Annotated in this window: 58 protein-coding genes and 2 pseudogenes (1 of these 60 running past the window's edge); 32 read left to right on the forward strand and 28 right to left on the reverse strand. The window is 65.3% G+C overall.

All coding sequences use genetic code 11. From position 1 onward, the window contains the following. Positions 1-165: 165 nt before the first annotated feature. A complete protein-coding gene (locus tag QXH22_RS20005) occupies positions 166-1,257 on the forward strand; it encodes a DUF2804 family protein (RefSeq protein ID WP_306276750.1) in 1,092 nt (363 codons plus the stop codon). Between the two features lie 118 nt (positions 1,258-1,375). On the opposite strand, the gene QXH22_RS20010 is transcribed toward QXH22_RS20005, so the two are convergent. Together QXH22_RS20010 and QXH22_RS20015 are read right to left on the reverse strand one after the other, a co-directional pair. After that, a complete protein-coding gene (locus QXH22_RS20010; protein WP_306276938.1) occupies positions 1,376-2,194 on the reverse strand; it encodes a PE domain-containing protein in 819 nt (272 codons plus the stop codon). A gap of 294 nt (positions 2,195-2,488) precedes the next feature. After that, complete coding sequence (locus QXH22_RS20015; protein WP_306276751.1) at positions 2,489-3,313, reverse strand: hypothetical protein; 825 nt, start codon at positions 3,311-3,313, stop codon at positions 2,489-2,491. 75 nt (positions 3,314-3,388) lie between these two features. On the opposite strand from QXH22_RS20015, the gene QXH22_RS20020 reads away from it, so the two are divergent. Beyond that, on the forward strand, positions 3,389-4,633 hold the full coding sequence (locus tag QXH22_RS20020; RefSeq protein ID WP_306276752.1) for an Ig-like domain-containing protein: 1,245 nt from the start codon (positions 3,389-3,391) through the stop codon (positions 4,631-4,633). A gap of 51 nt (positions 4,634-4,684) precedes the next feature. Here the strand turns inward: QXH22_RS20020 and QXH22_RS20025 are convergent, their stop codons facing one another. Then, positions 4,685-5,599 (reverse strand): SDR family NAD(P)-dependent oxidoreductase, encoded by a 915-nt coding sequence (locus QXH22_RS20025; RefSeq protein ID WP_306276753.1) that lies wholly within the window; start codon positions 5,597-5,599, stop codon positions 4,685-4,687. 223 nt (positions 5,600-5,822) lie between these two features. Here QXH22_RS20025 and QXH22_RS20030 point away from each other — a divergent pair, with 223 nt between their 5' ends. Beyond that, on the forward strand, positions 5,823-6,509 hold the full coding sequence (locus QXH22_RS20030; protein WP_306240233.1) for an NlpC/P60 family protein: 687 nt from the start codon (positions 5,823-5,825) through the stop codon (positions 6,507-6,509). 31 nt (positions 6,510-6,540) lie between these two features. Here QXH22_RS20030 and QXH22_RS20035 read toward each other — a convergent pair whose 3' ends face one another. Further along, on the reverse strand, positions 6,541-6,969 hold the full coding sequence (locus QXH22_RS20035) for a cellulose-binding domain-containing protein (protein WP_306240234.1): 429 nt from the start codon (positions 6,967-6,969) through the stop codon (positions 6,541-6,543). A gap of 392 nt (positions 6,970-7,361) precedes the next feature. Between QXH22_RS20035 and QXH22_RS20040 the strand changes: the two genes are divergently transcribed. Beyond that, positions 7,362-8,591 (forward strand): CdaR family transcriptional regulator, encoded by a 1,230-nt coding sequence (locus QXH22_RS20040; RefSeq protein WP_306276754.1) that lies wholly within the window; start codon positions 7,362-7,364, stop codon positions 8,589-8,591. A gap of 85 nt (positions 8,592-8,676) precedes the next feature. Here QXH22_RS20040 and QXH22_RS30545 read toward each other — a convergent pair whose 3' ends face one another. Continuing rightward, positions 8,677-10,524 (reverse strand): PE domain-containing protein, encoded by a 1,848-nt coding sequence (locus tag QXH22_RS30545; RefSeq protein ID WP_371934264.1) that lies wholly within the window; start codon positions 10,522-10,524, stop codon positions 8,677-8,679. A gap of 32 nt (positions 10,525-10,556) precedes the next feature. Between QXH22_RS30545 and QXH22_RS20070 the strand changes: the two genes are divergently transcribed. Then, the gene (locus tag QXH22_RS20070; protein WP_306240236.1) at positions 10,557-10,748 is read left to right on the forward strand and encodes a hypothetical protein; all 192 of its coding nucleotides are present in this window, start codon (positions 10,557-10,559) and stop codon (positions 10,746-10,748) included. Positions 10,749-11,521: 773 nt separating this feature from the next. Here the strand turns inward: QXH22_RS20070 and QXH22_RS20075 are convergent. The 4 genes and pseudogenes from QXH22_RS20075 to QXH22_RS20090 form a co-directional block, all read right to left on the reverse strand. Further along, positions 11,522-13,735, reverse strand: a complete 2,214-nt coding sequence (locus tag QXH22_RS20075; protein WP_306240237.1) for a PE family protein — start codon at positions 13,733-13,735, stop codon at positions 11,522-11,524. Between the two features lie 684 nt (positions 13,736-14,419). Then, positions 14,420-15,025, reverse strand: a pseudogene (locus tag QXH22_RS20080) (PPE family protein); the annotation flags it as partial. Positions 15,026-15,242: 217 nt separating this feature from the next. Further along, positions 15,243-15,677 (reverse strand): SRPBCC family protein, encoded by a 435-nt coding sequence (locus QXH22_RS20085; RefSeq protein WP_306240261.1) that lies wholly within the window; start codon positions 15,675-15,677, stop codon positions 15,243-15,245. Between the two features lies 1 nt (position 15,678). After that, a complete protein-coding gene (locus QXH22_RS20090; RefSeq protein ID WP_306240262.1) occupies positions 15,679-16,488 on the reverse strand; it encodes a lysophospholipid acyltransferase family protein in 810 nt (269 codons plus the stop codon). A 424-nt stretch (positions 16,489-16,912) separates the two neighbouring features. On the opposite strand from QXH22_RS20090, the gene QXH22_RS20095 reads away from it, so the two are divergent. From QXH22_RS20095 to QXH22_RS20105, 3 genes are read left to right on the forward strand one after another with little or no spacing between them, the layout of a single operon-like run. Next, entirely contained in the window at positions 16,913-18,166 is a 1,254-nt protein-coding gene (locus QXH22_RS20095) for a glycosyltransferase family 4 protein (protein WP_306240263.1), read from the forward strand. Beyond that, a complete protein-coding gene (locus QXH22_RS20100) occupies positions 18,160-18,918 on the forward strand; it encodes a class I SAM-dependent methyltransferase (protein WP_306240264.1) in 759 nt (252 codons plus the stop codon). The genes QXH22_RS20095 and QXH22_RS20100 overlap by 7 nt, the downstream gene beginning before the upstream one ends. 22 nt (positions 18,919-18,940) lie before the next feature. Next, positions 18,941-19,984 (forward strand): prenyltransferase, encoded by a 1,044-nt coding sequence (locus QXH22_RS20105; RefSeq protein ID WP_306244172.1) that lies wholly within the window; start codon positions 18,941-18,943, stop codon positions 19,982-19,984. On the opposite strand, the gene QXH22_RS20110 is transcribed toward QXH22_RS20105, so the two are convergent. From QXH22_RS20110 to QXH22_RS20120, 3 genes are all read right to left on the reverse strand, one after another. Next, entirely contained in the window at positions 19,962-20,648 is a 687-nt protein-coding gene (locus tag QXH22_RS20110; protein ID WP_306240265.1) for a class I SAM-dependent methyltransferase, read from the reverse strand. The genes QXH22_RS20105 and QXH22_RS20110 overlap by 23 nt on opposite strands. 115 nt (positions 20,649-20,763) lie before the next feature. After that, a complete protein-coding gene (locus QXH22_RS20115) occupies positions 20,764-21,042 on the reverse strand; it encodes a hypothetical protein (RefSeq protein ID WP_306240266.1) in 279 nt (92 codons plus the stop codon). A 97-nt stretch (positions 21,043-21,139) separates the two neighbouring features. Continuing rightward, positions 21,140-22,003: a cyclopropane mycolic acid synthase family methyltransferase gene (locus tag QXH22_RS20120; RefSeq protein WP_306240267.1), complete on the reverse strand. Its 864-nt coding sequence runs from the start codon at positions 22,001-22,003 to the stop codon at positions 21,140-21,142. Between the two features lie 179 nt (positions 22,004-22,182). On the opposite strand from QXH22_RS20120, the gene QXH22_RS20125 reads away from it, so the two are divergent. Both QXH22_RS20125 and QXH22_RS20130 read left to right on the forward strand, forming a co-directional pair. Continuing rightward, positions 22,183-22,875: a DUF899 family protein gene (locus tag QXH22_RS20125; protein ID WP_306276755.1), complete on the forward strand. Its 693-nt coding sequence runs from the start codon at positions 22,183-22,185 to the stop codon at positions 22,873-22,875. Continuing rightward, positions 22,865-23,338: an SRPBCC family protein gene (locus tag QXH22_RS20130; RefSeq protein ID WP_306276756.1), complete on the forward strand. Its 474-nt coding sequence runs from the start codon at positions 22,865-22,867 to the stop codon at positions 23,336-23,338. The genes QXH22_RS20125 and QXH22_RS20130 overlap by 11 nt, the downstream gene beginning before the upstream one ends. On the opposite strand, the gene QXH22_RS20135 is transcribed toward QXH22_RS20130, so the two are convergent. Beyond that, a complete protein-coding gene (locus QXH22_RS20135; protein WP_306240270.1) occupies positions 23,328-24,164 on the reverse strand; it encodes an alpha/beta fold hydrolase in 837 nt (278 codons plus the stop codon). The genes QXH22_RS20130 and QXH22_RS20135 overlap by 11 nt on opposite strands. Before the next feature lie 142 nt (positions 24,165-24,306). On the opposite strand from QXH22_RS20135, the gene QXH22_RS20140 reads away from it, so the two are divergent. Beyond that, positions 24,307-24,711, forward strand: a complete 405-nt coding sequence (locus QXH22_RS20140) for a Fur family transcriptional regulator (RefSeq protein WP_371934265.1) — start codon at positions 24,307-24,309, stop codon at positions 24,709-24,711. A gap of 47 nt (positions 24,712-24,758) precedes the next feature. Then, positions 24,759-26,993, forward strand: coding sequence for a catalase/peroxidase HPI (katG, locus tag QXH22_RS20145; protein ID WP_306240272.1), 2,235 nt, complete (start codon positions 24,759-24,761; stop codon positions 26,991-26,993). Positions 26,994-27,071: 78 nt separating this feature from the next. Here the strand turns inward: katG and QXH22_RS20150 are convergent, their stop codons facing one another. The 3 genes from QXH22_RS20150 to QXH22_RS20160 form a co-directional block, all read right to left on the reverse strand. Then, positions 27,072-27,812, reverse strand: coding sequence for a C39 family peptidase (locus QXH22_RS20150; protein ID WP_306276757.1), 741 nt, complete (start codon positions 27,810-27,812; stop codon positions 27,072-27,074). After that, positions 27,794-28,570 (reverse strand): DUF1906 domain-containing protein, encoded by a 777-nt coding sequence (locus tag QXH22_RS20155; protein WP_306276758.1) that lies wholly within the window; start codon positions 28,568-28,570, stop codon positions 27,794-27,796. Before QXH22_RS20155 ends, QXH22_RS20150 begins: the two co-directional genes overlap by 19 nt. 235 nt (positions 28,571-28,805) lie before the next feature. Further along, positions 28,806-29,585 (reverse strand): glycerophosphodiester phosphodiesterase family protein, encoded by a 780-nt coding sequence (locus QXH22_RS20160; RefSeq protein ID WP_306244173.1) that lies wholly within the window; start codon positions 29,583-29,585, stop codon positions 28,806-28,808. Between the two features lie 180 nt (positions 29,586-29,765). Here QXH22_RS20160 and QXH22_RS20165 point away from each other — a divergent pair, with 180 nt between their 5' ends. Continuing rightward, entirely contained in the window at positions 29,766-30,413 is a 648-nt protein-coding gene (locus QXH22_RS20165) for a cutinase family protein (RefSeq protein ID WP_306276759.1), read from the forward strand. Between the two features lie 4 nt (positions 30,414-30,417). Here the strand turns inward: QXH22_RS20165 and QXH22_RS20170 are convergent, their stop codons facing one another. Further along, entirely contained in the window at positions 30,418-30,744 is a 327-nt protein-coding gene (locus tag QXH22_RS20170) for a hypothetical protein (RefSeq protein ID WP_306276760.1), read from the reverse strand. Between the two features lie 704 nt (positions 30,745-31,448). Here QXH22_RS20170 and QXH22_RS20175 point away from each other — a divergent pair. The 5 genes from QXH22_RS20175 to QXH22_RS20195 are packed head-to-tail and all read left to right on the forward strand — an operon-like array spanning position 31,449 to position 36,208. Further along, complete coding sequence (locus QXH22_RS20175; RefSeq protein WP_306240278.1) at positions 31,449-31,745, forward strand: PE family protein; 297 nt, start codon at positions 31,449-31,451, stop codon at positions 31,743-31,745. A gap of 31 nt (positions 31,746-31,776) precedes the next feature. Beyond that, complete coding sequence (locus tag QXH22_RS20180; RefSeq protein ID WP_306240279.1) at positions 31,777-32,961, forward strand: PPE family protein; 1,185 nt, start codon at positions 31,777-31,779, stop codon at positions 32,959-32,961. 19 nt (positions 32,962-32,980) lie between these two features. Continuing rightward, the gene (locus tag QXH22_RS20185) at positions 32,981-34,174 is read left to right on the forward strand and encodes a PPE family protein (RefSeq protein ID WP_306240280.1); all 1,194 of its coding nucleotides are present in this window, start codon (positions 32,981-32,983) and stop codon (positions 34,172-34,174) included. 60 nt (positions 34,175-34,234) lie between these two features. Continuing rightward, entirely contained in the window at positions 34,235-35,044 is an 810-nt protein-coding gene (locus tag QXH22_RS20190) for a glycoside hydrolase family 16 protein (protein ID WP_306240281.1), read from the forward strand. A gap of 15 nt (positions 35,045-35,059) precedes the next feature. Next, entirely contained in the window at positions 35,060-36,208 is a 1,149-nt protein-coding gene (locus QXH22_RS20195; RefSeq protein WP_306276761.1) for a hypothetical protein, read from the forward strand. Between the two features lie 7 nt (positions 36,209-36,215). On the opposite strand, the gene QXH22_RS20200 is transcribed toward QXH22_RS20195, so the two are convergent. After that, on the reverse strand, positions 36,216-37,262 hold the full coding sequence (locus tag QXH22_RS20200) for a M48 family metallopeptidase (RefSeq protein WP_306240283.1): 1,047 nt from the start codon (positions 37,260-37,262) through the stop codon (positions 36,216-36,218). A gap of 519 nt (positions 37,263-37,781) precedes the next feature. Then, on the reverse strand, positions 37,782-38,627 hold the full coding sequence (locus QXH22_RS20205) for an SAM-dependent methyltransferase (RefSeq protein WP_306276762.1): 846 nt from the start codon (positions 38,625-38,627) through the stop codon (positions 37,782-37,784). 78 nt (positions 38,628-38,705) lie between these two features. Between QXH22_RS20205 and QXH22_RS20210 the strand changes: the two genes are divergently transcribed. After that, complete coding sequence (locus QXH22_RS20210) at positions 38,706-39,716, forward strand: NADP-dependent oxidoreductase (RefSeq protein WP_306276763.1); 1,011 nt, start codon at positions 38,706-38,708, stop codon at positions 39,714-39,716. Here QXH22_RS20210 and QXH22_RS20215 read toward each other — a convergent pair. Next, positions 39,713-40,324 carry a TetR/AcrR family transcriptional regulator gene (locus QXH22_RS20215; protein ID WP_306240285.1) on the reverse strand — a complete coding sequence of 204 codons (612 nt, stop codon included), beginning with the start codon at positions 40,322-40,324 and terminating at the stop codon, positions 39,713-39,715. The two genes, QXH22_RS20210 and QXH22_RS20215, sit on opposite strands and share 4 nt — an antisense overlap. Before the next feature lie 85 nt (positions 40,325-40,409). Here QXH22_RS20215 and QXH22_RS20220 point away from each other — a divergent pair, with 85 nt between their 5' ends. Continuing rightward, positions 40,410-41,312: a haloalkane dehalogenase gene (locus QXH22_RS20220; RefSeq protein WP_306240286.1), complete on the forward strand. Its 903-nt coding sequence runs from the start codon at positions 40,410-40,412 to the stop codon at positions 41,310-41,312. Between the two features lie 3 nt (positions 41,313-41,315). Here the strand turns inward: QXH22_RS20220 and QXH22_RS20225 are convergent, their stop codons facing one another. Beyond that, a complete protein-coding gene (locus tag QXH22_RS20225) occupies positions 41,316-41,684 on the reverse strand; it encodes a hypothetical protein (RefSeq protein WP_306240287.1) in 369 nt (122 codons plus the stop codon). Positions 41,685-41,793: 109 nt separating this feature from the next. Between QXH22_RS20225 and QXH22_RS20230 the strand changes: the two genes are divergently transcribed. The 6 genes from QXH22_RS20230 (at position 41,794) to QXH22_RS20255 (ending at position 46,102) form a co-directional block, all read left to right on the forward strand. Next, the gene (locus tag QXH22_RS20230) at positions 41,794-42,063 is read left to right on the forward strand and encodes an EF-Tu/IF-2/RF-3 family GTPase (protein ID WP_306240288.1); all 270 of its coding nucleotides are present in this window, start codon (positions 41,794-41,796) and stop codon (positions 42,061-42,063) included. Between the two features lie 143 nt (positions 42,064-42,206). Further along, positions 42,207-43,658 carry an amino acid permease gene (locus QXH22_RS20235; RefSeq protein WP_306240289.1) on the forward strand — a complete coding sequence of 484 codons (1,452 nt, stop codon included), beginning with the start codon at positions 42,207-42,209 and terminating at the stop codon, positions 43,656-43,658. Continuing rightward, positions 43,651-44,070 (forward strand): nitroreductase family deazaflavin-dependent oxidoreductase, encoded by a 420-nt coding sequence (locus tag QXH22_RS20240; RefSeq protein WP_306240290.1) that lies wholly within the window; start codon positions 43,651-43,653, stop codon positions 44,068-44,070. The genes QXH22_RS20235 and QXH22_RS20240 overlap by 8 nt, the downstream gene beginning before the upstream one ends. 92 nt (positions 44,071-44,162) lie before the next feature. Next, positions 44,163-44,432, forward strand: coding sequence for a hypothetical protein (locus tag QXH22_RS20245; protein WP_306240291.1), 270 nt, complete (start codon positions 44,163-44,165; stop codon positions 44,430-44,432). Between the two features lie 192 nt (positions 44,433-44,624). Then, on the forward strand, positions 44,625-45,362 hold the full coding sequence (locus QXH22_RS20250; RefSeq protein WP_306276764.1) for a hypothetical protein: 738 nt from the start codon (positions 44,625-44,627) through the stop codon (positions 45,360-45,362). After that, a complete protein-coding gene (locus QXH22_RS20255) occupies positions 45,362-46,102 on the forward strand; it encodes an SDR family NAD(P)-dependent oxidoreductase (RefSeq protein ID WP_306276765.1) in 741 nt (246 codons plus the stop codon). Before QXH22_RS20250 ends, QXH22_RS20255 begins: the two co-directional genes overlap by 1 nt. A gap of 9 nt (positions 46,103-46,111) precedes the next feature. Here QXH22_RS20255 and QXH22_RS20260 read toward each other — a convergent pair whose 3' ends face one another. After that, the gene (locus tag QXH22_RS20260) at positions 46,112-47,017 is read right to left on the reverse strand and encodes an NAD(P)-dependent oxidoreductase (RefSeq protein ID WP_306276766.1); all 906 of its coding nucleotides are present in this window, start codon (positions 47,015-47,017) and stop codon (positions 46,112-46,114) included. 90 nt (positions 47,018-47,107) lie between these two features. On the opposite strand from QXH22_RS20260, the gene QXH22_RS20265 reads away from it, so the two are divergent. Further along, complete coding sequence (locus tag QXH22_RS20265) at positions 47,108-48,811, forward strand: ATP-binding protein (protein ID WP_306240295.1); 1,704 nt, start codon at positions 47,108-47,110, stop codon at positions 48,809-48,811. After that, positions 48,793-49,500 (forward strand): response regulator, encoded by a 708-nt coding sequence (locus QXH22_RS20270; RefSeq protein WP_306276767.1) that lies wholly within the window; start codon positions 48,793-48,795, stop codon positions 49,498-49,500. The genes QXH22_RS20265 and QXH22_RS20270 overlap by 19 nt, the downstream gene beginning before the upstream one ends. On the opposite strand, the gene QXH22_RS20275 is transcribed toward QXH22_RS20270, so the two are convergent. Both QXH22_RS20275 and QXH22_RS20280 read right to left on the reverse strand, forming a co-directional pair. Then, positions 49,497-50,870: a hypothetical protein gene (locus tag QXH22_RS20275; RefSeq protein WP_306276768.1), complete on the reverse strand. Its 1,374-nt coding sequence runs from the start codon at positions 50,868-50,870 to the stop codon at positions 49,497-49,499. The two genes, QXH22_RS20270 and QXH22_RS20275, sit on opposite strands and share 4 nt — an antisense overlap. 33 nt (positions 50,871-50,903) lie before the next feature. Then, entirely contained in the window at positions 50,904-51,239 is a 336-nt protein-coding gene (locus tag QXH22_RS20280; RefSeq protein ID WP_306240298.1) for a PE family protein, read from the reverse strand. 324 nt (positions 51,240-51,563) lie between these two features. Here QXH22_RS20280 and QXH22_RS30550 point away from each other — a divergent pair, with 324 nt between their 5' ends. From QXH22_RS30550 to QXH22_RS20300, 4 genes are read left to right on the forward strand one after another with little or no spacing between them, the layout of a single operon-like run. Next, complete coding sequence (locus tag QXH22_RS30550; RefSeq protein WP_371934266.1) at positions 51,564-52,208, forward strand: PE family protein; 645 nt, start codon at positions 51,564-51,566, stop codon at positions 52,206-52,208. A gap of 60 nt (positions 52,209-52,268) precedes the next feature. Then, positions 52,269-52,526 carry a hypothetical protein gene (locus QXH22_RS20290; protein WP_306240299.1) on the forward strand — a complete coding sequence of 86 codons (258 nt, stop codon included), beginning with the start codon at positions 52,269-52,271 and terminating at the stop codon, positions 52,524-52,526. Positions 52,527-52,546: 20 nt separating this feature from the next. Beyond that, positions 52,547-52,951 (forward strand): NYN domain-containing protein, encoded by a 405-nt coding sequence (locus QXH22_RS20295; protein WP_306276769.1) that lies wholly within the window; start codon positions 52,547-52,549, stop codon positions 52,949-52,951. Continuing rightward, positions 52,941-53,891, forward strand: a complete 951-nt coding sequence (locus QXH22_RS20300) for a nitronate monooxygenase family protein (protein WP_306276770.1) — start codon at positions 52,941-52,943, stop codon at positions 53,889-53,891. The genes QXH22_RS20295 and QXH22_RS20300 overlap by 11 nt, the downstream gene beginning before the upstream one ends. Before the next feature lie 83 nt (positions 53,892-53,974). Here the strand turns inward: QXH22_RS20300 and QXH22_RS20305 are convergent. From QXH22_RS20305 to QXH22_RS20320, 4 genes and pseudogenes are all read right to left on the reverse strand, one after another. Next, positions 53,975-54,235: pseudogene (locus tag QXH22_RS20305) on the reverse strand (DUF222 domain-containing protein); the annotation flags it as partial. Positions 54,236-54,341: 106 nt separating this feature from the next. After that, positions 54,342-54,929 (reverse strand): CAP domain-containing protein, encoded by a 588-nt coding sequence (locus QXH22_RS20310; protein WP_371934267.1) that lies wholly within the window; start codon positions 54,927-54,929, stop codon positions 54,342-54,344. 55 nt (positions 54,930-54,984) lie between these two features. Next, a complete protein-coding gene (locus tag QXH22_RS20315; protein WP_371934268.1) occupies positions 54,985-55,335 on the reverse strand; it encodes a DUF732 domain-containing protein in 351 nt (116 codons plus the stop codon). Between the two features lie 4 nt (positions 55,336-55,339). Next, on the reverse strand, positions 55,340-55,511 hold the final stretch of the coding sequence (locus tag QXH22_RS20320) for a hypothetical protein (protein ID WP_306276939.1). Its footprint extends 311 nt past the window's final position; 172 of the gene's 483 nt are visible here — the last part of the coding sequence; its start codon lies off the right edge, out of view; it ends in the stop codon at positions 55,340-55,342.

Below are 55,511 nucleotides of genomic sequence, written 5' to 3' on the forward strand. Positions count from 1 at the left end.
GCGTCGGCCACCGCCTGCACCATCGAGGGATCAATCGGAGCCGGGCCGGCGTCGCCAGTGGACCGATAGACAGGGCCGCTCCCCTCGCCGGTCCGTGATGGGTTCGCGGACGGCTACGTCTCTCTACCAGCGCCATAGCTGCTGCCTCTTCGCTACGCTGCGGCGGTGGACACCGAGACCCCGCCGACCGGCCCGTCAGAAATCGTGCGCACCCACGAGACGCCACCTGCCCAGCTGGTGCGCGATGGTCGCTACCGGTTTGGCACCTACAACGGTCCGATCGCGCGGATCAACCCACTCGACGTTGTCACGGCCACCGGAGCTCGTGGTCGCCTGCAGCGCGCAGTGCGCAACGCCCGACTCAAGGAGTGGGAGGCGTTCCAGCTCGGTGACGACGCAATATTCGTGCTCGGCGCCGTCTACGACACGAAGTCGATCTCGCTGCTGCAAGTGCTGGTTGTGGACAAGCAGGCGGCCACGATCCGGCGGTGGGAGCAGAAGTTGCCGACCTCGATGGTGCACGTCGCCCGCGGCCTCGACCACACCCGGTCCCACGGTCAGGTTGGACGTTTTTCGCTGCAAGTGGCCAACGAGATGGACTCGGGCCTGGTCGCAGTGGACGCCAGCCATCCCGGGCGCGGTGCGCTACCGCCACTGGAGTTGCACGGCGCCGGGCGATGCGGCCCCGGCGAGGCCGGACACCTGGTGATCTGTCACCCCTTCGCCGAAGATCGTGCGCTGTACTCGCACAAGGCGATGATGCCGTTCACCGGCACGCTCCGTATCGGAGCCGAGCTCACCGTGTTCGACGCCGACCGTTCGTTCATGATTCTCGACGATCACCACGGGGACTACCCCTCCCCTATGCGGTACGACTGGGTGACCGCAGCGCGCCGCAGCGATGCGGGCCGGGTCGAGGGCTTCAACCTGACCGACAACCAGGTGCGGGACCCGCAGCGTTACAACGAGAATGCCGTCTGGCTTGGCGACCGCGTCCACCGCCTGCCCGCCGTTCACGTGGAACGGCCCGACGGGCCCTGGGGTACCTGGATCGTGCGCGATGCCGACGGGTCGGGTCAGGTCGATGTGCGCTTCACGCCGACCGTCCGTTCCGAGCTGCATGCCGGTCCGCGCCGATCGCTCGCCGAGTACTACGGCCCCTTCGGCTGGTATGAAGGCCGCATCCACACCCAAGACGTCGACCTTTCGGTCGATGGCATGTTCGGCATGGGCGAACAGAAGTTCATCCGCGTCTGAACCAGCGGACCGCGGCGCCGGTGCATCGACCGGGTAAGGATGCGAATGTCCAACGGCGGTCTGGCAGTCATCCGGCCTGGGTGGGCAGCGGCAGGCGAGAGGCGGGAGGCCCCAAGGGTCAGGCGTACTGGTTGGTCGGTGTGATCGGTCCCCAAACGCCGGAGGAGACCAGCTGTCCCGCGAGTTGCTGGTACTGCTGGGCCGGTATGAACTGGTCGCGCGTCAGCACGTAGCCGCTGAATCCGGTGGGATCGCTGACCAGGACCCAGCTGTAGTCGGGGGCGCGCGCGACGATGATGTAGTTGCCCGTCGGGCCGCTCAGGCTGAACGGCAGTTTGAAGGGTAGGAAGCTGACGTCCAGCGCGGTGTTGGTGGCGTTGAGGGGCACCGCGGACCCGATGATCGAGGACAGCGGGCCGTTGTTGAAGAAGTAGTTTCCTGAATTCTGCACGCGGATCGTGCCGTCAGGGTTGAGGCTGTACATCGCTTTGGTGTTCACCAGGCCGAGCGAGAAGAACTGCTTGACGCTGCCCTGCTCGTAGTAGGTGCCGGCGAACTGGGCGGGATCGACGGGCACCGACGAGGGCACCGGCCGCGGCCCGAAAATCGGCGGGAGGTTCAGCGCGGCGGTGGTCGCCTGCAGTTGTCTGACGATCGCGGTCTCGGCGGCCGCGTACTGCTGGCTGGCGTTGTTCAGCGCCTGCACGAACAGGTCCTGGAACGAGGCAGCCTGCGCGCCGAGCGCTGCGAAGGCCCGTCCGTGGCCGGAGAAGAACTCGGCGATTGCGGCAGACACTTCGTCCGCGGCCGCGGCCGCCACCGAGGTGGTCGCCGGTGCCAGCGCTGTGTACGCCCGGTCGAGCGCCGCGCCAACACCCGCGATGTCCTGCGCCGCGGCCGTCACCCCCTCGGGCACAACATTCACAAACGCGTTCACCTCAGACAACGGCTTCTCCCCTACTGTCGATGAACCCGGTGTGACCGCCTCAGGTTAGTGGAGGCCGCCGGGGACTGTTCGCGGTTCTGGAGGGAGCAGTCCTGTGACGCGCAGTGCAGAAAACCCTTGAACGGGGCTTTGCACCGCAACGCCAGCCCAGGCAGCGCCCACCTGTCGACGACCCGGAATAGCCCGTGCCGCAAACAGGACACGTGCATCAGGGGATCTCAGTTCAATCCAGCCACTGAAAAATTGCGGGGCGCATGCCCGCTTGCGTCGCGTGGTGGCTGCTTGCTACGCCCGTGCCAGCTGAGCCCTCACCTCTTTGAGCTCCTGCGCAGCATCGCGTCCGGCCCGCCGCGCCTTTTCGTAGTCGCTCTCAGCTTTGGTCAACGCACGCTCTGCCTTGCTCAGAGCTGCTGCTGCTTCATCACGGCGCGTCCGGGCCGCGTCACGTTCGGCTCGCCGGTCGGAAAGCAGGCTCTCGGTGTGCGCAACAGCTTTCTCGGCAGAGGCGACCGCCGCCGTCAACCTTGCTCGCTCCCGCCGGGCGGCTTCGGCTTCCTTCTCACGCCGAGGCGCCTTCGACGACCGCGATGGTTTGGCCGCCGGTGCGGTCTTCTTGGGTCCGGTAGTCGCTGACACTGCCACACTGTCGCCGAAGTCGCCGAAGCCCGACCAGCGTTCGGCTTTGGTCAGTTGACCGAGGCGCCCCCTGACTTCGGGGTCGGCGATCGCCGCTTGCAGCGTGCCAGCGATGTCGTCGCGCACCGTCGACGACGGATTCTCCACCTCGGCCGCATTCAAGGCGGCCTCCGTGAGTTCGTTGATCAACTGATGTTGCCGGGCGGACAACTCACGGACTAGCACGGCATCCATCGCGGCGTGCGCCTTGCGCAGGCTGTCACCAAGCTCGGCCAACCGAGTCCGTGCTTCCCCGTGCCCGATCACCAACCGGTTGACAATCCATGCCACCGTGGTGGGTTTTCGGGCTGCTGAGATTCGTTGAGCCGCATCGGCATCGCCTCGCTTTTTGGCGGCCGCGGACAATTTCGTCCGCTCACCGGTGAACTGATTCGGAGGGACCCGGTACAAGGCATCGAGCTCGTCGTCGGCCATAGTTCCATGATCTCTCGCGTCCGGGCAGCTACCCAACGGTTTGAAGCCCCTCCCCGTTGGCTACCTCATTCGGCAATGAAAGCCAACACGTTTCATGCACCGCGGCGCCGGCTCTTGCTCCCCCTGCTCATCGTGCTCGGAGTGCTGGGCGCTGCGGTGCCGGCGTGCTCTGGGCACCAATCCGTGGGCGGCGCGCCGGCTTCGACGGGTCCTGCGCGGGTGACGATCACGCCAAGTCCTGATGCACACGACGTCCAACCAACGGCGCCGGTGCAGGTGAAAGCCGACACGGGAACGCTCGTCGAGGTACGCATGGTCAACGACGGCGGCAAGCCGATCGACGGGGTCATGACACCGGACAGCACCGTGTGGAAACCGACTGGTCCGCTGGGCTACGCACACACCTATACCCTCACCGTCACCAGTCGTGGGACCAATGGCGCTGAAAGCTCGCAAGTTTCGTCCTTCTCGACGGTGCGGCCGTCCAACCAGACCAAGGTGTCGTTCACCATGACGTCAGAAGCTGCGTTGCGGGAAGGCGGCACGTACGGGGTTGGGACGGTGGTCGTCGCGCACTTCGACGAACAGATCTCTGATCGGCCCGCCGCCGAGCGCCAACTGGTTGTGACCACTAATCCCCCGGTGCCGGGTTCCTGGTTTTGGGTCGACTCCCAGCACGCCCATTGGCGCCCGGAGCACTACTACGCACCAGGCACCACGGTGACCGCCGAAGCGAAGATTTACGGTATTGCGCTGGGCGGTGGCATGTTCGGGCAGGAGGACAGCCGGGTGTCAATTCGCATCGGCGATGCGCACGTGTCTGTCGCCGACGATGCGACCAAGCTGGTCAGCGTATTCGACAACGGCAAACTAGTTCGGACCATGCCCACCTCCATGGGTATGGGTGGCACCGAGACAATCGGCGGGCGGACCTTGTCGTTCTGGACTCCGCCGGGTGTCTACACCGTGCTCGACAAAGGAAACCCGGTCGTGATGGATTCGTCGACCTTCGGGCTGCCGAAGAATTCCCGGCTCGGCTACCGCGAGACAATCAACTACGCCACGAGGATCAGCATTGACGGTATCTATCTGCACCAGCTCGATTCGACCATATGGGCTCAGGGTCATACCGACACCTCGCACGGGTGCCTGAATCTCAACGGCGACAACGCCAAATGGTTTTACGGCTTCTCCGTGCCCGGCGACGTCGTCGAGGTGCACAATACCGGTGGGCCGCCGCTGAAGATTGAGCAGAACGGCGACTGGACGCTCAGCTGGGACGAGTGGCGCAAAGGTAGCGCGTTGCCGCGCTCGTCCTAGCCCGGTTCGGCTTGGTCGTGGGTCAAGCGCAACATACAAGTCAGACCTGCCTCACCGACCGATGGAACGGGCCGCTTCTCGGTCGTCGTTCCACCCGATCGGTGAAGCCAGTGCTGCTGCTTTCTGAATCGAACTGTCGCGGAATCCGATTCGTTCGATGACTCTGCGGAAGACGCCCGGCGCGTTCGCCGTGATCAGCAGACTCTTGGGCACGACGATCTTCGCCGAGCGACGCTCGATCCCGTCCGCAATTCCCATGACGACCTCTTGAAGCGGCACCATCTTCCAGACCCCCTTGACGTTGTCGCCCCAAAGTTCCTGGCCGGCAGGGTCTTTGTGCACGTGGTTCATCAGAGGGGTCTTGAAGAATGTCGGGTGTGCGCTGCCGACGCCGACTCCGAGGCTGCGCAGTTCGAGCCTGATGCTGTCGCACATGGCCCAGACTCCGGCCTTGCTGGCCGTGTAGGAGCCCTGCAGCGGAGAATGGACGAATGCTGCCATCGAGGAAATGGCCAGCAGATAGCCGTGCCGCTTCTGCACGTGCGGCAGCGCCGCCTTGAAGGTTCGCCACACTCCGGTGAGGTTGATGTCGATGACTCTTTCGAATGATGCAGGCTCGAGTGTCGCCATCGGCGCCACCGTGTCGATCCCAGCGTTGGCGACGACGATGTCGATCCGTCCGAAGTGGGCCGCTGCGGCGTCAATCGCCGTCTGCAATGAGGACAGGTCGCGGACATCGGCGACAAACCCCGCAACACCGTGCTCGGGCGGGTGGCCCGCGCTGAACACCTTCTTCCAACGCCGCTGGCGGACAATGCCATTGATGTCGCTGCCGCGCTGGAGCTGGACAACTGGCTCCGCTGAGCAGGAGCCGTTTCTCCTTCGGCGCTTTCTCGACGGCTGGTCAGTCTTCCTCCGGATCAGCAGCGTTGGCTGAGGACGTTGCCGCCTCCCCTGCTGCGACATAGTGCGAAGAGTTCCACGGTGCGTTCGCTGCGCCTAGCATTTGGCTTGCTGGGTAAACGCTGGACGAGCAGAGGGTCTGTTGACGCATCGCGGAACGTTTCTGTTTGCAGTACGGGCTCTGCTTTGCCTCGCGCTGTCAGCGTCAGGCCTCGGCCTACCCGTCGGGATCGCCAGGGGCGGTAACGGAGAGTGGTCCTACCCGTTCTCCTGCTCATGGTCTTCGTTGACGGCTGACTTCGCAGGGCGCGACCAGCTGCCGGAGTCTGGCGAGCCTGCCACCGAGTGGTACCGGACCGATACCGAGGGCCACTATGTCAATCACGGGTGGGGGCCGGCGGCCGACACCTTGCCGACGCCGGCCACGCCGCAGGGGGCGCAGTGCAATCCCAGAACGTGGAAGCAGGAGCGCATCGTCGCGGTAGCTATGCGCTACGTCAACGCACCGGGTAACCCGCTGGGGCTTCAGTACCGGCACCATCACATTCCGGGCTGGGATCCGCCGGCCTCGACGTATGCCGGTGCCCCAGAAGACAATCCCGACGTCGACAACCCCGGTGGGCCGACTGCCTGGAGTCCGGGACGAGGGTTGGACTGCTCGAATTTCACCGCCTGGGTCTACAACTACGGTCTGGGAATCAAATTCGGGGGTGACGTCCACCGGCAGGCGGATGGCACGGCCGGTCCCATGGGCGTTCGCGTGGCCAAAGAAGGTTCGTTTGAACCCGGTGACCTGATTTATCTGCACCCCAACGGCGATGCCGGCCGGGCGTCGCACGTGGTGATTTACCTCGACGACGGGCACATCCTCGACAGCCGCATGAACGCCCAGAACCGGATCGGGGTTCAGATTCGCGATCGAGTGGGCTGGTACCGGGAGGCTGTCGTCGGCGCGTGGCGGCCGATCGGCTGACGCCTCCGCGGGCTCGCCAAGCCAGTGGGTCTTAGCTGCAGGGAACCTGCCCGTTGAGGACGCAGTTTGACGGAGCCGTATAGGTACCGCTCAGCACGCCTCTCATGCCGCCGGTGGCCGAACCCCCGGGTGCAATCATGCGATTCCAATTCGCGGGCGTGATGACCCAGTGGGTGCCGGCCTGTGCCGCGGAGCTGTTCCACGTGTGGATGACGGACTGTCCCGCCGGCATGTCGAACTCAAGCCTCCAGTCCGACAGCGGCGCCATGGTCAAGTTGGTGATGGTGAAGCTGGCGATGAAACCGGTCTGCCAGGTCGATGTCACCCTCAGCGTCGCCGCAGCCGCTGCCGCATGAGCTGTGGGTGCAACGAAAGGTCCGGAGATGGCAACCAGCAATGCCGACACGGCTACGTGAAGCGCTGTGCGCCAGCGTTTCACGTCAGTATGCAGTCCGGCCATACCTGCCAACAGTAGAGCCAGACAACGACACCGGAGCCCCGCCGCGCGAGCAAGCTGCAGTAACTTTGCGCAACTGCAACCGTCGTGAAACCTCCGCACTGGGGGGACTCGTTGGGTTCATCGGCGGCCGTGAACTCACTACGCGCCAGCGCCGCGCACTGCTGGAAGCGCGCCCCGACGTCGAATCGTGGGCAACCTTTCTCGCCCACGGGCAGATTCGTCGCGCGCCGACTGGCACCTAAGCGCTTACCGGGGCCAACGCGCCAATGTGGCGGAGCCAGCGTGGCAGATTGCACAGTTGAGCGCCATCTTTTTGGGTGTTGTGCACAATTTTTCGAGCTCTCGTCATCCATACACTCTGGGGCGTGATCTGGGGTCAACCGTCTACGCGGGTGCAAGACCTGATCCGCGCCGGCCTGCAGCTGGCCTGCGAATCGGGCGACGAGTGGATTGCTGACATCGCACACGCCACGATGAGGTCCCTGCCGCAAGTCGCTGCAGATCCGGATCTGGTGGCGGCGGTGTCACGGGCGCACCGTGCGAACCTGTGTTGCTGGGGATCCGCCATGATGCACTCCCCCACTGCTCCGGACGCGCCCCCGCTGGACACCCCGGAAAATCTCGACCTGGCCCGCATGCTGACGCGCCGCGGACTGGACGCCTGGACCCGTGACATATTCCGCATCGCCCAGAACGTGGCGTGGCGCCGCTGGACGGATATCGCGTTCGGCCTAGGCGCCGACCCCCAGGAGTTGCGCGAGGTACTCAACCTGCCCATGCCCCGGCTGAGCGAGTTCCTTGATGCGGCATGTCGATACGTGGGCGCCCATGCTCAGGCCGAGTCACACCACGCGGGCATTGAGCACCAAAAGAACCTTGAGCGTCGCGCGCTGATCGAGTCCCTGCTCTATGGCACCGATACCGACCCCGCCGCCGTGGCGGATCGGTTGGGCTACCGCTTGGACCTGCCGCACACCGCAGCCGTCATCTGGTCTGATCGAGGCGACGACGATGCGGCCGCGCTGGAACACGCCGCCAGAGAGTTGATCGAAGCCTGCGCCGGCCAGTCGCTTTCAGTGATTTCCGGTGCCCAAACTTACTGGGTGTGGGCACATCAGGTGGAATGTGTTGATCCTGGTCAGATCGAGGCGGCGATCGCGCCGCAGGTGCACATCGCGATCGGCGGCCCCGCCTGCGGAATTACAGGCTTCGCCCGCAGCCACCGCGACGCTTTGACCGCCCAGCGCATTATGGCCCAGTCGAGGTGCCCTGAGCGCGTCCTACACAGTTCCACGCAACTGCAACTCATCGGGTTGGTGACGGAAAATCTCGCAGAAGCAACTGATTTCATTGAGAGGACACTGGGGGACTTCGCTAACGCATCCCCGTCCATGCACGCCTCAGTGCTGGCCTATATCGAAGCCGGTTGCAACCTCACGCACGCGGCGAAAATCTTGTTCACCCACCGCAACACCATGTTGCATCGGCTGGACACGGCGCAGCGTCTGCTGCCACGGCCTCTCAAGGAGAACCTGATCAACGTCGCGGTGGCACTGGCCACTCTGCGGTGGATGCCGGTGCGCGACGCGATAGCCAAGCCGACTGTCCCACAACAACCTTGAACTTTGCAGACGAGCCGGAATCCGTTGTGGTGCTGGGTGATTAATTTCGACTCACCTGCGTGAGGGAGGGTTCGGCTATTGACGCTTACCCGCTGAGTACCGACACGGTACCGGCAGATCTGTTAGAGACGTAAACCTTACCTGTGAGGGGATCGACCGCAACGCCGACCGGACCATCGCCTACGGCGATGGTGGCAGTGACGGTGTTGGTGTTGGCGTTGATCACCGACACCGTGTCGCTGCCTGTGTTCGCGACAAACACATAGTCGCTGGCAGGGTTGACCGCCACCCCTTGCGGTACGGAGCCGACGGCGATGGGTGAGCCGGTGACGGTGTTGGTCACCGGATCGATCACCGACACCGTGCCACTGTTGAGGTTGGTGACGTAGACGTTGCCGCCGGGGTTGACCGCCACCCCCCACGGGGAGGCGCCGACGGCGATGGGTGATCCGGTGAGGGTGTTGGTCACCGGATTGATCACCGCCACCGTGCCACTGATGTTGTGGTTGGTGAGGTAGACGTTGCCGCCGGGGTTGACCGCCACCCCGGTCGGGCGGGAGCCGACGGCGATCGGTGATCCGATGACAGTGTTGGTCACCGGATCGATCACCGACACCGTGCCACTGAAGCTGTTGGCGACGTAGACGTTGCCGCCGGGGCTGACCGCCACCCCGCCCGGGACGGCGCCGACGGCGATCGGTGATCCGATGACGGTGTTGGTCACCGGATTGATCACTGACACCGTGTTACTGCCGTAGTTGGTGACGTAGATGTTGCCGCCGGGGTTGACCGCCACCCCGACCGGGCCGGAGCCGACGGCGATCGGTGATCCGGTGACGGTGTTGGTCACAGGATCGATCACTGACACCGTGTTACTGCCGTAGTTGGTGACGTAGACGTTGCCGCCGGGGTTGACCGCCACCCCCCATGGGCTGGCGCCAAGGCCAGTGATGGTGGCCACGCTGCCGGGTGCCCCGCCGGTGCCGCCGACTCCGCCTGCCCCACCGGAGATACCGGTAGCCAGGCTGCCAGCCCCGCCGGCACCGCCGGTGCCGCTGGCAAAACCCGCAAGAGCTGCGCCGCCGAGGCCGCCCTGGCCGCCCTGACCGCCGGTGCCCCCGATGCCGGCAGGACCCGCCGCGCCCACAGACCCGAACAACCCGCCGGCCCCGCCGGCCCCACCAAGGCCGCCCTGACCACCGCTGCCGCCGAGCTGGCCGGCACCGCCGGCCACCCCAAAAGTGGTGCTATTGGTCCCGGTGGCGCCGACCCCGCCCGTGCCGCCGTTACCGCCCCAACCACCTGCGCCGCCATCGCCCAATAGCAGGCCACCGCGGCCACCAGCGCCACCGGCGCCACCGGCACCACCAGTGCCACCACCGGCGGCGCCCACCACCCCGGAGGCGCCGTTGCCGCCGGCTCCGCCGTGACCGAACAACCCCGCAGACCCACCAGCACCCCCGGCCAGCCCCGAACCCGCCGGCGCGGAATACCCGGCGCCGCCGTTGCCATACAGCAATCCCCCGTCACGGCCGTTGGGGTCTGCGGCCGTCCCGTTGGCGCCATCACCGATCAGCGGACGCCCCAACAACATCGTGGTGGGGGTGTTGATCGCATCCAGAACGCTGTGCCCCCACCCTTGCAGCGGAAAGACGCTGGCAGCCTCCGCGGCGACGTAGGCGCCGCTGGCACCAGCGAGTGCGTGCACAAACTGCTCCTGAAACGCCGCCGCGTGCGCGCTCAGCACCTGATAACCCAGCCCATGAGTAGAAAACAGGGCCGCGACCGCCGCGGACACCTCATCCTGGGCCGCGGCCAGCAGGCCCGTCGTGGGCCCGATGGCCGCGGCATTGGCCGCGCCCACTGCCGCACCCACACCCGCCACATCGGACGCGGCCGCACTCAACCACTGCGGGATCACCACCACCGACATGAAATCCTCCGTTCACCGCGCCCAGTGCAGCTATGCCCCGCTCTGATGGAGACGAAAGAACCACCCGCAGAGCCAAGCCCGACAACCCCATCGGTGAGCCCGACACAGAAGAATTTCTCGGCCTGACGGCGCTGCGCCGTCGAGGCAGTCATCCCGACCTGCCACCAGTACCGCACATCGACGCACTCACCGCAGCCAGCCATCCGCCCGAAGACCCGGGCTGAACGGCATCCGGTAACCGGTGCACACAACACCCACTTCCGCGCAATCGTGCTGGCTCACCGCGGATTCTGGGCGGCCCCACCGCTACCGAACAAGACCGTTCTGCACAACAACAACATCAACGGCCGTGCATTCTGCACACCACCAACGCAGTCGCCCCGTGACTGCATCGGGTCGGCGGATGGACGGGAGAGCGTAGCGATCGAATCGTTCAATGGCAGCAGACTCGCACGCTCGTGGTGATAGGAGCCGATTCGCAAGCGCTGGTTCACTTTTCAACGATCCCTGCTCGCTCTGGCACGCCTTCGGTCCTTGGCTCGGTCAGCAGGATGGGATTGCGACGTTGGTAATGAGGGTGCGGAGTTCTGGCACGCTAGCGTCGAGTACGTGGGTTCTCACCAGGGCCGCCCGAAGCCCGGCCACGCCATGCCGAGGATCGTGATGCATTGCAGGAGCATGAATTCACGCTCGGCGACCGCTTCCCAGTGACAGAAAGGGCAGGTTGCCGTAGAGCGGTGTTGAGGGTCGTCACGACATGTGCGGCAGGTTCCCCCAGTTGACGCCCCAGGTGGCGATTTTGGTGCTGACGGACTGGGGGTGTTCGAAGCCTTCGAGTGTGGATGTGGCTGTGCCGCTGGCCATGTAAGGGCGCAATGTAACAGATCAGGGGCAGTTGACGGTGACCCCGAATGACACCGTCAGTTCTTGCCCGAAGTTGTCTACACCCGACTGGCAGCAACACCTACGTTGTAGGTGTTGCCACTGAGTCCCGGCGCTACCCGGAGGTGCCATTGGCCCCGCCGAATCCGATGAGCGAGCCGGCCTGACCGCCGGCACCGCCGTAACCAGAAATCATCCCGCCCAGGCCGCCGATGCCGCCGGCCCCACCGTTGCCGATCAGCATGCCGCCGGTACCGCCGTCACCCCCGTTCCCGCCAGTACTGTCGCCATAGCCGCCGGCGCCGCCGGCCCCACCGATGCTGAGCAGCCCCCCGCCGTTACCGCCGCCGCCGCCGTGCCCGCCGATGAAGGCGCTGGCTCCGCCGTCCCCACCAGCACCGCCGGCCGCCAACAGCCAGCCCTGCGCGTGACCGCCGGTTCCGCCGGTACCGCCTTGGGTCGTGCCGTACCCGCCCACACCGCCGACCCCGCCGGTGGTTTCCCACACATTGCCAGTGCCACCGTTACCGCCGGTTCCACCGATATCGCCGGCTCCGCCGCTGCCTCCGGCCCCGCCGGTAGCCCAGATCCCGCCAGACCCGCCGTTACCGCCGCCGCCGCCGACGCCCCCGGTGCCGATCCCGCCGGTATAGGTCCCGCCGGCCCCGCCGGCACCACCAGCACCCAGCCACAACCCCCCGGCGCCGCCGTCACCGCCACGCCCGGCACTGATGGCACCGGCCCCACCAGACCCGCCGAGACCGCCGTGACCCCACAACAATCCGCCAGCACCGCCGGCGCCACCATCACCCCCCGCGTCGAAGTCTGAGGACATCCCGGATCCGCCGTTGCCGCCGTTACCGATCAACCAGCCACCCGCCCCACCCGCAGCACCCGATCCGGGCGCGGCGTCTATCCCGTCCCCGATCAACGGCCGCCCAGTGGCATCGATGAACACGGTATTGACCGGGGCTAGCACCTGCTGGGTCACCTGCCACACCACCTGTTCCGGAGAAGTCCCCGCGCCCGCTCCCCACGCGGAAAGCCAGACCCGTTCACCGGCGCCCCCATTGCTGCCGGAGGCCGCTAAACCATTACCCCCGGCTCCACCAGCCCCGCCGACCCCGAGCAACCAGGCCCCGCCCCCGGTGCCGCCGTTGCCGCCGGTGCCTCCGTCAGCGACCTCACCGCCGAGACCGGCCGCGCCCCCGCCGGCACCGCCATGGCCGCCGCTACCGATCAGCCATCCACCGACCCCGCCGGCACCGCCGTTGCCACCCAGCGTGTCGCTGTAACCACCGACTCCGCCGGCGCCACCCAAACTGAACAAACTAAATCCCCCACCGCCGGCGCCGCCGTTACCACCGGCCACCGGCCCGTAACCGCCCCCGCCGCCGGTGCCGCCCGCGCTCTTGATCCATCCCTGCGCCCCACCCACACCACCATCGCCGCCGATGCTGTTGCCTACACCGCCGGCACCTCCTGCCCCACCCGTACTAAACAGCAGTCCTGCGGGGCCGCCGGCCCCCCCGGTGCCGCCGATCGTCCCGTACCCACCTGGCCCCCCAATCCCGCCCGACGACCACACACCGCCCGCACCCCCGGCACCCCCGGTGCCTCCGATCCCGATCCCTTCGGCGGTGTTGGCCCCGCCGGCACCCCCGGCGCCACCGGCACCCAACAGCCAGCCCCCCGTACCGCCAGCGCCACCCGCACCGGGCAGGATCCCGGCGCCGCCAGCACCACCAGCGCCGCCGATACCGGCCAGCAAACCTGCGGCGCCTCCGGCGCCTCCGCTCTGACCCGACCCCACCACATCGGAGGCACCCGAAGCACCCCTGCCACCATTGCCGATCAACCAGCCACCATCACCACCACGACCACCCGTGCCCGCGACCGCATCAACCCCATCACCGACCAACGGCCGCCCCGTCAACGCGCGCACCGGGTCACCGAACAACGCCTGCGGATCGGCCAACACCCCCGCCATCCGCTGCGGATCGCCCACCAACCCCGTGAGTTGCTCCACCCATCCCAACCCGGTGCCATTGACCGCCTCAGCACCCCCATAGGCCGTCGCTGCCGCCGCCAATAACCCGACAAACTGCTCTTCGAATACCGCTACCTGCCCACCGATCCGCTGCAATTCGCGTCCATAATCGGAAAACAACGCCGCAATGCTCGTCGACACCTCATCACCGGCCGCGGGCACAATCCCGGTCGTGGTCCCCGCCACCGCCCACCGCGCCACACCTAACGTCTGGCCAATACTGGCCACCTCACCCGCAGCCTGCACCAACACGTCGTTAACGGCCACAACAAAAGACATCACAAACCTCCACAAAAGTCGGGCCCCATGGAACGGGATGACGGGCCCCATGCACCGGGATGAATCGCCTCGGACCCCGAGATCAACGGATCTCGATACTTCAATGCACTAGTTTGAAACCTGTGGGGGGCCTCCTAAACCGCGCCAATAGATAAGGAAAAGTGCTCATCCACAACCGAATTCGGTGCACAGCCCGCTGACCAGAGGTTCACCGTCGACTCGAAACCGGGCGCGCGGACCGGTGCTGCCGAGCACGCCGCCAACGCCGATGTCCAAAGCTGGTCGACCCCCCAGCAGAGCAGTCGCGTCGGCGCAGTTTGGTGAGAAGCTTTCGAAAAGCCATACAGCGAAGGCTCTTTCGGTCGGGAGGCTCCGTGCCGTGACACTCACTCCCACCGGCTGCCAATACCGACCACCGGCGCACTCAGACATGCGCTAACCGACCCACGTACGAACAAGTCAACGGCCACGGCGCATTCTTAGCGCTACCACCACTACCAAAAAACATCGTTCTGCACACCAACCACGCCAACAGCCGTGCACTGTGCACAAACGAAGCGCACATCGAGTCAACGGCGTGGGTAGGCCGAAGGTCGGGCCCTGACCAATGTTGTCCCAGGGAGTGGTGAACTTCGGATCTGTCCTGGTTCACGCGTTGTACGGCCCGTCGTTCGTCCGCACCGAGGAGACGGCGTTCTGCACCTCTCCGGCGGCAGTTCCAGTGGCCTGGCTGACCGCGGCTGCTTGTGCGGGCAACCCGCTGGAATCGGTGGTGGATGCAGGGTCGGCAAACGGTGTCAGGGTGGTCGCGGCGGCTGATGACGCCGCATAGCCCTGCATGGCCGCGGTGTCCTGCGACCACATCTCGGCGTACTGGGTCTCTGTGAGTGCGATCAGCGGCGTGTTCTGGCCGAAGAAGTTGGTAGCTATCAGGGTCATCAGCAGGCTGCGGTTGGCCGCGACCACCGGTGGCGGCACGGTCTCGGCGAATGCGGTCTCGTATGCGACGGCCGCCGCTTTGGCCTGGTCAGCGGTGTGCTCGGCCTGCATCGCAGTGACTCTGAGCCACGCGATATAGGGGGCCGCCGCCGCTGCCATGGCCGCGGACGCTGGGCCGATCCACGGTCCGGCGGTCAAGGTCGTGACCACGGACTCGTAGGCACCGGCGGTGGAGTGGAGCTCGGCGGACAGCTCGTCCCACGCCACCGCGGCGGCCAGCATCGATCCAGAGCCGGGCCCGGCGTACATCAGCGCCGAGGTGACTTCCGGCGGCAACAACGCGAAGTCCATCACGCTTCCTCCGATCGGTGTGGTCGGCTGGCAGACGCACTCCGGTGGCACCAATCCAGCCCGGCTCCGAACCCCCGCAGGAGCCTATGAGCGGAAATCACCTCGTAGCGTTACACCAGAACAACATCTCGTTGCCTGCTGTTTGCACAGCCTTTACCAATAAAGCACATATTTGGCCCGCTACCGAAATGCCGGTCCACTGCATGCACGCGCGAAGCTATCGCTCGAATTCGAGATAGTGCCGGATCTCCTCGGCCGCCGCCTCCAGGTTTCGGGAGACCAGACCGCGTCCCAGCCACTCGCTCAGCCGGGCGATACCCAGACCGGTTGTGGAAAACGTCAAGGTCAGAGTGAGCCGGCTGCCGTCGTTGTCGGGTTCTACGAGCGCCGCAAACGAATGGCGCGTGCCCTGCACCGCTCGCCACTTCAACAGGCTGCCGGTCGGAGGTGTGATCAGCACGCGGCCACCGAGTTGGATGGTGCCACTGTCCATATAGACGTCCCACAATTCTCCGTCGTCACGCGCTTTGACGAAGCGGCACCGACTGAAGGTGGACACGTGGGGAAAAAGAGCGTGCGGGTCGGTGATGAAGGCGCCGCTCGTCTCGAGCGGGCAGTCGATATGGCGGGAGACGGTGACGGTTTGAGTCATGTCACCGGATCATCGGGACGATGGTCTTGCTGGCCAGCTTCGACAGCCCGACTTGCATGACGCTGGTGACGTAGGCCAGAGCGTGGTCCCAATCCGGATCCTCGCCGAATTTGGCGCGCACGTCGATCGGGTCGAGGACCTGCATGCGGATCTTGGCCGGAAGGGGAAAGTGCGGCAGCGGGAGCGGTGACAGTCCCCACGGGATGCTCAGGGTCATTGGCATGCTCTTGACTCGGGCGATCTTGTCCAGGCGCAACAGCTGCGCCGTGCGGCGGCCGTCATTGAGCACGATCAACGTGTCATGTCCACCCGTGGCCACCACCGGCACGATCTTCACATTGGACTTGTGGGCCAGTCGCAGGAATCCCTTGCGTCCCGAGAAAATGATCTTGTTGCGATCGCGCCACGGGCGCAGAGCCTCCACGTCGCCACCCGGGTAGACAAGCGCTGAGCCGCCGCTGTCGAAAATGCGCTCGGCAAAGGAATTGGCGGCAGGGACTACGCCGAGCTTCCGGGTCAGTCCGCCGATGACCGGCGCGGCGGTGACCGTGTCGTGTGCCAGCGCATAGAGCGGACGGCCCTCGACCGTGAAGTAGGTGTTGTAGGCCAGCAAAAAGATGAAGGTGTCCGGGGTTGCGCCGCCACCGCTGTGGTTGCCGACGAACAGCACCGGTTCATCGGGCACGTTCTCAAAGCCGTGTACCTCGGCTCGGAACCACACGGTCGAGGCCAACCAGAGCGGAGGCAGCACCGCGCGAATGAACTCCGGATCGCGATGGCGAAGTTCTTTGGGAAGTCGTTGCCGAGTCATCTCGATGAGACTAAACCGATTTGGCGCCATTTCACCGCAGGCTCCGCAAACGTGAACCCGGCCCGGCCCGAGCCCACGGAGAAGTCCGAGCGTGTGGGTTCGCGCTCGCGGCGGTGGTTGTCGTAGCTTGAGACGGGATTGTCCTAGCTTCGGCCGGTTCAGCAGAGCAGCCGGTGTAGAGCTCGAATCGGGAGCGACGTGCCCGTGTTGGAGCATCGGGGTACGCGCCTCCCGATCGGTCTGGGTTCGGTGCGCACCGTGACAGCGGGTGGCGGTGATCAATGGGGGTGCGTTTGCGTCGATTAGCTGATCGAACTATAATCTGGACACATGTCCAGTTTGCTGTCCCGTCGTTCGCGGGTGCGTTGACAGCAATGAGATTGGCGCCTTTGCGCGGTCGATCGCTGGCGGCGAAGGGTTGAGTATGCGAATTGCTCTGCTGTCCTACCGGAGTAAAGACCACTGCGGAGGGCAGGGTGTCTATGTGCGGCATCTCAGCCGCGGCCTGGTCGATCTGGGGCACGAGGTAGAGGTGTTCTCCGGTCAGCCGTATCCGGAGTTGCTGGACCCCCGGGTGCGCCTGACAAAAGTCCCAAGCCTCGATCTGTACCGCGAGCCGGACCCCTTCCGGGTGCCGCGGCCGAGCGAAATCCGCGATTCGATCGACGTGCTCGAACTGGCCACCATGTGGACGGCAGGGTTTCCCGAACCGCGCACCTTCACACTGCGGGCGGCGCGGCTGCTAGCCGATCGCGCGGGCGATTTCGACGTCGTACACGACAATCAGAGCCTGGGCACCGGGCTCCTCACCATCGCCGACGCCGGGATGCCCGTAGTGGCCACCGTGCACCATCCCATCACCCGCGACCGGCTGCTCGACCTTGCTGCCGCGCCTTGGTGGCGAAAGCCTTTGGTGCACAGATGGTATGGCTTCTCGCGAATGCAGAAGCAGGTGGCGCGCCAGATCCCCGACCTGCTGACGGTCTCGTCGTCTTCGGCTACCGACATCGTCTCGGACTTCGGGGTCTCCCCCGAGCAACTGCACGTGGTGCCGTTAGGGGTAAACACCGAACTGTTCAAGCCGGGGTCGTCGCCGCGGCAGCCCGGCCGGGTGATGGCGATAGCCAGCGCGGACACTCCGCTCAAGGGTGTCAGCACCTTGCTGCACGCGGTAGCCAAACTCCGCACCAGCCGCGATCTGGAGTTGCGGTTGGTCGCCAAAGTGGAAAGCAACGGTCCCACCCACAAGCTCATCGCCGAGCTGGGTATCTCCGACATCGTCCACATCGCCAGCGGCCTGCCCGACGCCGAGCTTGCCGCTCTGTTCGCATCGGCAGAGGTTGCGTGCATTCCTTCGTTGTACGAAGGCTTTTCGTTGCCGGCGGTGGAGGCGATGGCGAGCGGGACACCCATCGTCGCCAGCCGCGTCGGTGCGCTGCCCGAAGTCCTCGGCACCGATGGCGCGTGCGCCGAACTGGTGGCGCCCGCCGATGTGGACGCGCTGACCCATGCGATCGGGCAGCTTTTGGATTCACCGGACCGGCGCCGCAGCCTGGGCGAGGCGGGACGGCGGCGCGCGGTCAACGTCTTCAGCTGGGACGCGGTGGCCGCTCAAACCGTGCAGGTTTACCAGCAGGCGATCGAACGTCGTGCCCATGAGGGCGGACCGCGATGCTGACGGTTGATTTCGAGCGGCTGGGAATCGGGCCGGACACCAAGGTCATCGACGTGGGTTGTGGCGCCGGCCGGCATGCCTTCGAAGCGTATCGGCGCGGTGCGGATGTGGTGGCCTTCGACCAGGACGCCGCCGAGCTCCGTTCGGTGGACACCTTGCTGCGCGCGATGGCCGAGACTGGCGAGGCGCCACAAGCGGCTTCCGCGAAAGTGGTTCGTGGCGACGCGCTCAACCTGCCCTATGCCGACGAGACGTTCGACTGCGTGATCGCATCGGAGATCTTGGAGCACATACCCGAAGACGACGCCGCCATCGCCGAACTGATCCGGGTGCTCAAAGTCGGTGGGACACTGGCTGTCAGCGTGCCGCGGTGGCTTCCGGAGCAGGTGTGCTGGCTGCTGTCGGAGGAGTACCACAGCAATGAGGGCGGCCACGTCAGGATTTATCGGGCCAGTGCGCTGCGTGACAAAATCGCGGGTCGCGGAATGGAATTGACGCACACCCATCATGCGCACGCCCTGCACTCGCCATTCTGGTGGCTCAAATGCGCTGTGGGACCGTCGAACAACGATCACCCGGCGGTCACCGCCTACCACAAGCTGCTGGTGTGGGATCTGATGCAGCGACCCAAGATCACGCAACTGGCTGAGAATGTGCTGAATCCACTTGTCGGCAAGAGTGTCGCCATGTACTTCACCAAGCCGCAGTCGGTGCACAGCAATCCTGCGCAGGGGTATTCGGTTGCCTCGGGATAACGACGCGCCGGGTGTCGTCGGTGTGCTGACCCCCGAGCAGTGCCGGCAGACCGCTGTGTCGATCGCCGCCGCGCAGGAGCCCTCGGGAGCTATCCCCTGGTTTGCCGGAGGGCATACCGACCCGTGGGATCACGTGGAAAACGCCATGGCGCTCACCGCAGCGGGTTTACTGGAGCCGGCGCGCGCTGCGTTCGACTGGTGCCGCCGCACGCAGCGTCCGGACGGCTCCTGGCCGATCCAGATCCGGGCCGGCGTGGTCGAAGACGCCAACAGCGACAGCAACTTCTGCGCGTACATCGCCACCGGTGTGTGGCACCACGTCCTGGTGACCAGCGACCGCAGGTTCGCCGCCGCAATGTGGCCGGTAGTGCAGAAGGCGATCGACTTCGTCATCGACCTGCAGGTCGGTTACGGCGAGATCTGTTGGGCCCGAAGCGAAGCCGGGCCGCTGCCGGAGGCGCTGCTGACCGGCTGCGCCAGCATATTCCACAGCATCCGGTGCGCACTGGCACTGGCTGCTCTGATCGGAGAACCCCAGCCGGAGTGGGAACTGGCACTAGGCCGCCTGGGTCACGCGATCGTGGCCCATCCCGAGGCGTTCACTGAGAAGGACCGCTATTCGATGGATTGGTATTACCCGATCCTCGGAAGTGCGTTGCGCGGGCCGGTGGCTGCGGCGCGAATCCGCCAGCGCTGGGACGAATTCGTGGTGGGTGATCTCGGCATTCGTTGCGTAGTCGACCGGCCCTGGGTCACCGGTGCGGAAACCTGCGAATTGGTGATGGCGCTGGACGCGATCGGGCATCGGTCAGCAGCGCACCGGCAGTTCGGGGCAATGCAACACCTGCGCGAAGGTGACGGATCTTATTGGACTGGGCTGGTTTTCGCCGACGGGAAGCGGTGGCCAGAAGAGCGCACCACGTGGACCGGGGCGGCGATGATCCTTGCTGCCGATGCGTTGTCTGGAACAACGCCGGCCAGCGGGATATTCCGCGGGCACGCGCTGCCGGTGGGCCTGCAGACCGACTTCGACTGTGAATGCGTTACGGCCGGACCTGGGCGTTAGTCTCGACCGGTTCTCCGGCCTGGCCGGCCGTGCGTTCCAGCACCCGCAGCGACCCGGTTGCCCCGACCTCTTTGAATTGACCGGAAGCCAGTGCACGGCAATAGATCTGGTAGGGAGCGCGCCCCCCGTCGTTGGGGTCGGGGAACACATCGTGGATGACGAGACCGCCGCCGACCACCACCCATTTCGCCCATCCCTCGTAGTCGCGTGCAGCGGCAGCCTCGGTGTGACCGCCGTCGATAAACAGGAATTGCAGCGGCGCGGCCCAACCGCGGGCAACGATCGGCGATTTGCCGACGATAGCGACCACATGATCGTCAAGACCGGCGGCGTCCAAGGTGCGGCGGAACGTCGGTAATGTGTCGAAAAGCCCGGTTACCTCGTCGACAAGCGAGGTGTCGTGGAACTCCCACCCGGCCTGATGCTCTTCGGATCCGTGGTGATGGTCGATCGTGTAGAGCACGCTGGCGCTCTGTTGCGCGGCCGCCCCGAGTAGCAGTGCGGATTTGCCGCAGTACGTGCCGATCTCCACCCCTATTCCGCCGTCGAGATAGCGCCGCGCGGCGTCGTACAGCGCGTGTCCTTCATCGGCGGGCATGAACCCGCGCACCCGCTCGGCGAGCGCGAACAAACGCGCGGTGGAACCGGTGTCGTCATCGCTCATCATTGCAACTTATCCGGCACCCGCGAGATGCCGACAGCCTGGTCGCGGTACTTGCTGGCGCGGTGTCGGCAGAGGCCCTGCTGGACAGCCGTCCGGCTGTCCAGCAGGAACTCGCTCAGCCGTGCGGGGCTTCGGAGATCTTGCTGTCCGGCTTGCCCAGGGTCTGGCAGTAGGTCTGCGCCGACAGTCGGGTCGCGTTGATCTCCAAGGACGTCGGCTCGGCGCCGCTCTTGTCCTTGAGCATCTTGCTGACCTCTTCGCTCTGCTTCTTCTCGTCCTGTGTGGTGAAGTCTTTGCACTTGGTGTCGCCACCGGTATTGATCACCTTTGAAGCCGAACATCCGCTGAACATCAGTGCGGCAATGACAATCGCGGCAGGTGCGAGGGGTTTCATCACTAGCCCTTTCTACGGTCGGAGTCGTAGCTATCTATACACCGCAGCGCGCATTCCCAAACACGGTCGCAATTGCGGAGCGCGAGGCGAGCGGGGTTTATTTTTCCAGGGTGAACTGATTGACGTCTATATACCCGGTGCGGAAATGGTCAGCGCAGCCGGTCAGGTATTTCATGTACCGGTCATAGACCTCGTGGGACTGAATTGCGATCGCCTCGTCGCGTCGTGCCGCGAGGGCGGCCGCCCACAGGTCGAGGGTCTTGGCGTAGTGCTGTTGCAGCGACTGGCGTCTGGTCAGAGCGAAGCCCGCCGACTCCGAAAAGCCCGCCACCATATCGGTATCCGGTAACTGACCGCCCGGAAAGATCTCGGTGAGGATGAACTTCACGAACCGGATGTGGTTCATGGAGATGGGCAGACCGCTCTCGCTCAGCTGCTCGCGGGTCAACCCGGTGATGGTGTGCAGCAGCATCACTCCATCGGCCGGCAGCAGTTTGTAGGCCAGCGAAAAGAAATCCTCGTAGCGATCGCGGCCGAAGTGCTCGAACGCGCCGATCGACACAATGCGGTCCACCGGCTCGGTGAACTGTTCCCAGCCTTGCAGCAGTACCTGACGGCTCCGTGTGGTGTCCAAGGCGTCGAATGTCTGCTGCACGTGCGCGGCCTGGTTCTTGGACAGGGTCAGGCCGATCACGTTGACGTCGTATTTCTCTATCGCACGGCGCATGGTCGCGCCCCAACCGCAGCCGATGTCGAGCAGCGTCATACCCGGTTGCAGGCCCAGCTTGCCCAGCGACAGATCGATCTTGGCGATCTGGGCCTCTTCCAGCGTCATGTCGTCTCGCTCGAAGTACGCGCAGCTGTAGGTCTGGGTCGAGTCCAGGAACAGCCGGAAGAATTCGTCGGACAGGTCGTAGTGTGCCTGCACATCGTCAAAGTGCGGCTTCAAATCCTGAGACAAGCGGGTCGTGCCTTTCGTGGCGCCTGGGTTACGACTGCTAGCCGGCGTCGCTCACACCGGCGGGTAACTAGTTCCCCGTCGGTGCCGCACGAAACACCCGCTGCGTCACACCGCGGTGAGTTTCGGGACCGCGGCGGGTCAATCCATCGACCGGACACAGCGCAGAAGAAGGTGGACCCATGCTTGATGCCAAGCCTCCGATCGTTGATCAGCAGACCTGGCGCGCACAGCTCGATGAGCTGCGCAGCCGCGAGAAGGCTGCAACGCGGGAATTGGATGCGATCGCCGCCCAGCGTCGCCGACTACCGATGGTGCAGCTGCCCGCCTACACATTGACCGGCGCCGACGGCCCGGCGCCGCTGGCTGAGGTGTTCGGCGGGCGTTCGCAGCTGATCGTCTACCACCACATGTGGTCGCCCGGTGCGGAATGGCAGTGCAGCGGATGCACGGGGTTCACGTCGCAATTCACGCGGCTCGAGTTTCTCGACAATTACGACGCGCGATTCGTCATCGTCACCAACGGCCCGATCGACGAGGCGCTGGAATACCGGCGCAAGGTCGGCAATCGGATGGAATGGTATTCGTCATCGGACAGCTCCTTTGGCGCCGACATGGACGCACCGGCCGGCGGCGGCTTCGCGGTCAATGTGTTCTTGCGCGACGGTGACACGGTGTACCGGACATGGCACACTAACGGCCGCGGAACCGAGCAGCTCAGCCATTCTTTCGCGTTGATCGACATCCTGCCGTGGGGGCGGCAGGAGGAATGGCTCGATTCACCGCCCGGTTGGCCGTCGAGGCCCACCTACTCCGGGTGGTCCGGCTCGCCCGATATCGCCCGTGCCTACGGACCGAAAGGGAATGATGACTAGCGAATGCTTCACGGTCACCCGAACCATTCAGGCCCCGCCGACGGCAATTTTCGCGATTCTGGCCGACCCGACCCGGCATAGCGACACGGAGCCCACCGACTGGGTCCGCGACGCCGTGGACGGCGAACCACTCACGGGCGCCGGCCAGATTTTCGCCATGAATATGTATCTCGAAGCGGCCGGCGGTGATTACGTCACCTACAACCTGGTCACCGAGTTCGCCAAGGACAAGGTCATCGCCTGGATGCCCGGCCGGATGGACGATACCGGCAAGCATGCCGCCGGTGGCTGGTTCTGGCGCTATGAACTGGACCCCGACGGCGATCGCACCGACGTCACGCTGACGTATGACTGGACGGCCACCCCGCAGGAGTTCCGGGACCATATCGGCGGAATGCCGCCCTTTCCGCAGGAGTATCTGAGCGCTTCACTGGCCGGCCTGGAGCGCTCGGTCACGGGCTGACTCCGATTCGCTGCTCGAGTTCAGCGAAAGACCCACGCACCGCTTCGGGTTGCTCCATCCAGGGAAAGTGTCCCGCCTCAGGGATGACGCTCCACAGCACATTCTCGGTTTGAAAGGACGCTGTTCGCCACAACGATTGCGTGACGATCCGGTCTTCGGAGCCGCTGATGATCAGGGTTGGCAATGTCGACGGCCACCAGGCGAATTGGTAGTCGCGGTCGAAATGTTCTGCAGACCACTGCACCGCCGGGATGTTGTACGGCATGCGTCCCAGCAGCTCGGCGCCGGCGGCGACCGTGGCAGCGAGGAAATTCCACGGGGCGGATTGCACCGCCACCTCGCGCAGATTCTCCCGGGTGGGGTCCTTCGCGTAACGGGCGGTGGCGGCTTCGACGCCCGGCAGCGGATTATCGGCGGTCATCCGGTCGTAGAGCGGCATCCAGGATGCGTCGGGGGCGGTGCTGATCAACACCAGGCCATGAAGCACTTCGGCAAGAGCCGGCGTCGACAGCAGATATTCACCCCCGGTCGAATGCCCCACATAGATCGGGCGTTCGACGGCGCGCGACGCCTCGGCCAGCACCTCTGGCCACAGGCTGTAGGGATCGGCCGGTGCGCCGGGGGCATCGACGTTGGAACCGTCGCCCGGTAGGTCGACCAACCACGAGCATCCCGATACCGCGACCGCGTCGACAAGTTCCTGCAAGCTCTCCGAGCCGATCCCCGGGCCGCCGGGCAGGAAGAGCCAATTGGCGTCACCGCTGCGACGCCGGTACAGGCGCATGCGCACCCCGGACGCCGTCCACCGAACGTGCTCTGTCGTCATGGCCTCTGTCAGGTTGTGGGGCGAATCCACGGGTGCAAACTCGGCCCGAGATTACCCGCGTTCCTGTGCGCAAAGTCTTGACTGACTCCAGATAAGTGCGGAGTATGAGCATGTGTCCTCGGACCACGCCGAGCAGTTACGAATGGCCGATTTGCGGGTAACGCGGCCACGAATTGCAGTGATGGAGGCTGTTCATGCGCATCCTCACGCCGACACCGACACGATCTTCTCCGCGGTGCGACTCGGTCTGCCCGATGTGTCGCGACAAGCCGTCTACGACGTGCTGAATGCATTGACCGCGGCCGGCCTGGTACGGCGAATTCAACCATCCGGTCTGGTCGCGCGTTACGAATCGCGCGTCGGCGACAACCATCATCACGTCGTCTGCCGGTCCTGCGGGGTCATCGCCGACGTCGATTGTGCGGTCGGAGATACGCCGTGCCTAACGCCGTTGGACGACGGCAACGTGTTGGATGGGTTCGTCCTCGACGAGGCCGAAGTCATCTACTGGGGCTTCTGCCCTGACTGCTCAAGTACTGATTCCTGATCACAACCGTGATCACAGCCCGTTTCAGATAACCCGGAAGGAATGCTGTGTCATCCGATACATCCGATAGCCGACCTCCTCACGCCAGCGACTCGGCGAGCAAGAGCGAGAGCGAGAACCCGGCTATCCCCTCACCCACCCCGAAGTCAGACGCGCCGCGCACCAACCAGGACTGGTGGCCCAACCAGGTCGACGTGTCGAGGCTGCACCCGCACTCACCGCAGGCAAACCCGCTGGGTGACGGATTCGACTACGCCGCCGAGTTCGCCAAGCTCGACGTCGATGCGCTCAAGGCCGACCTGGTCTCAGTCATGACCACCTCTCAGGACTGGTGGCCGGCCGACTACGGCCACTATGGCGGCTTCTTCATCCGCATGAGCTGGCACGCGGCCGGCACGTATCGCATCTATGACGGCCGCGGCGGCGCGGGCCAGGGTTTGCAGCGATTCGCTCCGCTCAACAGCTGGCCGGACAACGCCAGCCTGGACAAGGCCCGCCGGTTGCTGTGGCCGGTCAAGAAGAAGCACGGAAACAAGATCTCCTGGGCCGACCTGATCGTCCTCGCCGGCAACGTGGCTCTGGAAGACATGGGGTTCCAGACGTTCGGCTTCGCCTTCGGCCGCGAGGACGTGTGGGAGCCGGAAGAGGTCCTGTTCGGCGAGGAAGACGAATGGCTGGGTACCAACAAGCGCTATTCGGGAGAACGTGACCTCGCGCAACCCTACGGGGCCACCACCATGGGGCTGATTTACGTCAATCCCGAAGGCCCGGAAGGCAAGCCGGACCCGATTGCCGCGGCCCGCGACATCCGCGAGACGTTCGGCCGGATGGCCATGAACGACGAGGAGACTGCCGCGCTGATCGTTGGGGGCCACAGCTTCGGCAAGACGCACGGTGCCAGCGCGGACCCCGTCGGCCCCGAGCCCGAGGGTGCGCCGATCGAGCAGCAGGGGCTGGGCTGGAAGAGCACGTTCGGCACCGGCAGCGGCAAGGACGCCATCACCAGTGGTCTGGAGGTGGTGTGGACGCCGACTCCGACGAAGTGGGACAACACCTTCCTCGAGACCCTGTACGGCTACGAGTGGGAACTGGTCAAGAGCCCGGGCGGCGCGTGGCAGTTCACCGCGAAGGACGGAGCCGGCGCGGGCACCATTCCCGACCCGTTCGGCGGGCCGGGCCGCAACCCGACGATGCTGGTCACCGACGTGTCGCTGCGCGAGGACCCGATCTATCGACAGATCACGCAGCGCTGGCTGGAGCATCCCGAGGAGCTGTCCGAGGCGTTCGCCAAGGCCTGGTACAAGCTGCTGCACCGCGACATGGGACCGGTCAGCCGCTACCTCGGCCCGTGGATTCCCGAGCCGCAGTTGTGGCAGGACCCGGTGCCGGCCGTCGACCACGAGCTGGTCGACGAGAGCGACGTCGCTTCGCTCAAGGCCAAGGTGCTTGAGTCCGGCCTGTCGGTTCAGCAGTTGGTGAAGACGGCCTGGTCGGCGGCGGCCAGCTACCGCAACACTGACAAGCGAGGCGGCGCCAACGGGGCCCGGCTGCGTCTGGAACCGCAGAAGAGCTGGGAGGTCAACGAACCCTCCGAGCTGGACAAGGTGCTGCCGGTCCTCACCAAGATCCAGCAGGACTTCAATAGTTCGGCGTCCGGCGGCAAGAAGATCTCGCTGGCTGACGTGATCGTGCTGGCCGGATCCGCGGCAGTGGAGAAGGCGGCCAAGGACGCGGGCTATGAGATCTCGGTGCACTTCGCGCCCGGCCGTACCGACGCCACCCAGGAGAACACCGACGTGGAGTCGTTCGCCGTACTGGAACCGCGCGCTGACGGTTTCCGGAACTACGTCCGTCCCGGAGAGAAGGCTCCGGTCGAGCAACTGCTGTTGGAGCGGGCCTACCTGTTGGGTGTGACGGGTCCGGAGTTGACGGTGCTCATCGGTGGGTTGCGTGCCATCGGCGCCAACCACGGCGGCAGCAAGCACGGCGTGTTCACCGACAAGACCGGTGTGTTGACGAATGACTTCTTCGTCAACCTGCTCGATATGGGCACCGAGTGGAAGCCATCGAAGAACAGTGAGAACGTCTACGAGGGCCACGACCGGTCAACCGGCGAACTCAAGTGGACGGCGACCGCGAATGACCTTGTCTTCGGGTCGAATTCGGTGCTGCGTGCGCTGGCTGAGGTGTACGCCCAGGATGACAACCACGGGAAGTTCGTGGAGGACTTCGTCGCGGCCTGGGTCAAGGTGATGAACAACGACCGGTTCGATCTGAAGTAGTCCGCATCGGTCTGACGGCACCCCGCGAGCCAGGCGCACGCGGGGTGTTCGTCATTTCAGCGGACCCTCAGGCGGCCTTCAGGCCGGGAGGGTGACGACGATCGAGTCGCCACCAGGCTGCCACGCCGTGGTGAAGGTGGCGATCGAAACCTGCTCGTCCGCGCGATCGGCTCCGGGGTCGTTGAGGTGAACCACTTCCGCGTTGGTATCGATCCCGGTGACGACAAGGAAGTGATCGGCCGCGGTGCGCTGGTCGCTGGTGTTCCAGATGACCGCGGAATTGACCCACGCAATGATCTTGCGATCGTCGGTGAGGTACCGCTCCAGCGCAGGCAGTCCGGTTTGTTCGGGATGCGTTGTGGCGTCGGTCATCACGGACTTGATGCCGTAGTGCTCGAGAAGAACCACCTCGTCCGCCATCTCGATGCCACCGGTGCCGTTCGCGTGACTCGGGTCGTTCACCGGCGCATAGATCGGACCGGGGTTGGTTCCCGAGGGCGTATTGACTGCCAATGCGATGATCTGCTGCTCGGTCGGTGCGTGCCCGGTGATCTGCCCCACCACGTCGGCGACCGACACGAGCCCGCAGTTGTCTTCGAGAGACTGCTGTTGCCAGTACTTGGCGGCCGCGGCGGGGTCACCGTACACACCCGTCCGGCTCACGCTGCTCGACGTGGTAGGTCGCGTCACCGGTGTGCTGGTGGATATGGCGGTCGCCACCGGCGAGTGCGGCAATTCCTTGCTCGCCGGCGTGCTGCACGCCGAGATTGCGATAACGCCGATCGAGCCGATCAGCGCAATTAACGGGCGAGATCCCATTGCCCGTAGTCGGCGGCCAGAACATCGTCGATGTCGATCTGGGTTCCGGCCAGCAGCGGTCCGTTGACGACACCCTGATAGAGCACCGCGGCCGGTTCACGATCCCCGTTCGACCAGGACCTGGTCTGCCAGGCCCATCGGTGGCCCGGCGTCGTCGAGTTCCCGATTACGTTGTCGTTGATGGCCCACCCGCAAGCACGGGAATGCCCGTAGATCCCGGTGCGCCCCACGCCGAGCACCGAGTTGATGCCCCGGAACCACGGCAGCGCAAGGCTATTCCAGGTGCCCTGGTCGATGTTGTCGTCGACGCTGAAGAAGATCGGCGCCGAGGCCCCTCCCCCGGCAGCGTTGTGCAGGGCCAGTGCTGTCTGTGCATCGGCCACTCCGCCGTCATAGCCACGGGTGAAATCTGAAGGCGCCGACCCGCCCGGCTTGCCGTACTGAAAGTTACTGACGATATGCAGACCCGCCGCACGCAACGCATCGGCGTACTCACGGGTGATCGGCTTGGCTTCGAAGTTCATTCCCGGCCGCGACTCAGACACGTAGTTCACGACGCCCTCATAGCCGGCCGCTTTGATCTCGTCCGGAGGGATTCTCTGCAAGGCGAAGTCGATCAGCTGACCGCTGCCGGCGGAGGCTCTGGGCGCCCCGGCCGTCGCTGCGAGCGCACCGAGCAGAACCGGTGCGAGGGCGTAGCTGAACGCTGCGCGCCTGGACAGCTCGCGGGGACCGCCGGATGAAGCAGAATCGGGCACGGCGCGATGGTAGCAACCGCATGTTTGCGATCGTCGAGAATTCATTCCGATCCCAGCTGGCGGAGCCGCCGGTGACATCGACAAACTGGCCGGCGGGCCCGAATTGAGCGCCTATCGGTCGCCGATTTCGCCGCGCAGGCAGCCGAAAATCAGCCGCGGCCAGGTGCCCGTTCACGGCGTGCGGCGCGACGACGAATACCGGGACGGCCACGTACTCAGGCCGTCCACGTGCCGATCAATGAATTGACCCGTGCCGCCACTGGTTTCGGGACATGAGCACGTCACGGAGCAGGTCGGCGCGGTCGGTGATGATGCCGTCCACTCCCATGTCGAATAGTGCGGTCATCTCCGCTGGGTCGTCGACCGTCCAGGCGTGCACCTGACGGCCCATCTCGTGCGCCGTGCGCACCAGGGCCGGAGTGATGACGGGCACCAATCCGAGTCGCGACGGGAGCTGCAGGCAGTCGCTGTCGCGCATGAGCCGATAGGCATACCCCTGGTCGCGTCGTGTCCGGGCCGCCAAAATCGCCAGAAATGCACCGGTTCCCGCCGCGCTGGCGACCCTTCTCGACAGCAACCGCAAGGCTCGCCGGCGCCGGCGCTCGGAGAACGATGTCACCAGCACCCGGGCGTGTGCGTTCATTCGCTCGATGACGTCGACCGTAGGTTCCACGGCCGAACCAACCTTGATATCGATGTTGACCCGGATGTCGGGATGAGCGGTCAGCAGATCTTCCAGAGTGGGTATGGCCTCTCCGCCGCCCAGATCTGCAGAACGCACATCACGCCAGTCCAACTCGTCAACCGCACCCCGGACGCCGCAGGAGTCGTCGAGTCGCCGGTCATGCAGAACCACTGCGACGCCGTCGCGGGTCGCTCGTACGTCTGTCTCGATGTACCGAAACCCGAGCTGGACTGCCTCCTGGAAGGCGGCCATGCTGTTCATCGGATACTTGAACGACGTAAAACCCCTGTGCGCCATTGCGATTGGGCCCCCGTCGCGAAGAAACTCCACAACCGGGGGTTCGTCATCGTCCACCAGGTAAGTATCACCACCGAGGGGCGAAAGGCCAGCCGCCCTCTGGGCCGATTACACATAATCGCTAAGCAGCGCGCGACCGGACATCACTCGCTACCATCATGTGCTGTGCGCCGACTAGTTGCTCGACGATCGGTAGGACTCGTTCCGAAAGCGATGGTGACTGCTGCCGCGCTGCTATTCGCCGGCTTGGTGTTGCCGGCCGGTGCTCCCGGCGGGGCCGGATCGGCTGTCGCCGCGAACTGCCCGCAGGTGGAGGTCGTCTTCGCCCGCGGCCGCTTCGAATCGGCGGGGCCCGGCGCCCTCGGCAATGCGTTCATCAACTCGCTGAGCTCGAAGATCGGCGGCCGGAGCATGGGCACCTACGCCGTGAAGTACCCGGCCGACACCGAGGTCGACATCGGCGCCAACGACATGAGCCGCCACATCCAGTACATGGTCAACAACTGTCCCAACACCCGGCTCGTGCTGGGCGGCTACTCCCTGGGTGCGGCGGTCACCGACGTCGTGCTCGCGGTGCCCCTATCCGCGTTCGGTTTCGACAGCCCGCTTCCTGACGGAGCCGATCAGCACATTGCCGCGGTCGCACTGTTCGGCAACGGAAGCCAATGGGTCGGACCCATCACCAATTTCAGCCCGCTCTACAACGACCGGACCATCGAGCTCTGCCACGGTGCCGACCCGATCTGCAACCCCGCCGATCCGAACACCTGGAAGGACAACTGGCCGCAGCACCTGGCCAGCGCGTACATCCAGGCCGGGATGGCAAACCAGGCCGCGGATTTCGTCGCCGGCAAGGTGTAGCTCGCTACCTGCTCTTCTGTCGCCGCCTGACGGGACGCCCCCGCGGCTGCAGAAGTTGCGCTGCAGGCAGATAACCCCGCAGACCTGCCAACGCGGGCACCCGTGCCTGCGCAACGATGATCCGCCGCATCCTGCGCGCGACCACCAGCACCACCAGGCCGGCGGTGAGTCTGCCCAGATAGAGGCGAGACGTCCGCGTCCGCCAGGTCGGGGGTCTGGATCCCGAGCGCCGCCCGAAGTGATATCCGGTGCACAGGGCCGAGAAGAGGGCGAGCCCGATCAGCACCGTCATGGAGAGAAGCCTGCTGCCCCGCCGTCGCGGTTGGGTCACGCGGGAGCTACGCCTCGGCCAACAAATCACTGCCGCCGGCAGACGCTCGGCCTGCGGCGATGACGGATCTCAATAAAAATCAGGCTGAGAATTAAGTTTATTCAGCGACGCCGGGGATCTGCGATCACACAGCGGGGAGATATGTTCATCGTGAGTTTTAAGGGAGGGCGTGGGTATTCATATGATTAGCGGGCGTTTTAGTATTTAGCGACGCTCGGCGCTCGTGTTAGTTCGCTCGGTTCGGTGACCGGCGCCGGCGGTCAGCGGCACACGCAGCAATTCACCACCTTCTCATCGCTGCGGCGCGACGGGCGCCCGGATCTGTGCGTGCCAAGGGCCGGGAAGGGTCGCCCGAAGTCTCGTCTGTGACGCGAAAAGCTCAGTCTTGTAAATCATTTCGCAGCTTTACCAGAGTCTGGACGGTTGCGATTGCGGGGTCCCTGCCGAGTCGGAAGGGCCGTTTCGGGGTGCCGCACGGGCGAGCGCGGCGATTATGTCGTCTCTTACTGCACGGATGCTGCGCAGATTCTATGAAGATGATGTGACTAAAAATCAAGGTGAATGTTGGCTAAACATCAAGATCAGGGTCCATTCGGCGGGGTTAGCCACATTGAACCGGTGATGCAACGCTCAATACCGTACCGGGATAACGGCAACACGTTGATGTGTTGAGCTCGCGACCCACAGCCTGTTCGGAGGAATCGATGTCTTTTGTACGCACTTACCCGGAGCACCTGGCTGCTGCGGCGAGCAACCTGCAATCGCTCGGCGCCGCATTGAACGTGGGGAACGCGGCTGCCGCTGCCCCCACGACGGGTGTCTTGCCCGCGGCGGCCGACGATGTGTCGATTCTGACGGCTGCACAGTTCGCCACCCATGCCGCGCGGTTCCAGGAGCTGCAGGCGCGGGCCGCGCAAATCCAGGCGGCGCTGGCAGCGACGCTCGGGACCAGCGCAGGTTCCTACGCAGCGACCGAAGCGGCCAACGCGGCCTCGGTCTGAGCGCTCGCCAGAGACTAGGGGAAACAAAGTAATGGCTGACTACGGCCTGTTGCCGCCTGAGATCAACTCCGGACTCATATACGCCGGCCCGGGAGCGGGTTCGCTGCTTGCCGCAGCGTCGGCATGGAGTGGACTGGCCGCCGACCTGCAAGAGGCCGCGTCCGGCCACCGCTCGGTTATCACCGCGCTGACCAGCGGTCCGTGGCTGGGACCGGCAGCGGCGTCGTTGACAGCCAGCGTCAGTCCCTTCCTCGCCTGGCTGGACAACAGTGCCGAGCAGGCCGCGGAGGCAGCAAGTCAGGCAACCGCTGCGGTGACCGCCTACGAGACGGCCTTTGCCGCCAGCGTTCCTCCTCCGCTGATTGCGGCCAACCGGGCCCTGCTGCAAGAGCTCATCGCGTCCAACCTGCTCGGCCAGAACAGTTCGGCGATCTCCACACTCGAGGCGCAGTACGCCGAATTCTGGGCTCAGGACTCCGGGGCGATGTACAGCTACGCAGGCAGCGCCGCGGCGGCCACCAAGCTCGCGGAGTTGCCCGCACCGGCCGAGGTGGTTGATCCCTACGGACTGGCCGACCAGGCCATCGCGGTGTTCAAGGCCCAGTACAACTCCGGCTACACCAACGTGATGAACGTGGCGTCGCAGGTCAACCCGAGGGTCTCCGATGTGCTGAAGACGCTGTCCAGCCCGATCAACGGCACGGCGATCGACCAGTTCCTGGTGGCGAACACGCCGTTGGACGACGTCGTCTCGCTGTACAGCAAGTACCTCTCGCCGTACGTCAACTCACTTGCGGCGATGATCCAGTCCACGCAGTCGTTCGGCCAGGTCAGTAACGGTCTGACCGCCATGGCCAACTTCGCCAAGCCCGCGGCGGCAGCGGCCAAGGCGGCAGAAGGCGCAGCGTCGGCCGCCGGCGCGGCCGCAGCCGGCGCCGGCCAGTCCGCCGCGGGTGCCGCCGGCAGTCTCGGAGGCGTGGCAGCGGGCCTCGGTAAGGCGATTCCGATCGGCGGTCTGTCGGCCCCGGCGAACTGGGTGCCGTGGCACGCCACCACTAACCCGGGAATTGCCAGCGCGATCCCGGCCGCCGCCGAGAGCAACAGCTTCCCGATGGCCCCGCCGTTCGGGCAGTTCTTTAACGGCGGCTACGGCCGCAATCAGCCGACCTACGGGTTCAAGCCGTCGGTCATGGCAAAGCCGCCGGCTGCGGGCTGACGGCTACAGCATCCCAGCAATGGTTGATTACGGCATATTGCCGCCCGAGGTGAATTCGGGCCGCATATACACCGGTCCGGGGGCGGGCCCCATGCTGGCTGCCGCAGCGGCATGGAGTGGACTGGCCGCCGACCTGCAAGCCGCAGCGTCGGGCCATCGATTGGTCATAGCGGAACTGACCAGCGGGCCATGGCTTGGCCCCTCATCGGCGGCGATGCTCACGGCGGCGACTCCTTTCGTCGCGTTCCTGGACAGCAGCGCCGCGGAGGCCGAGCAGGCGGCAAGCCAGGCATTCGCGGCAGCCGCGGCCTACGAGGCGGCCTTTGCGGCGTCGATCCCACCACCGGTGATCGCGGCCAACCGCGCACTCCTGGCGGTGCTGGTCGCAACCAACTTTCTGGGGCAGAACACCCCGGCTATCGCCGCGACCGAAGCGTTGTACGCGGAGTTCTGGGCCCAGGACGCCGCGGCCATGTACAACTACGCCGGCAGCGCGGCGGCGGCGACCCAGTTCGGGGAGTTGCCGGAGCCGGCCGAGGTGGCCGACCCGTACCAGCTGGTCGACCAGGCCATCGCGGCCTTCGAAGGTCAGTACAACAACGTGTTCAGCAACATGATGAACGTTGGCTCGCAACTGAATCCGCGAGTGGCCGACGTGCTCAAGACCCTGTCCACGCCGATCAACAGCACCGCGATCGACCAATGGCTGATTGCGAACACGCCGCTGGACGACATCGTTCCGCTATACAGCAAGTACCTCTCCCCCTACGTCTCGACCATCACAGCGGTATTCCAGTCGGGTCAGGCTTTCGGGCAGGCAAGCAGCGGTTCCATCGCCATCACCAACTTCATGAACAACCTGGCCCCCGCTGCCAAAGCGGTCGAAGGCGCGGCGCAGGCCGCCGGCGCGGCCGGCGCCAACCTCGGGACGAAGGTCGGCAGCGTGACCGCGGGCCTGGGCAGGGCGGTCCCGCTCAGTGGCCTGTCGGTGCCGGCGAGCTGGACTCAATCGGTGGGCGCGGCAACGGGTCAGGGAGCGACGGCTATCGGCAACGCCACCGCGATCCCCGCCGCGGCCGAGGGTGCTGTCGCCGCCGGGAATACCCCGGTAGCCCCGCCGTTCGGGCAGTTCTTCAATGCCGGAAGCGGTCGCAAGACGCCCGCATACGGGCACCGGTTGACGTTCATGACCAGGCCACCGGCCGCTGGATAGGGGCTTGTGAATTTCGGGAATTTTCGAAGGTCTCGCCGTGGCTGCTAGGGTGCCTTGCTAATGCCCGAGATTGATCGTCGCCGCATGCTTGTGATGACGGGCCTGCTGACTGGTGCGGCCGCGCTTGGCGCGGCCCCCGCTCCGAAGGCCGGCGCAGCTCCCAGCGGTGCAACAGGCCCGTACATCTTCCACGACGAGTTCGACGGGCCGGCCGGTTCCGCGCCCGACCCGGCGAAATGGACGGTGTCCAAGGCCCGCGAGACCATCAAGGACCCGACCTACTGGGAACTCCCCGAACATGTCGGCCAATACCGCGACGACCGGCAGAACGTCTTTATCGACGGAAACTCGAACCTCGTCATCCGCGCCGCAAAAGACGGTCCCACGTATTACGGGGGCAAGGTCTTCAGTCCGTGGCAGGGCGGCATCGGCCACACCTGGGAAGCCCGCATCAAGTTCGACTGCCTGACGCCGGGCGCCTGGCCGGCGTTCTGGTTGTCCAGCGACGCGCAAGGCGAGATCGACATCGTCGAGTGGTACGGCAACGGCAGCTGGCCCTCGGCCACCACCGTCCACGCCAAGGCCAACGGGTCGGAGTGGAAAACCCACAACATCGCCCTGGACAGCGCATGGCATACCTGGCGGGTCCAGTGGGACGACGCCGGGATGCGCTTCTGGCAGGACTACTCCGAGGGTGCGCAACCGTATTTCACCGTCGCGGCCAACTCACTGCCGGACTGGCCGTTCAACAACCCGGGTTACCAGGTCTTTCCGATTCTGAACCTCGCGGTCGCCGGCTCCGGCGGCGGCGATCCCGGCCCGGGCAGCTATCCCGCGCAGATGCTCGTCGATTACGTGCGGGTCTGGTAGCACTACAGTTCGGGCATGAACGCCGCCCCAGGGCCGCTGATCACGCGTTACTCCCAGCGTTTCGGCGGGGTGCACGTGGGCCACTCGGTGTCCTCGCCGCTGGGCGCCTGGCTGTTGCTCGCGCTGGCTGCGCCGCTGGCCAAGGGCCCGGTCCGCAGGGACCTCGAGGACATTCTGGGTGTCGACGTCAAGCGCGCCCGACGGGCGCTGGATGAACTGCTCGACGATCCGCCGGAGGTTATTCGCAGTGCGCTGGCCGTGTGGGGCGTGCCCGCTTGGCCCACCGAGCTGCCCGCCGCGGTGGAGACGGGACCGGTGCCCACTCAGGCGCAAGCCGACGCATGGGCGCGCGATCACACCGACGGAATGATCGACCGCTTCCCCGTCGACGTTTCGGAGATGACCGCGGTGCTGGCCAGCGCGCTTGCCACCCGCATCGCCTGGGCGCGACCTTACGACGTCACCGATGCCGCGGAATTACGATCACCCTGGGGTGAGCAGGTCGCCGAGGCGCTCGCCGGCGCAGACGGATACCTCACCGACGTCGCTGGGGTGGGCACTGTTGCGGTGCACTCCGCCGTCGGCGGCGGTTGCCTGCAGGTGACGTCGGTGATTGCCGACCCAAAGGCCTCGGCGCAGGCAGTGCTTGCTGCCGCCCACGACATCGCGTGGAGACAGGCCACCGGGTCGAGCGTGCGCCGGGCGAAACTCGCCGATCTTCCACTCGGCGAAGGTCAGTTCTGGACCGTCACCGAGGAGCGCCGACCGGGGGGAGATCAGGTGCGGGTGGTGTTGCCGGCCTGGCAGGCCTCCTCGAACCACGATCTGACGGCCGATCCCGGCCTCGGGTTCGGCGCGCTGGGGCGAGCGCTGGCAGCGGCTTTGCCCGCGGTCCCGGAAATTCAAGCTCGCCAGTCCGCCGTCGCCCGTTACAACCGGTGGGGTTTCGAGGCGGCCGCGGTCACCGCCGTCGCACTGCGCAGCGCGATGCTGCCGACGGGCATGTCACGCACCGCAACGCTGCGCTTCGGCCATCCCTTTGCCGTAGTGGCCAGCGTCGGCAAGCGCCTCGGTCGTCCCCGTCGCGATCCGTGGGCCGGGGTACCGGTCTTCGCGGCGTGGGTCGCCGAACCGGCCGACGTCGACGCCAGTCCCCCTCGTTAGCCGGCCGCTATTCGGGTTTCTGTCGCCACTCGCTGATCTTGCGGCCCAGGGAATCGGCCGCGCTCGTCGCAGCCCGGCCGACTCCGTCGACGAGGCCACCCAGTCCGTCGCGAATACCTTTGATCAGCGGGTCGTCGGACTGATCGAAGCCATCCTTGTAGTGCCGGGCGGCTTCACCGACGTCATCCGCGAACGAGAAGCCGTCGTCGTCGGCTCGTCGCGGGTAGTCCCCCGACATCACCTTGGCGTAGCCACCGGTATCCACCCACTGCGTCAGCGCGGCGGCCCGCAACACTGAAAACGGATGCGTCTGCAGCTCCAGATTGAGCAGCTTGAGCACCCCGTCTCGCATGTCCCCCGTCTTTTCGTACTCCCGGGCCTGGGCGAGGAACGCTTGCGAGTCCAGCTTGTCCAGGCGGTTTCCGCCCGCGAGCTTCATCTCCACCCGTATCGCCGTGTCCAGATCCTGGCAGCACAACAGGCCGGCACGGTCACCGGACAACTCGGACTTGCGCTGCCACTCCAGCAGGGCCGCCACGATGGCGCGCAGCGCCCAGCCGCCGATGGGCATGAAACCGAACGACCCGGCCAGCCGCATGAGATGCATCATCATCGTGCGGTAGATCGCGTGCCCCGACAGCGCGTGGCCGAGCTCGTGCCCCACCACGAAGCGCATCTCGTCATGTGTCATCAGGTCGTACAGTCCGGAGGTGATGACGATGAACGGACGGTCCATCCCGATCGTGTAGGCGTTGGCGATCGGTGACTGCGTCACGAAGAGTTCCGGCTTTTCAGGCGCGTCCAAGACGTTCACACACTCCTCGAGCAGTGCATCGAGGTCGGCGAACTGGCGCGGGCCCACGCGCGCGCCGCTGGCCAGGTACAGCAGCCGGTGCTGGCGTTCGCGCAGCATCCCGGACAGCAGCTTCAGAATCTGGTCGAACCCCTTGAGCCGGCGCAGCGCCGACAGCGCGGTGCGGTCGGCGGGATGCTCCCATGCCCGTGAGCTGATCTCCGGAAAAACGGCCCGCGTTGAGGCAGGTGTTTGAGACATGCTGGTCCCCTCGCTGTCCGTATCAGGATAAGGGGACCGCGCTTAGATAATTCGGCAGCAAAACATCCGCACGCGGTGAGAGTGCGTGCGGATGGCTTGCGTTCGATTCAGTAGCGGAGTAGGCCGATCGCTGTGCAGAAACGCTAAGCGGGGGCGTCGGCGGTGGAGTACCGGCCAAAGTCGCTGTGTTCGGCGGAGACTGCGCCGCCCATCGCCGCGGCACGCTGCCTGGCGATATAGGCGGGGTGGCGACGCATCGCCTCTTGGAGCTGACGTTCTCGCCTGTGAGCTGCCGTCCAAATCGGATGGGATTGGAGATAAATAACGTTCGCCTCTGATTCACTCGCCACGATTGTCAACTCCTCTCCGACTTACTGCGCGAAAGCTGCAACCACGGGGTTCGCAACTCTGTTCCTGAGGATGCCCAGCAAAGCTGTGACCTAACCGTGTCCTTAGATGAGAATTTGCCGTGAATTAGAAACCGTGCGATGACCTGCGTCACATATCCCCGGCGTCAGCTCACCGAGCCAGCAGCGCGACCGCGCTCCACGGTCGGCTGCCGGGCCGTCGCGGATCTGGTTGCGGTAGCCAGGCGAAGACCCGCATGAACATCGGCAAGCGGTGGAAACGATGCGCGGCGGTGAATAGCGATTCGGAGTCGACGACGCGCCACCCCAATTGCTCGAAATAGGCCAAGCCGTTCTCCGGCGCGAATTTGAACGGGGCATTCTGCAGCAGTCCGGACATCTTCTGGTTCATCATCTGCTTGAGGCCGGGACCCGCGAAATCCAGCATCCACCAGCCCACCTCCGGTCTGGCGAGTGCGGCTGACAGAGCCCGGACATCGCCCTCGTCGAGATACATCAACAGGCCTTCGGTCAGCACCAGGGCTTTTTCGGCTCCATCGAGGGCTTCGTTGAAGAAGGCGTCGCGAGCAGCAGGGTCGGCGAGGTCGACCGCAGTCCGCGTCAAGCGGCATCGCGGTTCCTGATCGGCCAGTAGTTGCGTCTTCTCGTCGAGAAGTTGCGGCAGGTCTGCCTCCACCCAGGTGAGATGCGCCGGTAACGGCAGTCGATAAGGACGGGTGTCCAATCCGGCGGCCAGGTTCAGCACCCGGTCACAACCGTCGTTTATGGCCTGCAAGATCGCGTCGTCGATGATCTTCGTGCGCGCGACCAGCCACGAGTCGTTGCGAGTCGAGCGTGGAACGTGGGACACGATCGCGCGGCCCTGCTCGCCGGCAAGGCGTTCGGCTAGCGGGTCTTTGAACAGCGAGTCCGGGCGCGCTGACTCGGTGGCCCGATGCAATGCCGTCCACCGGGCGGTATCGGAGACATGGGTGATGACGTGTTCGGTACCTGCCATACCTGGGTTATAGCAGCGGCCACCGACAGGACGGGTTCTTCCATGTCGCGCCGATCCGGGGTCGGGTACGGTTCGCTCATGGCCGACCGAAACCGCCGCTTTCTTCTGCACGAACGTCCGACCGGACGGATCGGGCCCACCACATTCGAACTCAGCGAGGCGCCGATCCCCGAGATCGGCGACGGTGAGGCACTGGTCCGCGTCGACTGGATCTCGCTGGACCCGACCAACCGCATGTGGATCACCGACACGCCGACCTACCTGCCCCCGGTCGGGATCGGCGAGGTCATGCGGGCCGGCGGTGTTGGCGAGGTGATCGAGTCGAAAAATTCGAATTACCCGGTGGGCCAGACAGTTCAGGGGTTGCTCGGCTGGCAGGAATACGTCGTGGCATCCGATCAGAACCCGCTGATGCCGGTCCAGGTCGCCGAGGGCGTCTCGCCGAGTGCCTACATGGGCGCGCTCGGCATGACGGGACTGACCGCGTGGATCGGTATCCGCGACATCGGCAAGCCCAAGCCGGGCGAGACGGTCGTCGTCTCGGCCGCGGCCGGCGCGGTCGGCTCGGTGGCCGGCCAACTGGCCAAGGCCGACGGCGCGCGCGTCGTCGGGATCGCCGGCGGCCCGGAGAAGTGTGCACTGTTGACCGAGGAACTCGGTTTCGACGCGGCAGTGGACCACAAGGCCCCCGACTGGCATGCCCAATTGGTCGCTGCCACCCCGGACGGAATCGACGTCGACTTCGAGAACGTCGGTGGCAACATCATGGACGCGATCTTCGCCCGCCTGAACATCAATGCGCGCGTCGCCCTGTGTGGCCTGATCTCGGGCTACAACGAGGCCGATCCGCCGCCGGGTCCGCGGGCATTCGGCAACCTGCTCATTCAGCGCGCCACGGTGCAGGGGTTCATCGTCTTGGACCACTTCGGTCGGGCGCCCGAAGCCATCAGCGAGATCGCCGGCTTGATCGGCGAGGGCAAGCTCAAGCCGCTGGAAACCGTGGTTGAAGGCTTCGAGCAGCTGCCGACGGCCACTAACATGCTGTTCGACGGCAAGAACGTCGGCAAGCTGATGGTCAAGGTCACTTAACCGCGACTCGCAGCAGGGCGGCTCAAGTAGCTGTCGATGAATTCGTGCAGGGCGGGCGCCAGATCCGACACGGTTGAGCCGTGCAGCTTGGCCAGCAGGATCAGGCCCTGATAGTGCGCGAACAACGCGTGAGCCAATCGGTCAGGATCGACGTCGGCACGTAGCGTCCCGTCCGCGGCAGCGTCTCGGCAGATGCCGGCGAGGTGGCCTTCGAGTGCGGCCAGTCGCCCGGCCAAGTGGCCACGAACGGCTTCGTCAGTGGTGGACAACTCCGCCGCCAGGTTGCCGAATGGGCACCCGACGAACCTCCCGAACTGACCGTGCAATCCGGTCTGAATACCCGCGATCGCATCCGGAATGGCCAACAGCCGCTCGGCCGGGCTGGTTCCCGGCCTGGCGGACAGGCGAGCCTGAAACACCCCCAGGTGCAGGTCGACAACCGCCTTCGCCACCTCTGCTTTCGACGAGAAGTAGTGGTAGAAGCTGCCTTTGCGGACATCGGCCACCGCGCACAATTCCTCCACCCCCACGTCGTGGTAGCTGCGCTCGAGGAACAGGCGCGCCGCCGTGGACACGATGCGGTCCCGGGCATCCGAAGTTCGGGGCATGGTCCCAGGATACCGAATAGTTGACTGGTCGGTCAAAACACGGTTACGTTGAGGTCCGACCCACGATTGATTGGAGATCGCCGCGATGAGTCCCCGCCCCGAGATTTTCCGCACCCCCGACGAGCGCTTCGAGAATCTACCGGGGTACAGCTTTGCGCCGAACTACCTTGAGGTCGACGGGTTGCGGATGCACTATCTCGACGAAGGACCGCGCGACGGCACGCCCGTCGTGTGCTTCCACGGCGAACCCAGCTGGGCCTTCCTGTACCGCAAGATGCTCCCCCCGCTGGTCGCGGCCGGACGCCGCGTCATCGTGCCCGACCTGGCCGGCTTCGGCCGCTCGGACAAGCCCACCGACCGCCGGTGGTACACCTACGACCGCCACAGCGATCTGGTCGCGAAAGTGCTGAGCTCTTTGGACCTGCATGACGCGACCGTAGTGGTGCAGGACTGGGGGGGCCCGATCGGGTTGCGGTGGGCAACGGAGAATTCCGAACGGGTCCAGGCGCTGATGATCATGAATACCGGACTGTTCACCGGCAACGTGTCCAAGGGTTTCATGGCGTGGCGCAACTTCGCGGAGAAGAATCCGGATCTGCCGGTGGGGTTTGTCATCCAGAGTGCCACCACAACCCAGTTGCCCGACGACATCGTGGCCGCCTACGACGCACCGTTCCCCACCACGGAGTCCAAAGCCGGAGCGGCCCAGTTCCCCCTGCTGGTTCCCATCACCGAGGACGCGCCGGGCACCGAAAAGATGCGGGCCATCACCGATGACCTCTCGCGGTGGAATAAGCCTGCGCTGGTTGCCTTTTCGGACTCGGATCCGGTCTTCCCCTACCCGAAGGCCGGGCAGCTGTTCTGCGATCTGATCCCCACCGCCGGTGAGCAGGTGCGGATCGAAGGTGCCGCGCACTTTCTGCAGGAGGATCGCGGAGAGCAACTGGCCGAGGTCCTGCTCTCCCGGCTCGCGACGACGAACGCGTAAGCCCTACACCGTCGCGACGACCAGGACCTTCGAACAGTCGCGAGGGTCGACGCGTACCGGGACCCGGGCGCCGATCGCGATGTGCGGTGCCGACGACAGCTCCAGGGCAACGCGACGGATGGCCCGGAACGTTTCGCGGTCGGGCATTTCGACGTCGAGCTCGAGTTCGTGCCAGCGGCCCAACGAAGTGGTGGCGACGTTCTCGCGGATTCCCACAATGGTGGCTACGCCAGCGATTCCGTCGCGCTGCAGCCGTTCCCGTTCGGCGTTGAGCGCGGTGAGTTCGGCGAGAGTGTCCGCCGCCTGCTGTTTGTCGGATCGCCGGACCCGCTGACCCGCGCTGGCCTTTCGCGCACGCTGGAACCAATTCACCGGCTCAGCGTACGACGAATTGAGTTACTGCCGAACCGAGTTGGGATTTGTGTCGATATTTTTGCGGTCAGCTCTGGGAAATATCTGGCCGATCGACTAGCGTGCCCTCATGTTTCGCATGACCGTCCAGGATGTCTTCGCGATCAAGGGGCGGGGCACGGTGGCAACAGGCCGGGTCGAGTCCGGGCAACTGAGGGTCGGCGATCAGGTACGGATCAACGACGGTCCGCCGGTGCGGGTCGATGCGATCGAGGCGTTTCGCAAGAAGTTGGATACCGCGTCGACCGGCGAGAATATCGGGATCCTGCTTCGCGGACTGAGTAAGAGCGACCTGGCAGCGGGTGATGTGCTCACCGCGGGTAGCGTGTATCTCGCCTAGCACGAATACTCAACTGCTTCAACAGCATTGCGCACACCGAGATCGCCGGCTGTGGGTGATGCGCCCACAGTCGTGGCTGTTGCCGCGGAAATGCCCGCGGCGCGGGGATGCTGCCCCTAATGTCGTGGCCATGGTGCGTCCCGATGTCGGCTGATGAGCCGGATGCAAGAGCCGTCCGGCACCTGCATCGCGACCTCTCGAATCGTCAGATCCAGCTGATCGCCATCGGCGGGGCAATCGGAACCGGGCTTTTCATGGGGTCGGGTCGCACGATCACGCAAGCAGGTCCGGCGGTCGTCGTGGTTTATGCCGTCATCGGATTCTTTGTCTTCTTCGTGCTCCGCGCGATGGGCGAATTACTGTTGTCGAACCTGAACTACAAATCGTTTGTCGATTTCGCGGCCGACTTGCTGGGCCCCGCAGCGGGTTTCTTCGTCGGGTGGTCTTACTGGTTCGCATGGGTGGTCACCGGTATCGCCGAAATCGTGGCAATCGTGGGTTATTCGCAGTACTGGTGGCCCGACCTGCCCGACTGGATCCCAGCCCTGGTGACCGTGACGCTCGTCTTGGCTTTCAACCTGTTCAGCGTGCGCAATTTCGGGGAGATCGAGTTCTGGTTCTCGTTGGTCAAGATCGCGGCGATCGTAGGGCTGATCGTGGTCGGCATCGTCCTGGTGGCCACGGATTTCGTCTCGCCGCGCGGTGACCGCGCGGCAGTGGCAAACCTGTGGAACGACGGCGGGTTCTTCGCGACAGGTTTCATGGGTGTCGTCAGCGGCTTCCAGATCGCTTTCTTCGCATTCGTGGGTGTGGAACTGGTCGGCACCGCCGCAGCCGAGACCGCCGACCCGCACCGCACACTTCCGCGGGCTATCAACGCCGTCCCGATGCGGGTGGCGATCTTCTATATCGCCGCGCTACTGGCGATCCTCGCCGTGGTGCCGTGGCGGCACTTCGCCGGCGGAGAGTCTCCGTTCGTGACCATGTTCGCGCTGGCCGGTCTCGGTGCCGCGGCATCACTGGTGAACTTCGTCGTGGTCACCTCGGCGGCCTCCTCGGCGAACTCGGGTGTCTTCTCCACCGGCCGGATGCTGTTCGGCCTTGCCGATGAAGGCAGCGCACCATCGGTGTTCGGACGACTCAACCGTGGTGGTGTACCGGGGTCCGCCGTGCTGATGACCGCTCCCCTGCTGTTGATTTCGGTTCCCCTGCTGTATGCGGGCGGTTCGGTGATGGACGTCTTCACCGTCATCACCACTGTCGCGTCACTGTTGTTCATGTTCGTGTGGGTGATGATCGTGGCCAGTTACCTGGTTTACCGTCGTCGGCATCCGGAGCGGAACGCGGAATCGGAGTATCGGATGCCGGGCGGCACGGTGATGTGCTGGGCCATCCTCGCCTTTTTCGCATTCGTCATCTGGACGCTGTCGACCGGACCTGACACCGCTGTGGCGTTGGGCTGGTTCCCGGCGTGGTTCCTGCTGCTTGCGGTCGGTTGGCTGGTGGTGCGACGGCGCCCCGGTCGCGCCGAGCAATACCGGATGTTCCAAGCTGAGATGAACCACCCGCAGATAGGAGTGTCCGACCATGGCTGATCGCCCCGATGTCTCTGGCAATTCCGCGATTATCGACGAGTTCCGCGCCAACGGTGGAAAGGTCGGTGGTCCGTTTGAAGGGGCGACCTTGTTATTGCTGCACACCACCGGCGCCAAGTCCGGCAAGCAGCGCATCAACCCGGTGATGACCTTCGACATCGATGGCAAGTTACTGATCGTCGGCTCCTACGCCGGCGCTGACGTCGACCCCGCGTGGCTGCACAACCTGCGCGCCAACCCCGTCGCGCACATCGAGATCGGCACCGACGCCTACGACGTGCGGGCCCGCGAGCTGCCGGATGACGAGCGCGACGCCGTGTACCCGCGGATTGTCGAGCAGGCACCAGGGTTCGGCGGTTATCAGTCCAAGACCGACCGCGTGATCCCGGTCATCGAGCTGCAGCGCATCTGAGGTTTTTGGGATCGGTAGCGGTGCGGCACCGGTGTACTTCGTGCAACGACGACGCCACCAAGGCGGCGCGCCACGAAAGGAAACCACCGCACATGAACATCGTCCCCGCCGGCATCCAGGCTCAGATCAACCGAGTTGACCGGCAGTGGAGCCTGTGGATCGGCGTCAGCCTGGCCCTGGTCGCTGCCGGATCCGTCTTCCGCTTGTTCTGGATGCTGTACATCTCGATGACCTTCGGCATGTTCGCCGGGGCGATGGCCGTCAACATCGTCTTCTCGCTGGTCTTCGGCGGCGCCGCCGCCATCGGGGCGATCGGTTTCCTGACCCGGTATCACAAGGGCAGCGAGGCGGAACGACTCTGACGAGCTGAGGCGAACGAATGGTCCCGAGTCATCGGGACCATTCGTCGTATGGCCGGACGATAGGCTCGCGGCATGCTCATCAGCCGCCGTTCGGCACCGGTCGGACTTGTCTTGGCGGCGTTGGCCGCAGCGTTGTCACTCGGCGGCTGCGCCGATTCGCAAAAGTCGGGGCCGGTCACATCGACCAATACGATGACGACCACCACTACGATGACCACCACTACGACGACCACCAATGTGAGTGCGCCACAACAGCAATCATGTAGCACCCTGCACCTGCCCAGCGAGCCGAAGCTGGCAGATCAGCATGTGCACTGTGCGCTTGCGATCGGTGACCTCACTCTGGACGTGTCCAGTGACCTCCCCTGGTCGTTCAGCTTGCAGAGCCGCGGCAGCGTGATTCAGCAGTTCCGGGAGCCCACCGAAGAAGTGGGTGGAACCGGCGTCGCGCCACTGTTGCAGGACATCGATGACAGCGGAACGCCCGTGTTGCTGGTCGTCACCGGCCGTGGCGGGACCGGTGGAGAGCCGATGGCGGTGTGGCGGATGACCGCCTCGCGTGACCGGTTCGTGCGCGCCGGTGAGATGTTCGGGTTCCGGCAGTTCTACCGAACAACCGAGGGATTTTTCGGAAACTACGCCCACTCCAGTGCCGCGTCGGGAACTGTGACGCTGTATCGGTGGGCTGACGACAAGCTGGTGACCGTCGCCGTCCTCGACACCCAGGCGGCGGCAGCTCCGGGCGATGAGTCACGCGCCTGGGTGCGCACCGGCGACGTGCTGTGCGCGCTGAGCGAGGACGACGATCCACCCGGCGCCAGGGCGCAACGGACGGCGGCGCTCCAAGCCGCCGGGGTCAACCCCGCGACCGCTCAGCAGCAGCTGTGCACGCAGTCATGGGTCGCGTCGATCTACCGGGGAGGTCGTTGATGCGCGTCGCGGTGGTGACGGGCGGGGCTTCGGGAATCGGCGAGGCAACCTGTCACGAACTGGGCAGACGCGGCCACCGGGTGGCGGTACTGGACATCAACGGGGACGCCGCCGGGCGCGTCGCCGCCGACCTGGAGGCCGCGGGTGTCACGGCTCTCGGCATCGAAGCAGATGTGCGGGACCGGCCCGGTGTCGAGCACGCCTTCGCCACGGTGCGAGCCGAGTTGGGGCCCGTCGCTGTGCTGGTGACGAGCGCTGGAAAGGCGGCGTTCTCGCCATTCGCGGACATCACCGCCGAGTCCTGGGCTGAGATCATCGACATCAATCTGACCGGAACCTTCCATTGTTGCCAGGTCGCGCTGCCGGATATGGTCGCCGCGGGATGGGGCCGGATCGTGATGATCTCCTCGTCAAGCGCTCAACGCGGTTCTCCGTACATGGCGCACTACGCGGCGGCCAAAGGCGGAGTCATCACGTTGACCAAGTCGCTCGCCAAAGAGTATGCGCCGCAAGGGATCACCGTCAACAACGTGCCGCCCTCGAGTATTGACACGCCGATGTCACGAGGGGCGCAAGCAACGGGCCGGCTCGGCTCGCCCGAGCAGCTGGCGAAGCTGATTCCGCTGGGCCACATGGGTTCTCCCGCGGACATCGCGGCCGCCGTCGGGTTCCTGAGCTCGGATGAGGCAGGCTTCATCACCGGTCAGGTGCTCGGCGTCAACGGCGGCGCGGTGATGTGAAAACTGAGGTCAGGCGCTGACCAGTTCGGGGTGGAACTTGGCCGCCATCCGGCGCAGCCCATCCTGCCAGTCGACCGAGCTGCCGGAGCCGATGAGCTCATGAAGTCTGCTCACATCGACGGGGTTGCCGCGCAGCGCTTGCGGGCTTTCGTCGAAGACCGGTTCACGGCCGACCAGCGTACCGAGGAAGGCGCACCATTCCTGAATGCTGACGATCTGATCGCCTGCCCAGTTGACGGTGGTCGCCGGGACTGATGCTGCCTCAAGCAGTTTGGGGATGGTCGCGATGATGTCGTCCTGATGGATCGGGTTGTAGCGAGCCGGTTGGCCCGTGGGCACCGGGATCGGGATACCGGCCAGCATCATCTCCATGTGGTAGAACATCCACCCCCCGTTGTCGCCGTAGGGAACGTTCAGCCGGGCGATTGTCGTCGGCAGCCCCAAGGCGCGTGACATCGAACGCGCGACCGCCTCCCCCGCGATCTTCGAGATCGAGTAGGTGGGGAACAGCGGCTTGTGGTTGTCGCCCAGCGCCGCACTCTCCGAACGGATTTCGTCGTCGGGTGGGTCGTAGACGGCAGCTGAGGAGCAGTGCAGAAAGGCCTGTGCGCCGCGGCAGTGCGCCATCAGCAGGCCGACGGCGTCGGCATTGGCTGCCAGATCCTTGTCCCACTTGCCGCTCTTGGCGACCGCGAGGTTCAGGACGTAGTCGAAGTCTGACGGCAGGCCGTTGAAATCCCCGGCGGCCAGGTTGACCGTCTCGCAGTGCACGCCTGCTTGCTCGAGGGTGCTGCGCGCGGCCGCGTCGGTGAAGCGGGCCACTCCCCAGACGTCGTTATCGGCCGCCAAGGCGATGGCAACGGGTGTGGCAACCTGTCCGGTGACGCCGGTGATCAGGATCTTCGAGTCGCGCATGGGCCGATGGTAGCGGTGGGCCCGACCACCCGGCACATGAGTCCATCGGTTTTGCGCATTCTGCTCAGATGGCGTGATAGGGTCCCCGGCATGGCCACCAGGGGTCGCATCGACCTGCGGCTCGCCAGCCGGATTCTTCTGCTGCAACTGGTCGTCGTCACGCTGACGCTGATCGTGGCGTTCGGGCTGTTCGCCGAGTTCAACCGCCACCGTCTGGACCTGCAATACGGCGTGCACGCAATGGATATCGCACGCGTCGTGGCGTCCTCCCCGACCGTGCTGAACAACATCGGCCGCTACGAGGATGTCTCGTTGACCCCGACCGTGACCGCGCCGCCGGCCCTGACCAATGAGCTTGCTACGGGCCCGCTGCAGTCCGTGGCCACCCGGGTAGAGCAACGCACTCATGTGTTGTTCGTCGTCATCACCAACGCGCAGGGCATCAGGCTCGCGCACCCCCGCCGCGCCGAGCTGGGCCTGCGGGTGAGCACCGATCCCTCGAAAGCCCTCAGCGGACACGAAGAAGTCGTCCATCAGTCGGGCACTCTGGGACGGTCCATCGTGGCCAAGGTGCCCGTGGTCGAACCGGGGACGAACCGGGTGCTGGGCATGGTCAGCGTCGGCATATCCACCAAGGAGTTCGACGAACAGTTCTCCAGGAATCTCCGGGTGCTGGCCCCGCTGGGCGGCGCGGCGCTGCTGATCGGCGTGGTCGGCTCGGTGGCGCTGGCCCGGCGCTGGCGGGGAATGACGCTCGGCCTGCGACCGGCCGAGATGGCCGAACTGGTCCGCACGCAGGCTGCCGTGCTGCACGGCATCGGCGAGGGTGTGCTGGCGGCGGACGAAACCGGCAGCATCACCTTCGTCAACGACGAAGCCTGCCGGTTACTCGAGATCGGTACCGAGCTGGGCGGCCGAATCGACGAAATCGGTTTGACACCACGTGTTCTCGATGTGTTCCACGCCGCCGACTCGGCACCGACTCTGGCCACCATCGGACAGCGCATCGTGGTGGTCTCCGCCCGCAAAGTGCAGCGTGACGGCCGGCCGCTGGGCACCGTACTGGTGGTGCGTGACCGGACCGATGTCGAGTCACTGACCCGGCAACTCGATGCCGTGCAGGTGATGAGCACGGCGCTGCGCGCGCAGCGTCATGAGTTCGCCAACCGGCTCCATCTGCTGAACGGGCTGTTGCACACCGGCCATGTCGAGGAGGGACTCCAATACCTGGAGGAGTTGCTCGGATCCGGTCCGCTCGGTTCGGCAATTCCCGGCATCGATTCCATCCGCGACAATCACCTGCAGGCATTCCTCGGTGCCAAGGCCGCGGCCGCCCGGGAAGCGGGCGTGACGCTCAGGATCGGCGAAAACACCTGGGTGTCAGGACGGCTCGAGCTTCCCGTGGACGTCACTACCGTGGTAGGCAATCTGCTCGACAATGCGATCGACGCCGCCCGGATGAGTGAGAACCCGGTCAAGGAAGTGGAAATCGAACTCGTGCAGGAGGGCTCGACCCTGCATGTCACGGTGGCCGACAGTGGTGACGGCGTCGCACCCGACTTCGTCGAGAAGATGTTCACCGAGGGCACAACGACCAAGCCCGACTCCGGAATACCTGGTGGCCGCGGCATCGGGCTCGCGTTGTCACGCCAGATCAGCCGCTCTCTCGGCGGTGAACTTCGGTTGTCCAGTCCGGGTGACCCGGCCGCCCCGGCGGGGCTGGTGGGTGCAGAGTTCATCGCCCGCCTGCCGGGTGTGATGACTGAGGAGGAGCAGTGGGCGGAACAGACCTGACCGTGCTGGTGGTCGACGACGACTTCCGGGTCGCCAACATGCATGCCGGAATCGTCGATGCGATGCCTGGTTTCGTTGTGGCCGCCACCGCTAACACCCTGGCCGCCGCCCGACGCGCCGCTCCCGTCGACCTCGCACTGGTCGATGTCTACCTGCCCGACGGCTCCGGCATTGATTTCATTCGCGAACTACGCAGCGACAGCATGGTTCTCACGGCGGCCACGGAGGCCGACACCGTCCGCTCGGCGATGGCGGCGGGCGCGGTGAGTTATCTGGTCAAGCCCTTCGCGACGACTGAACTGGCCGCGCGGCTGTCCGGCTACGCGCGTTACCGCAAGATCCTGTCCAGTCCGAACCTGAGCGCCGCCGACGTGGACTCGGCGCTGGATGCGCTGCGCCCCAAGGTCGTTCCGGTTCAGTCGACCACCACGGTGGCATCGCCGACGAAAAAGCTTGTGCTGCAAGCCTTGCACTCGTCCGAGGCGCCGATGTCCGCCGCAGAGGTAGCCGGCGCGATCGGTATTTCGCGAGCGACGGCGCAACGCTATCTGGCCGCGCTGGCCACCACCGGGGAGGTGAGTGTGGGGTTGCGATACGGGACGACGGGCCGACCGGAACAGGAGTTCGCGGCCGCCAATCGATCCGCGCGCTCCCCGCGCGGATCGACCGACACGGCCCGCGGCCGTTAGGCGGCTTCGTCGACCGGATGTGACCAGCCGCAGGTGGCGGCCAATCCGAACTCCCCCAGCGTGCTCAGAAGGTCCTGCCGCAGAACGTCATCCGAATTGAAGCGGTCCGGCTGATAAGCAAGGACGGAGATGAACATGCGGCCCTGCACGCGTCCGGAAGCCAGCGCCAACCGTCCTCCGGTGCTGTGCATCATCGACGTCGTCACCCCGGGAAACAGCGACATCACCGCGAAACAGTCGGCTGGTGTGCCGTCGGCCCGCGTCACCGCAGAGTCGATGGCGCCGACGTTGGACGTGACGACGGTGCTCGGCGTGCCGGCAGCGATCCCGACCAACTTTCTGACCATTCGCTTGGGCAGGAAGGGCACCAGCGGCATCAGGTCCCACCGCTCATTGGGAGCCTCCTTGTGGCGGGTCAGCGCATCCTTGATGGTCCACCGGATCTCACGAAGGTCGGTCGGATCCGGTACGCGCGGGATGGTGATGTCGGCGTTGGTCACCGCGTTGGCGCGGGTATCGCCGGGAATGCGCTCGTTGACAGGCATGGCCAGGACAAGCGAGCCGTCTGCCGCCACCCGGCCCACCCGCTGACCCAACCGGGCCGCGACCGCGGCGAACAATGTGTTGCTGGTGCCACCGAGTGCGTGCGCGCGCGAGTCCCACTCTCTGCCGTCGAGGAAAACCGTCGTCATCGGCATCGCAACCAGTTCATCCCTGGCGGCCCGCCGAGTCGACGACGCCGGCGCGGCGGCGCCGCGTTCCCGCCAGGCCAACCGGGCAACGGCGCGGGCGGCGCGGCCGGTAGCCGGCATATCGCGCATCGTCTGACGAAGGTCTTTCCGCAGCACTTTCGAGCGCCGGCGCGACCGGGCCGCGGGCCAGCGGATCGCGTCGTCGTGTCCCGAAGCGGCGTCCACCAACGCCTCGCACAGCCCCAGTCCGTCAGCCAGGCAATGCGACAGCACCAGACTCACCCCGGCGCCCCCTTCGGTGAACGGGAGCACCGCAAGGTGCCACGGCGGCCCATGCTCCGCGTCCAGCGGAGTGTGCGCCTGCTCGACGAGCCAGGCATCGAACTCCGCGCGAAGTCGCGGCGTCGCGACGATCTCGACGTCGGACCAACGTTGCGGGGTCACCCACCGGTGGCGGCCGAACGGCAATGGTGAGCGCTCGATGCTGCGCCGCAGCCGTCCCTGCCGCAGGTGGCCATAAAACGTCCGCAGGCCGTCGAGGTCGATCGCGCGGTGGTAAACCCAGGCGCACTGCAGCAGGCCGGTGGCTCCGGTGGCCTTTTCGCCCAGGAACATGGCCTGGTCGGCCAAATCGATGACATTGTCGACGTGGCGGTGGGAATTGTCGTGGGCGCGCATTTCTGACTCCTAATTAGTGGAAATAGCGGTAATTTATTCGCTGGCCCACGGATTCGACATCGGCAGCGCGCTGAGAATGACGGCGTCAGCGGCTGACCGGTCGGCATCGGTGTAGGTCTGCGAAATCTGCGTGAAGGTCGTACCGGTGCGCACCAGTTCTTCCTGGGCGGCTCGGTGCACCTGCAGCAATGCTGCGGCGTCCTCATGGAAAGCAGTCACTGCCTGCATCGATACCTCGTCGGCGCCGGCGGGCGCCAGGCCGGTGATGGACAGTTGTGCGTGCTCGCCGGCCTCGAGGCTGCTGATGCCGAGTTGTACCACCTGCGCACCGATGTCGCCGACGACCGGATCAAATGTCATGGGTTCCATTCGTGTACTCCTCATCTCTGCAAAGCCGGATTTTCCCCGCGATGCGAAAATTGACGGACAATGCGTTCCCGCGTGGCAGACGCCTCACTTGTTGGAATCGAAGTTAGGGCGCGGTGGAAGCCATGTCGCGGTTGTGGGCGATAGTCGGAGTAAGCGACGATTTCGTAGTTTTGCGCATTGTGCTCAGGGCCGGTTCCGGCGCAGCAGAAAGTGCTTCGGGGCCCCCTGCGGGGACCTTAGAATTGAGTTGTTGTCCAGCGCGGCCGGACCGGCACGCTCGCCGTAGTGGCCGCGCACAAACACAGGAGCAGCACGCAGATGGCAATGGATTCCATGTCCCATGACCCGGCCGCCGGTGACATCGGTTCGCAATTGGTCGACATCGGTAGCCAGGGCATCAGCACCGCTTCGACGGCGGCCATGTCGGTGTTGACCGGCCTGATACCTGCTGGCGGCGAAGAAGTCTCGATGCAGGCGGTGATGGCCTTTGCGCAGGAGGCCGCGACCATGCTCGCGCAGAATACTGCTGCTCAGGAAGAACTGATGCGCGCTGGCAGCGCGTTGACCGACATCGCCAGGATGTATGGCGAATCCGACGATTCCGCGGCAGGCGCGTTGGCGTTCAGTACGGCCACCATGTCGCGGTTCGGGGCGGCCAGCGGGTCCAGCCTCAGCGGGGGCGGACTAGGTGCCGCCGCATTGCAGAGCCAACTCGGCGCCGCGGCGAGCAATCCCCTGGTAGCGGGTTTCGCAGCTGAGGCGGCGTCGCCGGGGACAACATCCGCGGTTGCCAACGCTGGTTCGTCGGCGATGAGCGGTGCGGCCCCGCTGGGCAGCGGGATGAGCGGCGCCGGGGCCTCCGGTGGCGCCTCGAAAGCAAGCCTGGCGTCGGCCACCGCGCCCGCCGACGAGCAAGAAGATCGCCAACACGAGGGCGAGGACGAGCAGGCCCGCGAGCGGCTGCTCTGACTTTCACGCTGTCGAGGCATCTACGCTAACGCGTGACACTCGACGTGAAGGAGCGCTGTTGTGACCGACGAGCCCGAGATGGCCACTGTCCTGCGGCAGATGAAGGTCCCCGAGCGGATGAAGGGCAGTCAGGCGCTGCGGGACTTTCTGCTCATCTATGTCGACGATGAGGAGTCGATTGCCGCCAACCCGGAGCGGCTCAAGCAGCTGAACGGGCTGATGATTCTGTCGCAACTGGAAATCATCAACGCGCTGGGAGCTCTGGAAGAGAGTGCCCGAAATTACAGCAGGACCACCCGCAGACGTCGCTGGTTCTGAGCATGGTCGTACCGTGAGGTGTGCGGTGGATCGTCGACGGAATGAATGTCATCGGTAGTCGCCCGGATGGCTGGTGGAAGGATCGTCAGCGCGCCATGGTGGTGTTGGCGGACCGGCTTGACAGCTGGGCCGACGCTCAGCGTGAGCCGGTCACGGTAGTGTTCGAGCGCCCGCCGTCGACGCCGATCCGGTCGTCACTGATCGAGGTGACGTATGCGCCTCGGGCGGCGGCGAATTCGGCCGATGACGAGATCGTCCGGTTGGTCCGGGCCGACCCACGGCCCAGCGAAATCCGGGTCGTGACATCAGACAGGGTGCTGAGCGAGCGGGTGCGCAGCCTCGGTGCGTCGGTGACCCGCGCCGAAGGTTTCCGTGACCTGATCGACCCGCGCAACGTCAAACGCGGAGGGCCCCATGCCGATTGATCAGACCAACCGGTTATGCGCGCTGGCGGGCATTGACATCCCGATCGTTCAAGCGCCCATGACCTACATCGCCGGCGCTCAACTGGCGGCGGCGGTGTCCAATGCCGGGGCGCTGGGAATTATCGAAACCACGTCCGAACAGGGTCGTGCCGACGTGCAGCGGGTGGGCGAACTCACCGACCGGCCCGTCGGAGCCAACATCGCGTTGCTGTTCAATCGCGACCAGGCGGTCGTCGATCTCCTGGCGGACAACAATATTCGTTTTGTCACGACGTCGGCCGGTGACCCGTCGCTGTTCACCACCCGCCTGCATGACGCTGGCATCACCGTGTTCCACGTGGTCGGCACGCTGGCGGCGGCGAGGAAGGCCGTGGACGCCGGCGTGGACGGCCTGGTGGTCGAAGGTGTGGAGGGGGGCGGCTTCAAGAATCGCTTCGGCGCCTCGACGATGGTCTTATTGCCCTTGGTGGCAGCACATGTCGACGTGCCGATCGTGGCGGCGGGTGGTATCTGTGACGCCCGATCGATGGCTGCCGCGTTGGTACTCGGCGCCGACGGTGTGCAGATGGGAACCCGACTGCTGGCTTCGGCGGACTCCCCGGTGCACGGCAACCTCAAGCAGGCGGTGGTCAGTGCCGACGAGACGTCCACGGTGCTGCTGCCTCTGGACGGCAGGCGGATGATGCGCGTGATTCGGACGCCTGCCGCCGAAAAGCTGGATAGCGCCGGATCATTCGAGGCCGGAGGCGCAGCACTGCAGCGGGTGCAACGGCTTTACTTCGACGGCGATATGGACGCCAGTGTCGCGAACACCGGTCAGGTCGCCGGGCGCATCGACGATCTTCCGCCGGCCGCCGACATCATTGACCGAATGTGGGCGGGGTGCCGGCAGGTGTTGGCCGCCACTGCCGATCGGCTGCCTAGCTCGGCCGGGAATTGACGTCGAACAACATCTGCTCTCTGTCGACCTTGGTCACTCGCATGTGCGCGGTGTAGGGCTTGCCCTGGTCCGGTGTTGGCTTCGGCTTTGGTGATCCGTAGCCGGTCGGCCAGTGCGGCGGGCAGTTTGCCGCCGAGCTCGTCCGCACTGGCCTGGGTTTTGAGTTGGTTGATCAGGGTGTGGCGCACCGACCGATCTCGGCGCTCGCGGCGTTCCAGGCGCTCCAGGGCCCGCAGCAGCTCGGGGGTGGTGAGTGCGTCAAAGCTCAACGCGCACAGCCGGTCCTGCACCTCCTCGGACGCGTCGAAGACCTCCACGATCTCCTCAAGCGAACTCGATGACATACCCGAATTCTACGAAGGACCACCGACAAGTTCGGATCGCGACGAGGACGAAAGGCCTTGATAAATAAGCTTATCTGATGCTCAACGGTTGCGCCGCACTGCTCCTCTACTCCGGCGGAATTCCAGGCGGCGGGTTCACGCCGCGCAGGATCCAGGGAAACCAATCGACCGCGTACTCGATCTCGTCGGTGGCGTCGTAATCCGGCCGGGGATCAAGAGGAATGTTCTCCTGCGCTGCCACAGCGGATGGCGACCGGGGTGGGGTAACAGTGGGGGCGTCAGGCTGGCCATAGACCGCTACCACAACAGTCCGGTCCGGGCTGTTCTCCGACCACACGCCAATCTGACTGTTGGCGCAGTTCGACATGATCGCGAAATATGCGGGCTCGTAATACCACTGGTTGAGCAACTCGACCCCGCTGATCGCCATGGCGGGATTTATTGCCACCGTTTCGGCGACCTTGCCGCGATAGCCGGCAGCGGCGGCTCGGTCCTGGGGTGTGGAACCGTCGGAGCCGATGTCGCCATTAAGGTTTCGGTTGTTCAGGACATCCAGCGTGTGCCGTTGAGCGGCAAACTGCAGCTGGGGGTTGATCCTTACATCGTTTTTGCAGCCGGCCTGGTGTTGCACGGTGAACACATTGGCGACCACGCTGTCGTTGAGGCGCTTATTGTCCGCATGCGCTGTGGCCATACCGGACACCACGCCCAGTGAGAGTGTAGAAAGTGTGAGTACGAGCCGTCGCATCTCAGCCTCCAATCCGATAGTTGGCCGCAGAGTTGCGTAGTTGCCAAATCAGGGCAGGGCACAACTCGTTGACGGCCTGGCTCAATAGATAAGACGCTTGATACTCGTCGGCTGTGTTGAAGTCGGTCTTGATATCGCCGATCAGCAGCGCATAGCTGCGTCCCTCAGAAATCCTGTCGCACAAACTATTTCCGTACTGCAAAGCCTCATCGGCATTGGCGAAGCCGTATCCGGGCCGCATCGTCACGTTCACCAGGTAGGCGACAGCATCAGCGTGAGCCTGTGGTTGCGCGCCGACGACCAGCAACGGGCCGGCCAATACGATGAGAGAAGCGAAGCGGCGCATCGGCATCACCTCAGACCGGATCGAACTGCGAGATCAGCCAACGCCCGCCGCGTTTGTCGAGGGTGACCCGGACGTTGGACGTGGTGCTGGTAGGTGCGTCATGGCCGACGGTGACAGTCTGGCTCACGAACAACAGAACCACGGCATGGTCAGCGGTCGCCGAAACCGACGCGGCTCCCGGA

This window comes from Mycobacterium sp. TY814 (genome assembly GCF_030755175.1).
In the GTDB taxonomy this organism is placed as follows: Bacteria; Actinomycetota; Actinomycetes; order Mycobacteriales; family Mycobacteriaceae; genus Mycobacterium.

What these genes read in the sequence shown, in the direction of transcription:
- QXH22_RS20015 (WP_306276751.1), bottom strand. Translation starts at nt 3,313, where the DNA reads ATGGCCGACGACGAGCTCGATGCCTTGTACCGGGTCCCTCCGAATCAG.
- QXH22_RS20020 (WP_306276752.1), top strand. Translation starts at nt 3,389, where the DNA reads ATGAAAGCCAACACGTTTCATGCACCGCGGCGCCGGCTCTTGCTCCCC.
- QXH22_RS20025 (WP_306276753.1), bottom strand. Translation starts at nt 5,599, where the DNA reads ATGTCGCAGCAGGGGAGGCGGCAACGTCCTCAGCCAACGCTGCTGATC.
- QXH22_RS20035 (WP_306240234.1), bottom strand. Translation starts at nt 6,969, where the DNA reads ATGGCCGGACTGCATACTGACGTGAAACGCTGGCGCACAGCGCTTCAC.
- QXH22_RS30545 (WP_371934264.1), bottom strand. Translation starts at nt 10,524, where the DNA reads ATGTCGGTGGTGGTGATCCCGCAGTGGTTGAGTGCGGCCGCGTCCGAT.
- QXH22_RS20070 (WP_306240236.1), top strand. Translation starts at nt 10,557, where the DNA reads ATGCCCCGCTCTGATGGAGACGAAAGAACCACCCGCAGAGCCAAGCCC.
- QXH22_RS20075 (WP_306240237.1), bottom strand. Translation starts at nt 13,735, where the DNA reads ATGTCTTTTGTTGTGGCCGTTAACGACGTGTTGGTGCAGGCTGCGGGT.
- QXH22_RS20085 (WP_306240261.1), bottom strand. Translation starts at nt 15,677, where the DNA reads ATGACTCAAACCGTCACCGTCTCCCGCCATATCGACTGCCCGCTCGAG.
- QXH22_RS20090 (WP_306240262.1), bottom strand. Translation starts at nt 16,488, where the DNA reads ATGACTCGGCAACGACTTCCCAAAGAACTTCGCCATCGCGATCCGGAG.
- QXH22_RS20095 (WP_306240263.1), top strand. Translation starts at nt 16,913, where the DNA reads ATGCGAATTGCTCTGCTGTCCTACCGGAGTAAAGACCACTGCGGAGGG.
- QXH22_RS20100 (WP_306240264.1), top strand. Translation starts at nt 18,160, where the DNA reads ATGCTGACGGTTGATTTCGAGCGGCTGGGAATCGGGCCGGACACCAAG.
- QXH22_RS20110 (WP_306240265.1), bottom strand. Translation starts at nt 20,648, where the DNA reads ATGAGCGATGACGACACCGGTTCCACCGCGCGTTTGTTCGCGCTCGCC.
- QXH22_RS20115 (WP_306240266.1), bottom strand. Translation starts at nt 21,042, where the DNA reads ATGAAACCCCTCGCACCTGCCGCGATTGTCATTGCCGCACTGATGTTC.
- QXH22_RS20125 (WP_306276755.1), top strand. Translation starts at nt 22,183, where the DNA reads ATGCTTGATGCCAAGCCTCCGATCGTTGATCAGCAGACCTGGCGCGCA.
- QXH22_RS20130 (WP_306276756.1), top strand. Translation starts at nt 22,865, where the DNA reads ATGATGACTAGCGAATGCTTCACGGTCACCCGAACCATTCAGGCCCCG.
- QXH22_RS20135 (WP_306240270.1), bottom strand. Translation starts at nt 24,164, where the DNA reads ATGACGACAGAGCACGTTCGGTGGACGGCGTCCGGGGTGCGCATGCGC.
- QXH22_RS20140 (WP_371934265.1), top strand. Translation starts at nt 24,307, where the DNA reads ATGGCCGATTTGCGGGTAACGCGGCCACGAATTGCAGTGATGGAGGCT.
- QXH22_RS20150 (WP_306276757.1), bottom strand. Translation starts at nt 27,812, where the DNA reads ATGGGATCTCGCCCGTTAATTGCGCTGATCGGCTCGATCGGCGTTATC.
- QXH22_RS20165 (WP_306276759.1), top strand. Translation starts at nt 29,766, where the DNA reads ATGGTGACTGCTGCCGCGCTGCTATTCGCCGGCTTGGTGTTGCCGGCC.
- QXH22_RS20175 (WP_306240278.1), top strand. Translation starts at nt 31,449, where the DNA reads ATGTCTTTTGTACGCACTTACCCGGAGCACCTGGCTGCTGCGGCGAGC.
- QXH22_RS20180 (WP_306240279.1), top strand. Translation starts at nt 31,777, where the DNA reads ATGGCTGACTACGGCCTGTTGCCGCCTGAGATCAACTCCGGACTCATA.
- QXH22_RS20185 (WP_306240280.1), top strand. Translation starts at nt 32,981, where the DNA reads ATGGTTGATTACGGCATATTGCCGCCCGAGGTGAATTCGGGCCGCATA.
- QXH22_RS20190 (WP_306240281.1), top strand. Translation starts at nt 34,235, where the DNA reads ATGCCCGAGATTGATCGTCGCCGCATGCTTGTGATGACGGGCCTGCTG.
- QXH22_RS20195 (WP_306276761.1), top strand. Translation starts at nt 35,060, where the DNA reads ATGAACGCCGCCCCAGGGCCGCTGATCACGCGTTACTCCCAGCGTTTC.
- QXH22_RS20200 (WP_306240283.1), bottom strand. Translation starts at nt 37,262, where the DNA reads ATGTCTCAAACACCTGCCTCAACGCGGGCCGTTTTTCCGGAGATCAGC.
- QXH22_RS20205 (WP_306276762.1), bottom strand. Translation starts at nt 38,627, where the DNA reads ATGGCAGGTACCGAACACGTCATCACCCATGTCTCCGATACCGCCCGG.
- QXH22_RS20210 (WP_306276763.1), top strand. Translation starts at nt 38,706, where the DNA reads ATGGCCGACCGAAACCGCCGCTTTCTTCTGCACGAACGTCCGACCGGA.
- QXH22_RS20215 (WP_306240285.1), bottom strand. Translation starts at nt 40,324, where the DNA reads ATGCCCCGAACTTCGGATGCCCGGGACCGCATCGTGTCCACGGCGGCG.
- QXH22_RS20220 (WP_306240286.1), top strand. Translation starts at nt 40,410, where the DNA reads ATGAGTCCCCGCCCCGAGATTTTCCGCACCCCCGACGAGCGCTTCGAG.
- QXH22_RS20230 (WP_306240288.1), top strand. Translation starts at nt 41,794, where the DNA reads ATGTTTCGCATGACCGTCCAGGATGTCTTCGCGATCAAGGGGCGGGGC.
- QXH22_RS20235 (WP_306240289.1), top strand. Translation starts at nt 42,207, where the DNA reads ATGTCGGCTGATGAGCCGGATGCAAGAGCCGTCCGGCACCTGCATCGC.
- QXH22_RS20240 (WP_306240290.1), top strand. Translation starts at nt 43,651, where the DNA reads ATGGCTGATCGCCCCGATGTCTCTGGCAATTCCGCGATTATCGACGAG.
- QXH22_RS20245 (WP_306240291.1), top strand. Translation starts at nt 44,163, where the DNA reads ATGAACATCGTCCCCGCCGGCATCCAGGCTCAGATCAACCGAGTTGAC.
- QXH22_RS20250 (WP_306276764.1), top strand. Translation starts at nt 44,625, where the DNA reads ATGACGACCACCACTACGATGACCACCACTACGACGACCACCAATGTG.
- QXH22_RS20255 (WP_306276765.1), top strand. Translation starts at nt 45,362, where the DNA reads ATGCGCGTCGCGGTGGTGACGGGCGGGGCTTCGGGAATCGGCGAGGCA.
- QXH22_RS20260 (WP_306276766.1), bottom strand. Translation starts at nt 47,017, where the DNA reads ATGCGCGACTCGAAGATCCTGATCACCGGCGTCACCGGACAGGTTGCC.
- QXH22_RS20265 (WP_306240295.1), top strand. Translation starts at nt 47,108, where the DNA reads ATGGCCACCAGGGGTCGCATCGACCTGCGGCTCGCCAGCCGGATTCTT.
- QXH22_RS20275 (WP_306276768.1), bottom strand. Translation starts at nt 50,870, where the DNA reads ATGCGCGCCCACGACAATTCCCACCGCCACGTCGACAATGTCATCGAT.
- QXH22_RS20280 (WP_306240298.1), bottom strand. Translation starts at nt 51,239, where the DNA reads ATGGAACCCATGACATTTGATCCGGTCGTCGGCGACATCGGTGCGCAG.
- QXH22_RS30550 (WP_371934266.1), top strand. Translation starts at nt 51,564, where the DNA reads ATGGATTCCATGTCCCATGACCCGGCCGCCGGTGACATCGGTTCGCAA.
- QXH22_RS20300 (WP_306276770.1), top strand. Translation starts at nt 52,941, where the DNA reads ATGCCGATTGATCAGACCAACCGGTTATGCGCGCTGGCGGGCATTGAC.
- QXH22_RS20310 (WP_371934267.1), bottom strand. Translation starts at nt 54,929, where the DNA reads ATGGCCACAGCGCATGCGGACAATAAGCGCCTCAACGACAGCGTGGTC.
- QXH22_RS20315 (WP_371934268.1), bottom strand. Translation starts at nt 55,335, where the DNA reads ATGCCGATGCGCCGCTTCGCTTCTCTCATCGTATTGGCCGGCCCGTTG.